This window comes from Empedobacter sp. GD03739 (assembly GCF_029843245.1).
In the GTDB taxonomy this organism is placed as follows: Bacteria; Bacteroidota; Bacteroidia; order Flavobacteriales; family Weeksellaceae; genus Empedobacter; species Empedobacter falsenii_B.
The window spans coordinates 1-55,694 of the sequence record NZ_JAOCHX010000022.1; the positions used below are offsets into that span (position 1 = coordinate 1).

At 31.3% G+C, this 55,694-nt stretch carries 47 protein-coding genes and 5 tRNA genes; 12 read left to right on the forward strand and 40 right to left on the reverse strand.

Features of this window, described 5'->3' with window-relative positions; genetic code table 11:
- The 3 genes from N5E64_RS08685 to N5E64_RS08695 form a co-directional block, all read right to left on the reverse strand.
- Nucleotides 1-2,370, reverse strand: a 2,370-nt coding sequence (locus N5E64_RS08685) for a SusC/RagA family TonB-linked outer membrane protein (RefSeq protein ID WP_280037089.1), incomplete at its 3' end; no start/stop codon positions are given.
- Nucleotides 2,371-2,748: 378 nt separating this feature from the next.
- A complete protein-coding gene (locus N5E64_RS08690) occupies nt 2,749-4,095 on the reverse strand; it encodes a DUF5689 domain-containing protein (protein WP_280037090.1) in 1,347 nt (448 codons plus the stop codon).
- A gap of 27 nt (nt 4,096-4,122) precedes the next feature.
- Complete coding sequence (locus N5E64_RS08695; protein ID WP_125350015.1) at nt 4,123-6,879, reverse strand: carboxypeptidase regulatory-like domain-containing protein; 2,757 nt, start codon at nt 6,877-6,879, stop codon at nt 4,123-4,125.
- Between the two features lie 91 nt (nt 6,880-6,970).
- On the opposite strand from N5E64_RS08695, the gene N5E64_RS08700 reads away from it, so the two are divergent.
- The gene (locus N5E64_RS08700; protein WP_038337145.1) at nt 6,971-8,176 is read left to right on the forward strand and encodes an endonuclease; all 1,206 of its coding nucleotides are present in this window, start codon (nt 6,971-6,973) and stop codon (nt 8,174-8,176) included.
- Between the two features lie 2 nt (nt 8,177-8,178).
- Nucleotides 8,179-8,946, forward strand: coding sequence for a tryptophan synthase subunit alpha (trpA, locus tag N5E64_RS08705; protein WP_280037094.1), 768 nt, complete (start codon nt 8,179-8,181; stop codon nt 8,944-8,946).
- Nucleotides 8,947-9,020: 74 nt separating this feature from the next.
- Here the strand turns inward: trpA and tyrS are convergent, their stop codons facing one another.
- Nucleotides 9,021-10,316 (reverse strand): tyrosine--tRNA ligase, encoded by a 1,296-nt coding sequence (tyrS, locus tag N5E64_RS08710; protein WP_280037096.1) that lies wholly within the window; start codon nt 10,314-10,316, stop codon nt 9,021-9,023.
- 129 nt (nt 10,317-10,445) lie between these two features.
- Between tyrS and N5E64_RS08715 the strand changes: the two genes are divergently transcribed.
- From N5E64_RS08715 to N5E64_RS08725, 3 genes are read left to right on the forward strand one after another with little or no spacing between them, the layout of a single operon-like run.
- The gene (locus N5E64_RS08715; protein ID WP_280037097.1) at nt 10,446-11,348 is read left to right on the forward strand and encodes a CorA family divalent cation transporter; all 903 of its coding nucleotides are present in this window, start codon (nt 10,446-10,448) and stop codon (nt 11,346-11,348) included.
- Nucleotides 11,349-11,354: 6 nt separating this feature from the next.
- Complete coding sequence (locus N5E64_RS08720; RefSeq protein WP_280037098.1) at nt 11,355-12,356, forward strand: NAD-dependent epimerase/dehydratase family protein; 1,002 nt, start codon at nt 11,355-11,357, stop codon at nt 12,354-12,356.
- A 14-nt stretch (nt 12,357-12,370) separates the two neighbouring features.
- Nucleotides 12,371-13,438 (forward strand): diphosphomevalonate decarboxylase, encoded by a 1,068-nt coding sequence (locus N5E64_RS08725; protein WP_280037099.1) that lies wholly within the window; start codon nt 12,371-12,373, stop codon nt 13,436-13,438.
- A gap of 280 nt (nt 13,439-13,718) precedes the next feature.
- Here N5E64_RS08725 and N5E64_RS08730 read toward each other — a convergent pair whose 3' ends face one another.
- From N5E64_RS08730 to N5E64_RS08770, 9 genes are all read right to left on the reverse strand, one after another.
- Complete coding sequence (locus N5E64_RS08730) at nt 13,719-14,219, reverse strand: DUF4184 family protein (RefSeq protein ID WP_280037100.1); 501 nt, start codon at nt 14,217-14,219, stop codon at nt 13,719-13,721.
- Nucleotides 14,220-14,258: 39 nt separating this feature from the next.
- Entirely contained in the window at nt 14,259-16,976 is a 2,718-nt protein-coding gene (locus N5E64_RS08735) for a hypothetical protein (protein ID WP_280037102.1), read from the reverse strand.
- Between the two features lie 102 nt (nt 16,977-17,078).
- Nucleotides 17,079-18,104, reverse strand: coding sequence for a hypothetical protein (locus tag N5E64_RS08740; RefSeq protein ID WP_280037104.1), 1,026 nt, complete (start codon nt 18,102-18,104; stop codon nt 17,079-17,081).
- Nucleotides 18,094-18,900, reverse strand: coding sequence for a molecular chaperone (locus tag N5E64_RS08745; RefSeq protein WP_280037106.1), 807 nt, complete (start codon nt 18,898-18,900; stop codon nt 18,094-18,096). Before N5E64_RS08745 ends, N5E64_RS08740 begins: the two co-directional genes overlap by 11 nt.
- 49 nt (nt 18,901-18,949) lie before the next feature.
- Nucleotides 18,950-19,483, reverse strand: coding sequence for a hypothetical protein (locus N5E64_RS08750; protein ID WP_280037109.1), 534 nt, complete (start codon nt 19,481-19,483; stop codon nt 18,950-18,952).
- Nucleotides 19,484-19,651: 168 nt separating this feature from the next.
- On the reverse strand, nt 19,652-20,515 hold the full coding sequence (locus N5E64_RS08755) for a helix-turn-helix domain-containing protein (RefSeq protein WP_280037112.1): 864 nt from the start codon (nt 20,513-20,515) through the stop codon (nt 19,652-19,654).
- A 228-nt stretch (nt 20,516-20,743) separates the two neighbouring features.
- On the reverse strand, nt 20,744-21,487 hold the full coding sequence (gene deoC / locus N5E64_RS08760) for a deoxyribose-phosphate aldolase (protein WP_114998760.1): 744 nt from the start codon (nt 21,485-21,487) through the stop codon (nt 20,744-20,746).
- A gap of 9 nt (nt 21,488-21,496) precedes the next feature.
- Nucleotides 21,497-21,970 (reverse strand): Lrp/AsnC ligand binding domain-containing protein, encoded by a 474-nt coding sequence (locus N5E64_RS08765; RefSeq protein WP_171623291.1) that lies wholly within the window; start codon nt 21,968-21,970, stop codon nt 21,497-21,499.
- 27 nt (nt 21,971-21,997) lie between these two features.
- On the reverse strand, nt 21,998-22,945 hold the full coding sequence (locus tag N5E64_RS08770; protein WP_280037117.1) for an endonuclease: 948 nt from the start codon (nt 22,943-22,945) through the stop codon (nt 21,998-22,000).
- A gap of 352 nt (nt 22,946-23,297) precedes the next feature.
- On the opposite strand from N5E64_RS08770, the gene N5E64_RS08775 reads away from it, so the two are divergent.
- The 3 genes from N5E64_RS08775 to N5E64_RS08785 all read left to right on the forward strand — a co-directional run bounded on the left by N5E64_RS08775 (nt 23,298) and on the right by N5E64_RS08785 (nt 30,584).
- The gene (locus N5E64_RS08775; protein ID WP_114998765.1) at nt 23,298-25,508 is read left to right on the forward strand and encodes an NADP-dependent isocitrate dehydrogenase; all 2,211 of its coding nucleotides are present in this window, start codon (nt 23,298-23,300) and stop codon (nt 25,506-25,508) included.
- A 228-nt stretch (nt 25,509-25,736) separates the two neighbouring features.
- Nucleotides 25,737-28,091 (forward strand): hypothetical protein, encoded by a 2,355-nt coding sequence (locus N5E64_RS08780; protein WP_280037121.1) that lies wholly within the window; start codon nt 25,737-25,739, stop codon nt 28,089-28,091.
- A 129-nt stretch (nt 28,092-28,220) separates the two neighbouring features.
- Nucleotides 28,221-30,584, forward strand: a complete 2,364-nt coding sequence (locus N5E64_RS08785) for a TonB-dependent receptor domain-containing protein (protein WP_280037122.1) — start codon at nt 28,221-28,223, stop codon at nt 30,582-30,584.
- Between the two features lie 43 nt (nt 30,585-30,627).
- Here the strand turns inward: N5E64_RS08785 and N5E64_RS08790 are convergent, their stop codons facing one another.
- The 8 genes from N5E64_RS08790 to N5E64_RS08825 form a co-directional block, all read right to left on the reverse strand.
- The gene (locus N5E64_RS08790) at nt 30,628-34,011 is read right to left on the reverse strand and encodes a hypothetical protein (protein ID WP_280037123.1); all 3,384 of its coding nucleotides are present in this window, start codon (nt 34,009-34,011) and stop codon (nt 30,628-30,630) included.
- Nucleotides 34,012-34,104: 93 nt separating this feature from the next.
- A complete protein-coding gene (locus N5E64_RS08795; protein WP_280037125.1) occupies nt 34,105-35,736 on the reverse strand; it encodes a hypothetical protein in 1,632 nt (543 codons plus the stop codon).
- Nucleotides 35,720-36,355, reverse strand: a complete 636-nt coding sequence (locus N5E64_RS08800) for a lipid-A-disaccharide synthase N-terminal domain-containing protein (RefSeq protein ID WP_125349995.1) — start codon at nt 36,353-36,355, stop codon at nt 35,720-35,722. The genes N5E64_RS08795 and N5E64_RS08800 overlap by 17 nt, the downstream gene beginning before the upstream one ends.
- On the reverse strand, nt 36,355-37,068 hold the full coding sequence (locus N5E64_RS08805) for a glycosyltransferase family 2 protein (RefSeq protein WP_280037127.1): 714 nt from the start codon (nt 37,066-37,068) through the stop codon (nt 36,355-36,357). The genes N5E64_RS08800 and N5E64_RS08805 overlap by 1 nt, the downstream gene beginning before the upstream one ends.
- 76 nt (nt 37,069-37,144) lie before the next feature.
- Nucleotides 37,145-38,239: a glycosyltransferase family 9 protein gene (locus tag N5E64_RS08810; RefSeq protein WP_280037129.1), complete on the reverse strand. Its 1,095-nt coding sequence runs from the start codon at nt 38,237-38,239 to the stop codon at nt 37,145-37,147.
- Nucleotides 38,240-38,362: 123 nt separating this feature from the next.
- Complete coding sequence (locus tag N5E64_RS08815; RefSeq protein WP_038330800.1) at nt 38,363-39,067, reverse strand: SDR family oxidoreductase; 705 nt, start codon at nt 39,065-39,067, stop codon at nt 38,363-38,365.
- A gap of 13 nt (nt 39,068-39,080) precedes the next feature.
- Nucleotides 39,081-39,857: a hypothetical protein gene (locus tag N5E64_RS08820; RefSeq protein WP_280037130.1), complete on the reverse strand. Its 777-nt coding sequence runs from the start codon at nt 39,855-39,857 to the stop codon at nt 39,081-39,083.
- Nucleotides 39,858-39,924: 67 nt separating this feature from the next.
- Entirely contained in the window at nt 39,925-41,352 is a 1,428-nt protein-coding gene (locus N5E64_RS08825; RefSeq protein WP_280037151.1) for an amino acid permease, read from the reverse strand.
- A gap of 191 nt (nt 41,353-41,543) precedes the next feature.
- Between N5E64_RS08825 and N5E64_RS08830 the strand changes: the two genes are divergently transcribed.
- The 3 genes from N5E64_RS08830 to N5E64_RS08840 all read left to right on the forward strand — a co-directional run bounded on the left by N5E64_RS08830 (nt 41,544) and on the right by N5E64_RS08840 (nt 43,689).
- Complete coding sequence (locus N5E64_RS08830; protein WP_221855474.1) at nt 41,544-42,212, forward strand: hypothetical protein; 669 nt, start codon at nt 41,544-41,546, stop codon at nt 42,210-42,212.
- The gene (locus N5E64_RS08835; protein WP_221855472.1) at nt 42,209-42,697 is read left to right on the forward strand and encodes a hypothetical protein; all 489 of its coding nucleotides are present in this window, start codon (nt 42,209-42,211) and stop codon (nt 42,695-42,697) included. The genes N5E64_RS08830 and N5E64_RS08835 overlap by 4 nt, the downstream gene beginning before the upstream one ends.
- 89 nt (nt 42,698-42,786) lie before the next feature.
- Entirely contained in the window at nt 42,787-43,689 is a 903-nt protein-coding gene (locus N5E64_RS08840) for a ketopantoate reductase family protein (protein ID WP_280037134.1), read from the forward strand.
- A gap of 36 nt (nt 43,690-43,725) precedes the next feature.
- On the opposite strand, the gene N5E64_RS08845 is transcribed toward N5E64_RS08840, so the two are convergent.
- The 12 genes from N5E64_RS08845 to N5E64_RS08900 all read right to left on the reverse strand — a co-directional run bounded on the left by N5E64_RS08845 (nt 43,726) and on the right by N5E64_RS08900 (nt 50,846).
- Entirely contained in the window at nt 43,726-44,640 is a 915-nt protein-coding gene (locus N5E64_RS08845; RefSeq protein WP_280037136.1) for a hypothetical protein, read from the reverse strand.
- A gap of 47 nt (nt 44,641-44,687) precedes the next feature.
- A tRNA-Pro gene (locus tag N5E64_RS08850) sits at nt 44,688-44,762 on the reverse strand.
- A gap of 22 nt (nt 44,763-44,784) precedes the next feature.
- Nucleotides 44,785-44,868: transfer RNA gene (locus N5E64_RS08855), tRNA-Ser, on the reverse strand.
- Nucleotides 44,869-44,887: 19 nt separating this feature from the next.
- A tRNA-Arg gene (locus tag N5E64_RS08860) sits at nt 44,888-44,961 on the reverse strand.
- Nucleotides 44,962-44,985: 24 nt separating this feature from the next.
- Nucleotides 44,986-45,060: transfer RNA gene (locus N5E64_RS08865), tRNA-Pro, on the reverse strand.
- Between the two features lie 51 nt (nt 45,061-45,111).
- A tRNA-Pro gene (locus tag N5E64_RS08870) sits at nt 45,112-45,186 on the reverse strand.
- Between the two features lie 60 nt (nt 45,187-45,246).
- A complete protein-coding gene (gene trpB / locus N5E64_RS08875) occupies nt 45,247-46,431 on the reverse strand; it encodes a tryptophan synthase subunit beta (protein ID WP_125349944.1) in 1,185 nt (394 codons plus the stop codon).
- A 12-nt stretch (nt 46,432-46,443) separates the two neighbouring features.
- Nucleotides 46,444-47,115: a phosphoribosylanthranilate isomerase gene (locus N5E64_RS08880; RefSeq protein ID WP_280037139.1), complete on the reverse strand. Its 672-nt coding sequence runs from the start codon at nt 47,113-47,115 to the stop codon at nt 46,444-46,446.
- Nucleotides 47,112-47,897: an indole-3-glycerol phosphate synthase TrpC gene (gene trpC, locus N5E64_RS08885; RefSeq protein WP_125349946.1), complete on the reverse strand. Its 786-nt coding sequence runs from the start codon at nt 47,895-47,897 to the stop codon at nt 47,112-47,114. The genes N5E64_RS08880 and trpC overlap by 4 nt, the downstream gene beginning before the upstream one ends.
- Nucleotides 47,894-48,880, reverse strand: a complete 987-nt coding sequence (gene trpD, locus N5E64_RS08890; RefSeq protein WP_125349947.1) for an anthranilate phosphoribosyltransferase — start codon at nt 48,878-48,880, stop codon at nt 47,894-47,896. The genes trpC and trpD overlap by 4 nt, the downstream gene beginning before the upstream one ends.
- A gap of 4 nt (nt 48,881-48,884) precedes the next feature.
- On the reverse strand, nt 48,885-49,448 hold the full coding sequence (locus N5E64_RS08895) for an aminodeoxychorismate/anthranilate synthase component II (protein ID WP_280037140.1): 564 nt from the start codon (nt 49,446-49,448) through the stop codon (nt 48,885-48,887).
- Between the two features lie 3 nt (nt 49,449-49,451).
- On the reverse strand, nt 49,452-50,846 hold the full coding sequence (locus N5E64_RS08900) for an anthranilate synthase component I family protein (RefSeq protein ID WP_125349949.1): 1,395 nt from the start codon (nt 50,844-50,846) through the stop codon (nt 49,452-49,454).
- Nucleotides 50,847-51,099: 253 nt separating this feature from the next.
- Between N5E64_RS08900 and N5E64_RS08905 the strand changes: the two genes are divergently transcribed.
- Entirely contained in the window at nt 51,100-51,876 is a 777-nt protein-coding gene (locus tag N5E64_RS08905) for an enoyl-CoA hydratase/isomerase family protein (protein WP_125349950.1), read from the forward strand.
- A gap of 73 nt (nt 51,877-51,949) precedes the next feature.
- On the opposite strand, the gene trxA is transcribed toward N5E64_RS08905, so the two are convergent.
- From trxA to N5E64_RS08940, 7 genes are all read right to left on the reverse strand, one after another.
- A complete protein-coding gene (trxA, locus tag N5E64_RS08910; RefSeq protein WP_219033921.1) occupies nt 51,950-52,306 on the reverse strand; it encodes a thioredoxin in 357 nt (118 codons plus the stop codon).
- Between the two features lie 234 nt (nt 52,307-52,540).
- Entirely contained in the window at nt 52,541-53,176 is a 636-nt protein-coding gene (locus tag N5E64_RS08915) for a suppressor of fused domain protein (protein ID WP_280037142.1), read from the reverse strand.
- Between the two features lie 232 nt (nt 53,177-53,408).
- Nucleotides 53,409-53,708, reverse strand: a complete 300-nt coding sequence (locus N5E64_RS08920; protein ID WP_280037144.1) for a hypothetical protein — start codon at nt 53,706-53,708, stop codon at nt 53,409-53,411.
- A gap of 67 nt (nt 53,709-53,775) precedes the next feature.
- A complete protein-coding gene (locus N5E64_RS08925; protein ID WP_280037145.1) occupies nt 53,776-54,321 on the reverse strand; it encodes a toxin-antitoxin system YwqK family antitoxin in 546 nt (181 codons plus the stop codon).
- Nucleotides 54,322-54,332: 11 nt separating this feature from the next.
- Nucleotides 54,333-54,794, reverse strand: coding sequence for a hypothetical protein (locus tag N5E64_RS08930; RefSeq protein ID WP_280037147.1), 462 nt, complete (start codon nt 54,792-54,794; stop codon nt 54,333-54,335).
- A gap of 64 nt (nt 54,795-54,858) precedes the next feature.
- Nucleotides 54,859-55,173, reverse strand: a complete 315-nt coding sequence (locus N5E64_RS08935; RefSeq protein ID WP_280037148.1) for a hypothetical protein — start codon at nt 55,171-55,173, stop codon at nt 54,859-54,861.
- Between the two features lies 1 nt (nt 55,174).
- Nucleotides 55,175-55,694 (reverse strand): hypothetical protein (locus N5E64_RS08940; protein ID WP_280037150.1); only part of this gene is annotated, 520 nt, incomplete at its 5' end.

Sequence of the window (55,694 nt, forward strand, 5' to 3'; positions counted from 1 at the left end):
TTTACCTCCTTCAACATGAATCATACTTTCGTATGAATCAGACATAATTAAAGAATTATTGCCATCTGCTAATTCATTAATTTTATATTTTAGATTTGTTACATTTCCGTAAACAGATAAATCAAAGTTTTTAGAACGGATTACATCATAGTTTAATTCTAATTCAAATCCTTCAGTTTTGATTTCACCTGCATTTACTATTGTAGTAAACCCACCAGCTTCTGGAGCTAATTGTTGATTAAAAATAAAGTCTGATCTCAATTCATTAAAGTAAGCCATCGATCCTGTTAAACGATTCCCAAAGAATCCAAAATCTAAACCTACATTGAATTTCTTATTTGTTTCCCAAGTAGTATTTCTATTTGATAAATTACCATCAGGGAATGCAGATGCTTGACCGTTATAAGTTTTATCTAATTGTAAAAGAGTTAAATTTGCGTAACGTGAAATTGCCGAGTCATCTCCTACTTCACCATAAGATGCTTTAAGCGTTAAGTTATTAACAGCTTTTACATCACGTAAAAAACCTTCTTTCGCAATGTTCCATCCTAAAGCAACACCCCAGAAAGTTCCATATTTGTTATCTAAACCTGCTAATGAAGTACCATCACGGCGAACATAAGCATCCACGAAATATTTATTAGCAAAATCATAAGAAGCTGCTCCTAAATAACCAAATTTAGAAACTCTCCATCTTTCTGATTTAGAATCTTGTTCAATTAACGTTGCTAAACCTTGTGTTTGTAAATAATCATTAGGAAAACCAATTCCGTACATTGTCATCGAATATAAACTTTGGTTGATATATTCTGATGCCGCTGTTACACGTAAATGATGTTTACCTCCAAAAGTATTTTCGTAAGAAACCTCATTACGCCAGTTGTAATCAAAACGGTCTGTACTTCTATCCGTTTTAGAACCTCCGTCCCCTAATAATTGAGATAAAACTGAAGATGGTTTTAAGAAATTTTCGTATTGTGTACGGTTATAAGTAGCACCTAAAGTTGTACGAGCAGTTACATTTTTAGCAAGATCTGCTTCAACGAAACCAGTTCCATAAATACGTAAATATCTTGTTTGAGCATCCGTTTTTTCCATTTCATCAGCAACAGGATATCCCATGTAGTTCGCATTAGGATTGTAAACTTTATTTCCATCTGCATCTAAAATTACATTTCCGTTCGCGTCCATTGAATAAAAAGTCTCGTAAGGACGGTTTAACAATGTATTATAGAATGGAGATTGTGCGTTTACACGGTCACGAGGAGAATCTAACGTTGTGTAAGATCCGTTTACGTTGATTCCGTAACGTAACCAATCTTTTACTTTTGTTGTGTTATTAAATGTAGCTGTAATTCTCTCTAAACCATCATAGTATCTAACAGCTCCTTCGTTTTTATCATAACCTACAGAAAAGTTATTTGATGATTCACCATCATTTTTACTAATCGAAATAAAGTGAGATGATGTAATACCGTTTTTGTATAGATCATCAGACCATTTATGATTATTTTTAGACAAAGTTGCAATCTCTTGTGATGTACGAGCTTGTCCCAAACCTAAATTACCAATAGTACTTAAACCATTTTGGTAGTTTAATAATTGTTCTGCATTCATCAAGTTGATATTTGGTAAATCAACCATTTGATTCACTCCAATACGAGATGAATAAGAAACAATTGCTTCTCCTTTTTTCGCAGATTTTGTTTTCATGATGATTACACCATTTGCTCCACGAGAACCGAAAATTGCTAATTGAGAAGCATCTTTCAATACTTTTACTTCTTCAATATCAGCTGGATTAATAGCATTAACATCAGCAGCTGTCATATATGTACCATCAACCACATATAATGGAGATTTTACACCACCATTCAAACCAATTGCACCACGAATAGTAACATTAGCTGTTGCACCAGGAGCTCCACTCATCGCTTGAGAAGATAAACCTGCTACTTTACCACCAATCATTTGGTCGATAGATACAGATGGATTCATCTGTTCTAAATCTTTTGCTTTTACAGTTGTAACACCTGATTTAGATGGAGCGTTGAAAATAGATTTTACAACAACTTCACTTAAATCAACCGTAGAACTTGTAGCAGCAGCGTACTTTAATGTACCTAAAGCATTACTTGTAACACTAAATTCTTTTCCATTAACAACTAAAACATCTCCAATTTTAGCATCAATGTCAAATTTTCCGTCTTGGTCAGTATAGACAACTTTGTCCGTACCTTTTACAGATACTTCTACATCCGCTTCCGGAAAATTATCTGCGTCATTTACAACACCTGTTACTTGAGCAAATGCAGCTGTTCCTAAACCTAAGAAAGCCAACAAACTCAAAGATGTGATTCTTCTCCTCATAGTCTTATTTTTATAAAATAGGGTAACAAATCTGAACATTATTTTTTAGAGAAAAAAACGAAATGATATATAATTAACATTTTATCTAAATAAGACATTGTTTACTTTTTTTTATCAATTATCCATTTTTAAATACTTATTAAATGATTAATAAATCTTTTTTTAACTTTTTTTAATAAAATTAAAATCGATTTTATGTTAATTTTTTTTGAATTAAATAAAGTCAATATATATTAATAGTTGATTTTTATTTGAATTTTATACATTTCAGAATGTGAAATCACGTTAAAAAATGAAGAATATTTAGGAATTTATTAACCTAATAAAAACAAAAAAGGCAACCAAGTGGTTGCCTTAATTATTATAAAATGATTATGATTATTTCACAAATTCAATATCATCAATATTTACTCTTAATTGATTACCTGTTGATCTCAAGAAAGATTTATTTACCAATTTAACCGATACACGATCAGTAGCCGCTGCATTAATTGGGAATTCTAATAAATTTAACTTTCCTCTTTCGCTAGTTTTCTCACCAACCGATTTCCAAGTCACTCCAAAATCTGTAGAAATTAATACTTCTAATTTAATTTCTTTATCAGCATCAGCACCTTCGCTAAAAGTAGCCCCTCCGAAGTTAACTTTCAAAGTCTTAAGCCCCGTTACAAAAAACTTAGATTGTAAGAATGCAACTGTAGTAGAAGTTCCTCTTAATCGAACAGAACTTGTTCCCGACGATTTTAAATCACTATCAGATGGATCAAAAACTCCTCCGTCAGAAAAAGTCCATGTTCCTGTAACTAAAGTTAGATCTGCTACATTATAGTTATTCTTCTTAGCAGATTCAAAATCCTCTTTTGTTCCTTTAGCCTCTTCTACACCTTCTGGTAAAATAGTAAATCTATCTTGATCAAATTTTACATCTTTTGTATCGCGAATAAATACTTGATAAGTTGAATTGTATCGAGAAACTACTACTGTAATAGACCCGCTTTTTTTAGGTAAAGCATCTGCATACCACGTTGCGTAGCCAGAGTTACGTAAATCTGTTTCTTTTCCTTTTTTATCTACAATCACTCTATTCACTGTAGTACCTGAAACTCCATACGTTTTATCTCCGTCAGGATCAATGAATTGAACTCCATCTATCGTTACTAATGTATTTAGATTTTCAGGTTTTAAAGCATCTGTTAATGAAGAAACAACTTTGGGTTTAATCGTTTGGATTGCTTCACATGTTTTAACCATATAAGTTGACATAACAGCACTTGGAATACGACCAACAGTATATTGTGGATCTACAGAACCTATTTTCATTACTCCACGATCATTCGCAACTATTAACCCTTTCAAATTAATTTGTACTTGCGCTCCCAATGGATAAGAATTATATAAATTACTTCCGTCAATTTCTATTTGGATACCTGTTGTAGGGTTCTCAACTTTATCTTGTAAAGAAATCGTTTTGAAAAAATTCCCCGTTTCGTCACTAGATATAACATATGCTTGTACGATTAAATCTTCTGCTATTGCTTTATTAGCATCTAATTTTATAGATCCAGCAGTTACTTTAGAGACTAAGTCAGCCAAAGAAATATTAGGACTTGGTAAATTACATTCAATTGGAGGTGTTGCATAATCATCATCTTGCACACAAGATTGCGCTGTAAATAAACCTAAGCTTAAAACACCAGCTATTGTTAATTTTGATATTGTATTCATTTTAAATTGTGTTCGTTGTTAATAAAATTAAAATCTGAAATAAATGTTAGCGAAATAAGTTGTTCCCATTCCGTAGAACATTTTTGAACCAAACATACGTTGGTAGTTTTTATCAATTGCATTATTATAATTACCTGTACGCATTTGTTCAAAACCTCCTGTAACATAGTTTTTATTATTCAGTACATTGTTTACTGTTCCTGAAATCCCTGCTGAATATTTACCAATACGGAACGTTTTTCCTAAATTGATATTCAACATAAACTCATCACTAAACTTCTCTTGTTTTAAAACTTCTTTCAATCCTTCTTCTGTTACTCCATTAATTGGAACCCCATTTTGGGTAATAAAATTAATTGTTCTTCTAAAAGGTGCAGGATCTGCATAATTGTTCATTAAATAGTTTCCAGAAACACCAACCCACCAAAATTTAGGATCACGATACTCAGCACCTAAAGTAAATCCTGATTGAGGTCCAGAAGCAAGTTTATAGTTTTCCAGATAAGCAGTTCCATAATTTTTGTAAGGAATTCCATTAATTCCAAATTCATCAGAATATAGGTTATAATCAGGATTGTCTTTGTATACATATTGTCCAATAGCAGCTACGGCAGAAACTGTAAGAACTGGTAAAACTTGCGCTTCTACAGCCAACTCAGTTCCTAAATATTCTTTTCCAACGCCTGTCATCACCTCAGAAACAAAAATTTGATCCGAAACACCATCAATATATCCAAAAGCCTTCTCTATCTCATCTTTTGTTCTAGTATAAAAAGCCGTCGCACGAGCTTTGATACGTGGAGCTCTTAAAATATAAGATAAATCACTTGAGAATATTTTAGCACTTTCTATTCCATCAACAGTTACATCATTAAGACGTGCATTTGGAAAAATCTCATCAGAAGTAGGCGCTTCTGTCTGATACATTACATTTGCTTGAATAAAGTTACGTCCATCTAATTTTACTAAAAAGTTAGATTTCACACCAAAGTCTACAAAATCATATGTTTTACTCTTTCCGTAAGAATTGTCTTTATACATTTCATTTTGGAACTTTCCATCACGGTAAAACTTAGTTAAAGCAGCTTTCATCCCAATAGTAACATCTAAGTATTTAGATTTAATTTTAGACTGCGCGAATAAATCTGCATAATCACGATTAATTTCGTAGTAATACTCTTGTTTATCTCCTTTCTTAGCTACATAATCGGGATCTAATAAGTTGAAATTATAAAAATGATTAACAGGTAAATTTGTCGTCACATTAAAATCATCTACATTTAATACATATTGTGCACCTAATAAATCTTGAATCTCACGATACAATTTAGATTTTGTATTTTGATAAGATGCTGCAATTGTTAAATCTATATTTGAAGTTAATTCTGTTTGAAAATTAGTATAAGCCGTAGCCGTTTTATCTTCATTAACATCTGCAGTTAACCAATAAGCAGCTCTTCCTGTCGCACTATTTTCATTCGCACGATACATACTTGCCCAATCTAACTGAGAGATTTGACCACTTCTCCATAATTGCTCTCTTTCTGCGATTGCATCAGCAGACGCCCCATTAAAAGCTAAGTAACTCGGCATATTACGGTAATATGTTGGTGAAGGATTATTTGCTTTAAACCAATCTAAACGAGATCCACTTTCTTTTCCAAATTGATAAGAAATAGTTGTCGTTAATTTAGATTTATTATTAATATTCCAATGATGCGTCAACATATTAATAGGCTCGAAAGTTTTCTTTACACGTTCATTACGTTTTTCACCATCTTGCCATCCCCAATAAGAATTATAGTAAATACCTTTCAAATCAACAACTTCTTGCGTATTAGGTGAACCTGTAGAACGACGAGTTGGAGCACCAAAACTTGTAAAGTTTAAGGTATGTTTTTCATTAAACTTTTTCTCAACACCTAAATAGTAAGCATATGCATCATAAAAAGTACCTTCTATAATACCTTCATCAGCCCAACGTCTACTTCCCGAAACCATAAATGCCCAACCATTATCCATCAAGCCTGTATTATAGGTTGCCATAACACGATTTCTGTATGAACGATTTGTACTAGAATAAGCCAAACTTACTCCCTTACGCATTGTTGAAGGACGAGTATCAAAATTTGTGACACCTCCTAAATCTCCAAAAGCATAATTAGAAGGTTCGATTCCATATGTTAACTCATCTGGACGACGAGTTACATCATTCAAACCTCCCCAGTTATTAAAAGTTGCACGACCATTATCCATTTTGTTCATACGAACTCCATTAAATAATACGTCATTATATTTGTTATCTAAACCTCTTGGTTTAAACCAATACGAACCTAATTCGTACGCAGAAACGCGAGCAAAAACATCGCGAGAAGATTGTAAAAGTCCTGAATTTGAAGCTGTCGAACTTTCATCATCAGATAATTCATCATCTGTTAATGTAATAATTCCAACTTCTGCTGTATTTGGATTAAATGTTAATTTAATATCACCTAAGTCAAGCTCTTTTTGCCCTGCTACAGTGATTTCTTTTTCATATGGGTCATAGCCCACGCCATAAACTTGTAATTTGTATGTTCCATCCGGAATATCTACAAACTGAAAATAACCTATACGATCGGTGATAGCAGCATCGCTTACTGCTCCTCCGTCCAAACGTACAGTGAGGTTATAAACCTCTTCACCTGTAGCAGCATTTTTTGCTACCCCAGTAACCTTTGTTTGCGCCTGCGCCATAGCGACAGTTGCTGCAAAGACTGAAAGACTTAACAATAATTTGTTCATTCAAACGAATTTTTATTTATAAATTAGCTATTTATTTCCTTCATCAGAAAAAATAGGACAACAAATTTAGTAAATTCATAATTAATAACATATGTTTAAAATTAATAAATCTTTAACTTTATTAATAATTTTTAATTTATTCTTAACGTTAAATGTTAAAGCTCAAAGCAAATATTCAAGTGCAACTGTAGCGTTTTACAATGTCGAGAATCTTTTTGACACCATAAAATCAGTTGGATATGTAAATGGAACTTTACCTTTTAATGACAAAAATTATCACATTCAGATTGCTGAATCTGACATTTCGAAGTACGAAACAGAAGAATTCAAACAAAGTTATACGTACGAAAATATAAAAGGAAAGAAAATTATCCGTCCATTAATTCTTCAAGAAGAATTTTTACCAAACGGAAATAAAAGATGGAATACAGAAAAATATTTCCAAAAAGTCAATAATATTTCAAAAGTTATTAGCGAATTAGGCGCAGATGTTACAGGCTCTGCTCCAGTAATCGTAGGTATTTGTGAGATCGAGACAAGAGAAACTTTAGAAGATTTAGCAAAAAGCTCTGCTTTGAAAAAATACGATTATGGTGTTGTTCATTTCAATTCGTTTGATGCTCGTGGAGTTGATACAGGTTTATTGTATCAAAAATCTCGTTTCAAGGTAATTGATGCAAGACCTCATCCAATTTTCAATTATGATGCTGAAGGTAAACGAAAATATACGCGTGATATTCTACAAGTTACAGGTTTATTAGACGGTGAAGAAATCACTTTTTTAGTGAATCACTGGCCTTCTCGTAGTGGTGGAGAAAAAGTTTCGATGCCAGCTCGTATGGAAGCAGCAAAGGTGATGAAAGGAATTTTTGATGAGTTAAAATCTAAAAATCCAAATGCAAAAGTAATTGCAATGGGTGATTTTAATGATGATCCTATTTCTCCAAGTATTAAAAACACATTTGATCCGGCCGGAGAAATTGCTAAAGTTTCGGATAACGGATATTACGATCCTATGTTACCTTTATACAAAAAAGGTATTGGTACTTTAGCTTATCGTGATGCTTGGAATCTATTTGATCAATTTATCTCAACTTCATCATTGGTTACAAAAAATAAAGATTATTCAACGTATAAAATCTTCAAAACTGAAATTTACAACAAAGATTATTTGAAAGCGACAGAAGGTGCGTATAAAGGATTCCCTAACCGTATGTGGAGCGGCGATACTTATCGTGCAAACGGTTATTCTGACCACTTTCCAGTCTATACAATCTTATTAAAACAAGCAAAATAAAAATGAACAAATTAGAGCAATTATTTAGTCAAAAAAATAAAAACCTCGTTACAATATACACAACAGCTGGGTATCCGAATTTATCGGATACCCCTATTGTTTTAAAAGAATTAGATCAAAATAATGTTGACATTATCGAAGTCGGCATTCCTTATTCTGATCCTTTAGCTGATGGTCCAACAATACAGGCTACAAGCGAAAAAGCTTTAGCAAATGGAATGACATTAGATATTTTGTTTGAGCAATTAAAATCGGTTCAAAATGAAATTTCTGCACCAATTGTTTTGATGGGTTACTACAATCAAGTGATGACATTTGGATTAGAAAAATTCTTACAAAATTGTCAAGAAAGTGGAGTTTCAGGGTTGATATTACCTGATATGCCGTACGAAATTTACTTGGCACAACACAAAGAATTATTTGAGAAATACGATCAAAAAGTTACTTTTCTAATTACACCTTTAACAACAGAAAAACGCATCAAAGAGATTAATGATGCAACTTCTGGATTTGTTTATATTGTTTCTAGTTCTGCAACTACAGGTGCAACAGAATCTAATTATAATGAAGATTTTTTGTCAAATGTTAAAAATCTAGGCTTAACAAAACCACATCAAATTGGATTTGGGATTTCGACAAAGGCTGATGTAGAAAAAGCTTGGAATTACGCAAATGGAGCAATTATAGGAAGTGCTTTTTTACGCGTTTTAGAAAATTCAACCGGAAATCTTTCAGAAGCCATAAAAAATTATCTTTCAGAATTGAGATAAAAAAATAGTTTTCAAAACAAAAAGCAAGCTTAATTCAGCTTGCTTTCTATTTTGGAAATGTTTTATCTAAAAAATTATTCAACAATTAAGATGAAATAATTCTTTTTACCTTTTTGTAATAAAACATATTTATCAGCAATTAAATTTTCTGTTGTTAATACAAATTCTTCCGCTACTTTTTCTTTGTTTACAGAAATTGCGTTTGCTTTTAATTCACGACGCGCTTCTGAATTTGATTTTAAGAAGCCTGATTTTTCTGCTAAAGCAGTAACAATATCCAATCCCGCTTCGATATCAGTTTTTGCAACTGTTGCTTGAGGTACACCTTCGAAAACTGATAAGAATGTATCTCCATCTAATTCTTTCAAATCTTCTGAAGTTGATTTTCCGAATAAAACTTGAGATGCTTTTTCTGCTTTGCGTAATTCTTCAACACCATGAACTAAAATTGTAATTTCAGTTGCTAATTTACGTTGTAATTCGCGTAAATGTGGCTCTTGACGATGACGCTCGATTAAATCATCAATCGCTTCTTTTTCTAAGAACGTATAAATTTTGATGTAACGTTCAGCATCAGCATCCGCTTGATTTAACCAAAATTGGTAGAATTTATAAGGAGATGTACGGTTTTTATCTAACCAAATATTTTCACCACCTTCCGATTTCCCAAATTTAGTTCCGTCCGCTTTAGTTGTTAATGGACAAGTAAAAGCAAAAGCTTCACCTTGTACTGTACGACGAATTAATTCTGTTCCTGTTGTAATATTTCCCCATTGATCAGAACCTCCCATTTGCAATTTTGCACCTAATTCTTTGTACAAATGTAAATAATCATATCCTTGAATCAATTGATATGTAAATTCTGTGAAAGACATTCCGACATTCGATTCAGAAGATAGTCTAGATTTTACAGAATCTTTTGCCATCATATAATTTACAGTAATGTGTTTTCCGACATTACGTGCAAAATCGATGAACGAAAAATCTTTCATCCAATCATAGTTATTCACCAATAAAGCTGAATTTCCATTATTCGTATCAAAATCTAAGAAACGAGACAATTGTGCTTTAATTCCAGCAACATATTTATTCAATGTATCTTCGTCTAATAAACTTCTCTCTGCTGCTTTACCAGTAGGATCACCGATAAAACCAGTTGCACCACCAACCAAGGCGATTGGACGATGACCGTGACGTTGCAAATGAACCAATAAGAAAATAGGAACCAAACTTCCCACGTGAAGAGAATCTGCTGTAGGATCGAAACCTACATAACCAGAAGTCATTTCTTTATTTAGTTGTTCTTCTGTCCCTGGCATAATATTGTGAACCAGTCCTCTCCAAGTCAATTCTTCAATTAATGGATTCATAGTATTTTAATATATTTTTTATCTAATTTTTACAAGATACAAAGTTATGATTTTTCAGTAGATTATAAATGATCTGTCAAAATAAAACTTATTTGATATATTTATTTAAAATTTGAATAAAAGGAATACATGCAAACACTTTTCGAGAACGAAAAATTCAAATGGATTAATTTACAAAATCCTACAAAAATTGAGTTGAATGAAATTGCTACAAAATATTGTTTTCAGAAATTAACGATTGAAGATAGTTTGGAGCCTGGGCATTTACCTAAATATGAATCAGATGATTCAAAAGTTTCGTTTTTGTTAATTCGTTTTTTTGATAAAGAACATCGTATGTTGAAAAACACTGTTCGAGAATTTAGTCACAAAATCAGTATTTACATCGGAGCAGATTTTATTGTGACTGTTCATCAAAAGGAAACGGATATTTTTGAAAAAATTCAGAAAAAATATTTAGCTAATACTGATCCTTCTAAAATCATTATCAAAGGAATTTTGTATCGTATTATTTCCGAAACCATCAAAACGTATGAAGAACCAGCATATCAAATGGACGAAGAAGTCAATCAACTCGAACATTTGATTTTTACAGATGATTTTAGAAAAATTAAACTTCCTACCTTATATAAAATCAAACGAGAAGCTACAGCTTGCAAAAAAATATTAGATTATACGCTTGAAGCACTGAAAGAATATCGCGCAGATAACAAAAAGACAAGTTCATCACAGGATTTGTACGAAGAAAACGTAAAAATGTTACACTTACATTCGCAAATTGTAGATGATGTACAAAGTTTGTTAACAATTTATCTTTCGTTAAATGGACAGAAATCGAACGAAATCATGCAAACGCTTACCGTTTTTTCAGCATTTTTCTTACCCTTAACTTTTATCGCCGGAATTTATGGAATGAATTTCGATTTCATGCCCGAGTTAAATTACAAATTAGGCTATCCAATTTGTTTACTTGTCATGTTATTAGTGGTAATTTTTATTTACTTTTGGTTCAAGAAAAAAAAATATTTATAATTCAGTATGATTTTCGTAACGGGAGGAACAGGTTTGGTTGGCGCGCATTTGTTGGTAGAATTGGCAAAAAAGCAACAACCTATTCGTGCCTTAAAACGAAAAACATCGAACACAGCAATCATCCAAAATTTCTTCGCGGAACAAAATGCTTCGCAATTTTATCAATTTATTCATTGGATTGATGGTGATTTGTTGGATGTAACTGAACTTCCGAATTTATTAGACGGGATCGAAACAATTTATCACGCTGCAGCTTTTGTTTCGTTTGATGAACGTCAAGAAGAAGAAATTTTCAATACGAATATTTTAGGAACTGAGACTTTGGTAAATGAAGCGATTGATTCTGGCGTGAAAGAATTTTTCTTCATCAGCTCTATTGCTTCGATGGATGATTTGAATCCAGCAACTAAAATGATTGACGAACGTTCTGGTTGGAATAATGGCTTGACGCATTCTTCTTATTCTATCTCAAAATTTAGAGCAGAAATGGAAGTTTGGCGTGCTTCACAAGAAGGTATTAAAGTTATTATTATAAATCCTGGTGTAATCATCGGAACTTTGGATACTAAACGTGCAAGCGAAAGTTTGTTTCAACAAAATTCATCAAAAAGCGATTATGCTCCTTCGGGCGGAACAGGATTTGTTGATGTACGCGATGTGGTGAAGATTTTTTTAGAGTTAATTAATCAACAAGTTTACAATCAAAAATTTGTGGTAATTTCTGAAAATAAAAGTTACCGAGAAGTATTTGATCTTGTTTCGATCAATAGCAAACGTTCAGTCAAAAATGTTTCGAATTCAACCTTGAAAATCATTAAAAATCTATCTATTTTTAGTCGAATCTTTGGTGGAAAATATATGACAAAAGCGAATTATTATTCGTTGACAACTTATACCAAATACGACAATTCTAAAGTTAAAAATTTGCTTCAATACGAATTTATTCCAATCAAAGAAGCAATTGATTATCATTATAAACGCTTTCAAAAGCTGAATTCTACAAAATAGTTTACTTTTGTTTTATGGAACAACAATTCATTTCAACACTTTCAACAACTGCTTCGGAATTAAAATCAGGAAGCGTTTCTGCTAAAAGTCCATCAAATATTGCGTTGGTAAAATATTGGGGAAAAAAGAAAAATCAAATTCCAACCAATAGTTCAATTAGTTATACGTTAACCAATAGCTATACAGAAACTGAATTAAAATTTTCGCCAAAAACATCGGATGCTTTCGAAGTTGAAGTTTATTTAGAAGGTGAATTGAAAGAAAGTTTTACTCCAAAAATCATTACTTTTTTCGAAAGAATTTCGGCTTATATTCCATTTTTGAATCAATTCAAATTTGAAGTTCACACACATAATTCGTTTCCACATAGTTCTGGAATTGCTTCTTCAGCTTCTGGAATGTCGGCAATGGCATTATGTTTAGTTCAAATTGAGAATATTTTGGGCGCAAATTTATCAGAAGAAGATGCCTTGAAAAAAGCTTCTTTTTTGGCGCGTTTAGGTTCTGGAAGTGCTTGTCGTTCGGTTTACAAAGGTTTGGTTGAATGGGGAGAAAATGACTTTACCGAAGGAAGCTCAGATTTATTTGGAACAAAATATCCTGATGCTGAAATTCATGATGTTTTCAAAACTTTTCATGATACTATTTTATTGATTCACGAAGGTCAAAAATCGGTTTCTTCTACTGTTGGTCACAATTTGATGAACGGACATCCATATGCCGAACGTCGTTTTGTGGAAGCAAACGAAAACTTAAAAGCTTTATTACCAATTTTAAAATCTGGCGATATCAAAGCGTTTGGAGAATTGGTAGAACATGAAGCTTTGACATTGCACGCCATGATGATGATGTCGAATCCTGCATTTATTTTGATGAAACCAAATACAGTTGCTGCTTTAGAAAAATTGTGGGAGTTCCGTCGTGAAACAGGAAATCATTTGTATTTCACTTTAGATGCTGGTGCAAATGTACATTTACTATATCCTGAGCAAGATGCGGAAGCTATTGAAATCTTCATCGAAAATGAATTAAAACAATTCTGTCAAAACGGAAATTATATAAAAGATAAAGTGAGTTTTTAATCACTTCTAAAATAAAAGGTTGTCAATTATTTGATAACCTTTTATTTTTTTATTAATAGTTTCTCCATTAACCCAAAAATAACCAAACTCAAAAAAACGCTCATTCCGATAACGACAATGATGTTGCCTAATCCAATTTCTATTGGGAAGAAAACTAATCGTATTGTGGAAATAATAGTTGTAAATAGAACTACTTTTAACCAAAAAATGTAATCAAATTTAGTTTTTGGAAGAATTTGTTTTGGCATTTTATACATCCAAAAAGCAATAAAAATCGCACCTAAAAACTGCTAAAATGTTGTAGAAATTTATATCCTTTTACTTCTAAATTATTGAAAGGAATTTGAAACCAAGTTTCCTCTAAAGCTGAAATTAATTTAGCAAAATATCCCCATTCGTGAGTGAAAGCATCCCAAAAAAGATGCGAATAAGCTCCTATTATAATTGAAATAACAACAATTAACCAATGTTTTTTGAAATAATCAATCCAATCGAAAGTTAGGAATTGAGCAAATCGTTCTTTTAAAAAATAAGGTAAATGATGAATTAAAACATTTCGGACAAATAAGTGAAAAACGAAACAATAAATAAGAGCAATTGGTAAGTCAAAATACAAAACGCCCCAAAACAAATGACTGAGCGTCGCTACAATCTCCATTCGAGAGAAATATTCTAAATCTGGCGACATCGAACCAATGATTAATCCCGTCATCGAAAACCAATTCGATTTTAGCTTTTTTAGCGCAAGAACAATTGCTGGATGGCAAAAAGTTAGTGGCATTTAGGTTTTATTTTGATGCAAAGTAAATCAAAATATCCATTAATTACCAAAACGTTTGATGTTAACTTTTCGCTCCTTAATTTTCAGGATAAGCGGTTCATATTCTGTATTTTGTTCCTTTTCTACCGTTATTTTATTCAAATATGTTTTTGCATAAACATGTTCTGGCAAACTATTTTCTAAAAGGTGAAACGTATAATTTCCGACAGGTAAAAAAGCTGTATATTCACCTCTATCATTTGTTTTAACTGTAAAAATCTGTCCATTTTCGTGATTAAAAATCAACGTAAAACCGAATAAATTTGCCGAAACCTGATACTCCAAATTTGAAGATAATTCATACTCAACTTTTCCTCTCACAACACCAGTTTGTTGCATTGGAATAGAAATAGAAGTCGTTTTAGAATTAATATTAACCGCATAATCTTGTGCAAACCATTTTTGTCCAGGAAGTTTGATTAAATAATTACCATAAGGCACTTTTTTATACTTGATATTTCCTTCTAAATCTGTAATAAAGTTAGTTTCATTTATCTTTACATTACGACTATCAGCCACTTTATCACCTTCATCAAAAATACCATTTGCATTGTAATCATAAAACACAAACAAATTTAATGTTCCGTCTTTTACATCTGTCACAGTACGTTTCGCAGGCAAATTATATTGTACACCAACTTGCAAATAAGTTTGTTTGCTATTCAATGTTTTCGAATCGTAATGGCTAAAATTCGCTTGTGTACTCACAATAAAATTATCAATTGGTTGATAATCTAAAGAAGCTCCAAAAGTTAAGGTATTTCCAAAATTTTTGTCAATATTATAATAAGTAGAAACTGCTGTATTCAATTTTTTCTGAAAAAAGCTTTGACGAAAACTCGCCGAAGTTGTAAAACGTTCTAATTGATGATTTAGATTATTCGTCGAATATACTTCTGCAATCATCATACTTCCTCGTTGATAAATTGAGTTTAACTGAAAGTTTTTCACATTCCACGTTAATTGCCCATAAACAATTGGATCAACTTTACTCAACTCGTTTAACTCAGAAAACCCTCCCAAAGCATTCAAAACCAACTGATGCACACGAGAATTAGACAACCATGTAAATGTTCCGTTTAAATAAGCTGATTTAAAATCCATCGGCATATACTTAAATGTCTCATAATTCAGAATATTTGATTTTTCTATATTCAATTTTGGAGAAATCGAAAGATTAAAATGACTCGCTAATTTGAACGAAATTCCCGTCTCAAAACGTAAGGCTTTCGATTCATTTGCTTGCATATAATTAATCAAATACGGATCGATAGATTTCGGATTGTTATTGGTAACCGTTAACGAAGACCACAACGAAAATTTAGAAAACGTGCGTTGTAAACGCTGATTTAGATACAAAGCTCCACGTCGAGTCCCAGGATAATACCCCGAACTGTAATAATTGGAACTATAGAAATCAAATTTGCCTATTGTTCCAGAAACATTTGCAGAAATCGACATCGAGTTTTCGACATCATTTGTCTCTTTAAATTTTGATAAACCATACCCAAATTTCACTGAATGATTCCACTTATTTGGTGTAACCCATTTGTAACCATTTGTCAAAATAAAGTTCGTTGTAGAATAAGTTCTATCAAACAAAGCTGTTGTTTCTAATTCGTTTTTATCTTTTATTAAAAATCGTCCATTCGCAAAAGTTGTGTTGCTATTCTTGAAAACATCGTTCGTCAAATCATCTAATAAATTATAATTTTTTTCGACCGTTCCGACTACAATTCGGTTATCATTCTTATCATAATTATTAAACAACATCACTCCTCGTCCGTTAACTGGAATATCAAAATCGTTGTTATTGATTGATCCGATTAAAATTCCTTTGTCTTTGCGTTGATATTTCACCCAAGAATCTGTCAAAACCATGTCTTGATTCTTATTCCAAGTTGTTCCATTAATATTATATGCAAATTCATTCAACCCAACCGAAAATTCTTGATGAGCCATTAAGTTATAATTCGCATTAGCGGAATTGATATCACGAGCAGTTAATCGAACATAATTTGTAGAAAAGTTTGTCCAATTCTGATTTAACATTGTTGGATCTCTATACACACGATTGGAACTTGCATTCTGAATGGTAAAAAACACATTTCCTGCAAAATCTTTGGTCGTTGTATAACCCGAAACATTTGCCTGAAAACTTTCAATTTTCATCATATCTCGGTCTACATATTTAGAAAATCTAACAATTTTTTCTTGAAAAGCTTCAACTATAATTCGCTTGTTTTCAGAAGTGAAATTACCTCTGAAGTCAGGAAGAACATTAGTTAGCAAAATTTCTTCGGCTTGATTTCCCATATTCATTACTTTCAATTCATAATGAATAGAATCTCCTTCTTGACGATAAAAAATATTACTCTGGACAGGAAAAATCTTGATGTTTCTCTTCTGCAAAACAACAACTGAAGTAACGGATTTCCCTATTTCTTTTTTGCTTAAAAAATCAATAATACTGAATTCTAAATCTAATTTTCCAGCCATTTGCGATTTGTTCACCGTAAACTGCATTGGAATAAAAGCCTTCTTGTTTGGATTGATTTTTATTTGAAGATTATCTTGCGAATACGATCTTATCGCTGAAGGAATTTTAAGTCCCAGACGAGCATTTATCGTATCATTGGTTGTATTTTCTAATTGAAGAATAATAGAAAAGTTGTTGCCATCTTCTAATTTAACTTCTTTTATTGTACTAAATTTCAATCCATTATTTATAGTTTGAGCACGCAAATTTTGTCCGCTAACAAGAATAAGCAGAATAAAAAATACGCTTCGAAAATAATTGATTGAAAAGAACATATTGTTTTACAATGGTGTAATCGTGTACAGCAAAGAAGTTGAATAATTCCCAGGTTTGCTATTCAAAATTTTATTATCCGACGGAGTTGTAGAATAAATAATATTGTACTTTTTTGAAGCCGTTTTAGAACTATTCGTCATCAATGATTGATTGTAATTCGAAAGTTTTATAACCTTAGAAAGATTATTTGTTTCGATGTCTTTTATCTGAACATTGATTGAATTTAATTCCAAATTCTGCGCATCACTTGATTGTAAATATTGATTAATCGACGAAACTTGAATATCGTAAGCTGTATCAGAAGAAACAATTAAGCCATTTTGATATTCTTTCTTCACACCATTTCTATAATCTTGTATTGTATTGAAAACCAATTCTGCATTTACAGCAGAACCATCGACCGCAATAGAAAACGCCGGAGCTGATTCGTAATTTCCGTTTGGACTAATTTGCATTTCAATCGGAAAAAGACTTTTACCAATCAGGGTTCCAAATTCATTCAATAAAGAAAACTCGAATTGAATTGGATAATTGTTCCATGATTTTAGAGCATTTAGATATGTCCCTGCATCAATCACAATATCATAATTCAGAATAATTGCACCATATTTTCCTGCTGGTGTTGCTATTGTTAAAGGTGAACTTCGGATAAAATAATTTGGAGAAAAACTCATCGCGATGTTATTCTGAATAACTCCTAATTGATTTAGTGTAGGATAATTCTCTGAATAATATTGAGAAGTTGTATAATTATTGAATTTTAATTTCAGTTTTTCGACAGGAAATTCTTTTTTCTCAGAATTTACAATAGGCGAAACAACACGCGCAACTAAAGACCAATTTTTATAATTTAAAGCACCAGACATGTGCATTTCTACAGCCACAACATTAGCCGTCGTAACTCCATTACTTCCATTTACTTGCACCCAACCATTATTATGAGCATTTAACGTAAACTGAGCAGAAACTGCCATTGTCAACAATAATGTAATTGTTGAAACTATTTTCTGAAACAAATTATTATTTATCATTTGAGAACGTCAATTCAGCAATTTTCAATTGATCATCTTTCTCAAAACTTAAAGTTGAGGTAACAATATACGAACCTTTTGGCAAATCCTTTGGCAATGGTATATATACAATTCTTTTATCATTTGGTAAACTATAAAAAACTGCATCTTGCAATTTTATTTGTTGACCATTTTCTTGATTAATGATTTCATTTGTAATCGTTCCTTCGCTCCAAACATTTCCTTCATTGGAAATATTAAGCACCAAACGATTTTCAGTTTTATCGTAAACAAAATTTGTAAACTCTACATTTGTATCACGTGCAATATTTAATCGTTGATAAATTTTGATACCTGTACGAATCGAGAATATAATATTTTCTCCACTTTTATTTTGTCCAGCAATCGGATTTGTTTGCGTGATGTACATCATTGCTGTATGCACACTCTCTGTGTTTATCTTTTCTGGAACTTGCATCAGAACTTCTATTTCTTTCGATTCTCTTGGCAAAAGTGTAAATGTATTACTTGGTAAAACTGTGATCCAGTTTGCATTACTTGTTGGTAAAGTATTAGGTTCAGAGACAACATTACCTCCAAACTCATCATACTTCCAATCATTAAAAGAAACAGACAACTCTAATGTATGTACATCACTTACATTGGTTACCATAATCTTTTTACGCTCAGACTCACCAGGATTTAACGCAAAATAAGTCCTTGGTGGACTTACAGTAATACCTGATTGTGCACTAATCTTAGTTGAAACGATTAATGCTAAAAAAGAAACGATTGTTAAAAAACGAAGAACTTTCATAAGCAAAAACAGAAGTGATATTTTTCAATATCACTTCCTATTTTTTATATTATTGTGCTTCTATTGTATAAGTTACAGTAGTTGTATACACGGTAGGTTTCTCAACATTGTTATATTTGTTAACATAAGCGTCTCCTCCTTTTCCATTATACGCAACGTTGAATTTTAAATCTGTACCACCAACTTTACTAGAAATCAAGTTTTTGTCTGATGTATCTAATACAACTTTACTGAAAGTTGATTTTGATTTATTATCTGAACCTAAAGTTGCTACTAAGTTAATTGTTTTTACAGCAATTTTACTTTCACCTTTTTCTCTAACTAAGTTTTCATTTTCAGATCTTACTTTTACAGCAAAACCACCAGTACTATATACAATTAAGTGGTCGATCATGTTTGATGTAACACCATTAGAATAATCGTCTTTTGTTGTATATTCTAAGTTTACTTCAGTACCACCAATAACAATTGTTTGAATTGGGTTTAATTTTACATTCAATTTTGCTGTTGCTGTCTCTTGAGCTAAAGCCATTCCAGAAACTAATCCACAGAAAACTGTTAAAAAAAATGCTAATTTTTTCATGATTTTATAATTTGTTAAAATTTATTAAAAAATATTTGTTAAATAAACTGGTAGTTTGTATATTTAAGATTGGTTATTCTCAAATGCGATGCAAATGTAGAAGTTATTTTGTGTTCTTAAAAGATTAAATCATACCAAAAGATGATGAAAAACGACATTTCTAACTATTTAATTCGGAGTACTTTGTCTGAATTTAGTCGGAGAAATCCCCGTGTTTTTCTTAAAAAACGCAGTAAAATTGGTTTCTTGAAGGAAATTGAGTTCCAGCGCAATGTCTTTTATTGACATTTTTGAGTTGACTAATAAAATCTTTGCATTTTTCATCAATTCTTCAACAATCATTTCTTTTGCTGTTTTTCCAAAAACGATTTGAGTTGCTTTATCTAACCTTCTTTTTGTAATAAAAAGTTTATCACTGTAAAAAGATACTTGTTTATTTTCCTTGACATTTTCTTGCAAAAGTTTTTTGAATTTTGTCGCAAGTTCTACATCAAAATCATCTTGTATAAATTGGCTTTGCATATCAAATGTTTCCATTTGACCATTGATAATAATACGTTCCAAGAGATTATGAGCAAGCTTCATATCTAATTCATTTTCGAATGCAGTAAAGAAATATTGCAAATAATTAGCCTCAAAAATTGGAGCAGAACAAATTGTATTCTCAACAATATTTATAATATCTCGCGAAAAAAGTGTAGAATTTTCTAACTTCAAGTTCTCTTCGATTGATTTCGAATAAAATTCTTGTTTAAAAACAATATAATAAGCATCAGTACGAGTATTTTGTTTCACAAAATCTTGGGAGATATTGGGAGCTATAAAAAGAAAATGATTTTTGGGAATCGAATATTCTTTTCCATTTATTTTATGAACAAATTTTTTAGAACCAGACCAGATTATTCCAAAATACTCATCAACAGATAACTCTTTTCTCAATTTTTCTGTATGTAGGATATCATTCAATTCAAATGCAGTTATACCTACATCAAAAACCAAATTATTATAAACTTTACGATTATTCAACAACATACGTCTATACTATTTTATCAGTGTTATCAATGCAAAATTACGACCATTTTTAACCAAATTACTTGATATAAATCAAGTTATAATTTTAGTGCTCCAAAAATAATAAAATACAATATGCTATTTAAGTATTTTAAAAAATTAACTAAAAAAGAAAGCTTATTTTTAATGAATAAAAAAAAGTCTCAATAAATATTGAGACTTTTAAATGTATTATAATGTAGAAATTTTCTAATAACCTTTTGCTCCTTGCTCTCCTTTTACAATCGCCAATGCAGACGATGTTCCAATTCTTTTCACGCCTAAAGCGATCATTTTTTCAGCTTCTTCTGTTGTGCGAACTCCGCCAGAAGCTTTCACTGGAAGCGAACCTGAATTTTCAAGCATCAATTTAATAACATGCTCGTTTGCTCCATTTGGTTCTCCATTTTCAGTTTTATAAAAACCTGTAGAAGATTTTACAAAAACTTTTGATGCTTTTTCTTCACCTGCTTTTTCTAAAACAGTATCACGAATTAATTGTGTTATAGCAACAATCTGTTCATCTGTTAAAGCAGCAGTTTCGATAATCCATTTTACAACTTTACCTTCACGCAATGCGACTAATGTTGCAGCTTCTACTTCTTCTTTTACTTTATCGCTATCACCTTTTTTGAACGCTTCGTAGTTTACTACAAAATCTAATTCATCGGCTCCATCAGCAATTGCTTTTTGCGCTTCTCTCAACTTTTCATTCAAATCGTAAGTCCCTTCAGGAAAGCCAATTACAGTTCCCAAAACAACATTCGATTTTTTCTCATCCAATAATTCACGAACTGATCTTACATAATCAGGACGAATCATTACCGCATAGATATCATTATCAATAGCTTCTTGTGCTAACTTATGCACCATCTCTAATGTATCAGAATTCGAAATACCTGCTTGTTCAGGTGTTTTAAGATACGTCGAGTCTAAATATTGATTAATATTCATCTTTGTATATTAAAGTTTTATTTGTCTATCTATTGGTTGCTCCAACGAAATTATAGTTTCTGTACGTGTAACGCCATCAATTTGCTGAATTTTTTTGTTCAACACATTCATTAAATGTAGATTATCACGACTCAAAATTTTAAGGAAAATCCCGTAATTTCCCGTTGTAAAATGAGCTTCCACTACTTCTGGAATCTCTTCCAAAGCTTTCACAACTAATTTATAAGAAGAAGGTTTGTCCATAAAAACACCAACAAATGACATCGTTGAATAACCTAAAATTGCTGGATTTACAATTACTTTAGTTGAATCAATCACACCAGAAGCTTCTAATTTCTTGATACGTTGATGAACTGCCGTATTTGATATACCTAATTCTTTTGCTAATTGCGAAACAGGCATGTTAGCATTGTCCATAAAGGCATTCAGAATCAACTTATCGATTCCGTCAATCTCAACCTGACCATTTTCGTGGATTCTCACCTATTCTTAAATTATACTGCTACAAATTTAATATTTTAAAATGGTATAAACGGGAAAATGATCGCTATATCCACCGAAATATTTTCCGCCAACAAAAGTTCTGAATGGCAAACCAGTTGATTTTCCGCCTGTATTCTTCAAAAAATCAGCATCAAAAATATCTGTTTTTATATATTCTAAATTTGATTGACAAGTAAAAAATCCTTTCGAAAAAATCTGTTGATCAAACAACATCCATTGTTTTTTAAAAATCATCGAACCTCTTTTATAGGATTGTAGACTAACCATTGGATTGAATAATTCGTTTCTGTTTATCTCTTCTTGTTTAGAACGCGTATCCAATTCATCAATTAAGTCAGAATTTGTTGGAGAATCATTAAAATCTCCCATCACAACAATTTTTGCCGAATAATTTTCGGTTAACAAATCGTTAATTCTTTTTCGAATCGTTTTAAAAATATGTTGACGTTTTAATTGATTGATCTCTTTATCAATTTTAGAAGGTAAATGAACAATAAAAAGATGAATAACTTCACCAACTAAATTTCCTTTCACATATAAAATATCTCGTGTATAATATTTTGTATCATACTGATCTTTAAAGACAAATCTAATTGGTTCGCTTTCTAAAACTTCAAAAAATTGTTGACGATAAATTAATCCAACATTTATTTTTCTTTCGTCTAATGATTTATATAAAAGTGTTTTATAATCACCATCTTTCAAAAAATCATTTTGAATCAAATCTTGCAAAACCTCTTCATTTTCAACCTCAGCCAAACCAACCAAACATGGTAATTCATTTGTTTCTAATTTTCCAATTTTAGAGATGCAGAATGCAATCTTTTTCACCTTTGTGTCATAACGATTATCTTTCCATTTGATAAAATTACTGGGCAAAAAAGATTCGTCTGAAGATTTAGAATAAAAATTTTCGACATTATAAAATGCGATTGTCGCTAAATTTTGTTTCAAAAGAATTGTTTTCTGCAAAATTAAGAAAGAAACTAAGTTTATAAAAATTGGTTTCTTAAGAAGCATTAAAAAGACGACTTTCTCAAAAGTGAACTTATACATAAAATTGAAAAAAAAATCAGTCAAAAATTATCAACTTGAACAATTTTCTTTCAATAAATTATCAACTTGACTACCTATCAAAAATCATGTTAAAAATTATACTAAAATTAGTGTAAATGATTGATTTATGGTCAACTTAATCTGCTAAATATTGTATATTTGCAAAGTTTGCAGTTTCTGCATTCAAAATTGAAAAAATGTATTTTTAATTGACTATTATTAAAATAGTCTCAAAAAAATTTAAAACATAATGTCAAAAATTCATTACACACTTACGGATGAAGCTCCGATGTTGGCAACTCACTCATTTTTGCCAATCGTACAAGGATTCACGAAAACAGCTGATATTACAATCGAAGTTCCAGATATTTCTTTAGCTGGACGTATTTTAGCTAATTTCCCTGAATTCTTAAAAGAAGAACAAAGAATTCCTGATGCTTTAGCAGAATTAGGAGCTTTGGCGACTACTCCGGAAGCAAATATCATTAAGTTACCTAATATTTCGGCTTCTGTTCCTCAGTTAGACGAAGCGATTGCAGAATTGCAGGCGAAAGGTTTTGCTGTACCAAATTATCCAGCTGAACCAAAAAATGAAGATGAAAAAGCAATCAAAGCTAGATACGGAAAAGTTTTAGGTTCTGCTGTAAATCCAGTTTTACGTGAAGGAAACTCTGACCGTCGTGCACCGAAAGCTGTTAAAAACTATGCAAAAGCTAATCCTCACAAAATGGGAGCTTGGGCTACAGACAGCAAAACAGAAGTTGCTTACATGAAATCCGGTGATTTCTATGGTACTGAAAATTCAACTACATTAGAAAACGCAACTGAATATACAATCAAATTTTACGGAGAAGATGGTTCTGTTCAAGAATTAAAATCAGCAGCACCTTTAAAAGCTGGAGAAGTAATTGATTCTTCTGTAATGAACTTAAACTCTTTAAGATCATTTGTTCAAGAAGCTATTCAAGAAGCAAAAGACAAAAACGTATTATTGTCTGCTCACTTAAAAGCAACAATGATGAAAGTTTCTGATCCAGTTATTTTTGGAGCTATCGTAGAAACTTTCTTTAAAGATGTTTTCGTAAAATATGCTGATACTTTCAAAGCATTAGATATTAATCCAAACAATGGTTTAGCAGATTTATTCGAAAAAATAAAAGGTCAACCTCAAGAAGCAGAAGTTAAAGCTGCAATTGAAGCTGATTTAGCAAACGGACCACGTGTAGCAATGGTTAATTCTGATAAAGGAATCACTAACTTCCACGTTCCTTCTGATATTATTGTTGATGCATCTATGGCTGCATTAGTAAGAAACGGAGGTAAAATGTGGAACAAAGATGGTGCTGAAGAAGATACTGTAGCGATCATCCCAGACCGTTCTTACGCTGGTTTCTACGAAGCTGTTGTAGACGATATGAAAGCAAATGGAGCATTAGATCCTACAACAATGGGTTCAGTTCCTAATGTTGGATTAATGGCTCAAAAAGCGGAAGAATATGGTTCTCACGACAAAACTTTCCAAGCTCCTGCAAACGGAACAATCAAAGTTGAAGACGCAAACGGAAACACTTTATTAGAGCAAAAAGTTGAAACTTCTGATATTTTCAGAATGTCTCAAACTAAAGACGCTCCTATTCAAGACTGGGTTAAATTAGCGGTTAACAGATCTCGTTTATCTGATACTCCAGCAATTTTCTGGTTAGATAAAGGAAGAGCTCACGATCAACAAATCATCAAAAAAGTTGAAAAATACTTAGCTGATCACGATACAACAGGTTTAGATATTCGTATCATGGACGTTAAAGATGCTATGAAAGAAACTTTAAGCCGTGCAAGAGAAGGAAAAGATACTATTTCTGTTTCTGGTAACGTTTTACGTGACTACTTAACAGATTTATTCCCAATTTTAGAATTAGGAACTTCTGCTAAAATGTTATCTATCGTTCCATTAATGAACGGAGGTGGATTATTCGAAACTGGTGCGGGAGGATCTGCTCCAAAACACATCGAGCAATTTATTGAAGAAGGTTACTTACGTTGGGATTCTTTAGGTGAATTCTTAGCATTACAAGCTTCTTTAGAGCACGTTTCTCAAACACAAGGAAATGCAAAAGCTCAAACTTTAGCTGATGCTTTAGATGAAGCAAATGCTAAATTCTTAGCTACAGATAAATCTCCAGGTCGTAAATTAGGAACTATCGATAACCGTGGTTCTCACTTCTATTTAGCAATGTACTGGGCAGAAGCGTTAGCAAATCAAACAAAAGATGCTGATTTAGCTGCTAAATTTGCTCCAGTTGCAAAAGCTATGGAAGAAAACGAAGCAAAAATTAACGAAGAGTTAATTGGTGCACAAGGTAAACCTCAAGATATTGGTGGTTACTACAAAGCAGATTTTGCTAAAACAACTGCTGCAATGCGTCCATCTGCAACATTAAATGCAATTGTTGACGGAATTTAATCTAACAACATTTCTTTATAAATCAAAACCTCGAGAAATTCTCGAGGTTTTTTTTTGTTTAAAGTCTTTTAATTAAATTCATTAACAAAAATTAACATTATTCGAGAAGAAAAATCGTCATTCAATCAAAAGTTATGATAAACTTTAATAAAATATTTGAATGAAAATCATCTAAATAATGATAATTTTAAGAATTCAAATTCATTCTATTAGATTAATCATTCTCGCATGAAATATATTTATTTACTCGCATTATACTTTTGCTCGATTACAACTTTTGCGCAATCAAAATTGGAAACGGCTATAAAAAGTCTGGATACAAATTACGCTCAAGAAAAAGTTTATTTATTATTTGATAAGGAAGATTACATTGCTGGAGATAATATTTGGTTCAAAGCTTATACATTAAATGGCTACAAACCAAGCTTAATTTCTACAAATCTTATTGTTGAATTATACAATAAAGACAAAAAATTAATCGACCGAAAACTGGTTCCGATTGTGAACGGTGAAAGTGACGGAACGCTAAATACCAAAAACGAAAACGAGGAAGGAATTTACTTTGTAAGAGCCTACACAACGTACATGACTTTCTTCTCAGAAGAATTTCAACATATCAATCAAGTCAAGATTTATAATCCAAATTCTAAGTTAAAACTTGTTCCAAATCCAAATTTAAAATGGAATGCAAAAGCTTTTGCGGAAGGTGGAAATTTTATTCAAAATCAGACAACTAAATTTGCTGTAAGATTAAAATCGGACGGAGATTTACCAAAAAAATGGAATGGTTTTGTATTCGAGAAAAATAATCCTACCAATAAAATTACAACATTTGATAATCTAGATGAAAACGTTGCGACTTTTGCGTTGAGAGCAGAAGAAGGCAAATCTTATCAAGTACAATTAAATGACGAAAAAGGAAATCAACAAATTATTGATTTACCTGAAGCTAAAAAAGATGGGATTCTGATGAAAGTTGTTCGAAATAGCAAAGACATTGTGATCCAATTAAAAAGCATCAATCAAGAAAATCCTTTATTGAATCATAAAATTATTGGAACAATTAATAATGAACTTGTAATGAGTTCTCAAATTGTAAAAAGTGTGGAATCGGTTTCAACTTATGTTCCAAAAGAGGTTTTAGACAATGACAAAGGTATTTTGAACATTGCCATTTTTGATGCAAATGATATTCAGGTTGCTCATCGTTTGATATTTATCAATCCAAAAGAATCGTACAAAAAACCTGAAATTTCTTTCGAAACAACGGCTAATCCACGAGAATTAAACACAATTAAGGTAAAATATCCTGAAGAAATTAATTTTTCGGCTGTTATCAAAGATCAAAAAAATAATGATGAAGACAATTTAATTTCTGCAATGTTATTGACGCGAGATTTTAGTTCGAAAATTAATCATCCTACACAATATTTTAAAAATAATGAATTCTCAGAAAATCTGGATGCGCTTTTAATAACAGAAAAATGGAAAAGATTTAATTGGGAAGATTTAGTGGTTGGAAATATCGTAAAACCTACTATTGACAACGATCGTAGATATCTTTCCTACAAAGTGAAAGCATATAATAACGGGAGAGAATTGAGCAATGCTTCGTTGAGTATTATTTATAAAATGCAGAATAATGGAAAAGAATTTGCAACGCTTGATACTGATTATGAAGGAAACTTCGAGATGAATAATTTGTTTTATTATGGGCCAATGGCGATGAATTATTTCTTGAATTCGGAAAATGGAAAATCTGCCAACAACGGAACTTTAACTTTATCTGTTGTGCCAAATTATAAAAGTACAAGTTATAAATCCAAATTGCCTGCAACGCCTTATTTATTAGAAGAAATTACGAATAAAGAAGAAGTCGAGAAGCAGAATACGTATAAACAGAACATCAAAATCATCAATGATAAAAGTATTCGTCTGAAAGAAGTTGTTGTAAAAGCGGATAAAAAATCGAAAACTGAGAAGCTGAACAATGAATTAAGTAGCGGAATGTTCAATAACATAAACGAAACTGTGATAGATTTCGTAAACGAATCTCAGCCAATAGAAGGTTATACAAATATTATGGACTTTTTAGCTGGACGAGTTGCAGGATTAACGGTTTCTAACGGAGTTCCAAAAATTAGAAATTCTGAAGTTGCAATTTATTGGAACGAAATGAAAATGACTTCAGATAATTTAACTAGTATTAATCCTAGAGATATTGCGATGGTAAAAATTTTCAAAGGCGCTGGTTTACTTGGTAATGCAATTGCAATTTACTCTAAACGAGGAAGTGATGCGCCAGTTGATAACACGCCTATGTTACCTAATAATTTAATTCAAATTGGTGGTTATAATCAATCCCTTCCATATTTTAACAATGATGATTACGAATCGCTTTACAACGATGTTCCGAATGACATAAGAAGTACTTTATTTTGGAATCCTAATTTGTATACAGCTCCAGGAGAAGACACAGAAATAGAATATTTCAACAACGATAAACCAAAAGATTATCAATTAACTATAATTGGTTTCGATGAAAAAGGAAATCCTGTTTATTATGAAGGAAAAATAAATTAAATCAAAAACCTCAAGAGATTCTCGAGGTTTTTGGTTTTAATCAAATTCGTCGATAATATAGTAGGGTTTGTCGATTTTAAAGTTCAAAAAGAATCGATTTGGAGAATATTTGTTTAAAATTAATTCAACATGAAAACATTTATTCAACTTATCATTTTATTTAGCGCTAGTTTTCTATTTGCTCAAAACTATACACTAACAGGCGAAGTTATGGAGCAAAATAAAGCGCTTCCTTATGTTGACATTACCTTATCTAATCAAGACACAATTATCAATTTAACAACAGATGAACTTGGAAAATTCGCTATTGAAGCAAAGAAAAATACGTACAAATTTGAAATCAACTATTTTGAAGAAATTGTTTTTCAGAAAGATATTCAATTGAATAATTCTATCGATTTAGGAAAGATTGAAATTAAAACATCTACAAACTTGAAAGAAGTTGTCGTTGGAGCTGAAAAGAAAATCATGGAACGAAAAATCGATCGTTTTGTTTTCAATGTAGAAAATTCTACTTCAGCTGCTGGCGGAACTGCAATGGATGTTTTACGCGTCACTCCTGGTTTGAATGTAACAAATGACAATATTGCGGTTTCTGGAAAAAATTCTGTAATGGTTTTGATTGATGACAAACCAACTTATATGTCGCAAACGGATTTGGTTAATTATTTGGAAAGTATGAGCGCTTCTGATATTTCAAAAATTGAAGTCATTACGACTCCACCTGCAAAATATGAGGCAGAAGGAAATAGTGGAATTGTAAATATTGTAACAAAAAAAATAAAAAATAATAGCTGGAATTCCACTATTGGAGCATCATATACGCGAAGTAAAAGAAACACAGAGCGCTACAATGCGGCTTATAATTTACAAAAAGATAAATGGACAATTCAGACTTCATTGAATGCTGGAGATAGAAGATTTCTAAGAACATGGAACAACGAATTATTTTTCTCTGATGCGCGCAGACATAACATTTCTTACACAGATTATATCAACAAATATCTTGGAGGACGATTCTCTGTTGATTATAAATTAACCGATAAATGGACAATTGGCTCTAAATTTTCGTTCAACAATTCGAAATATAATTCAGAAAATCCACAACAAATGTTTTTCAAGAATTTAGCGAACGAAATTTATCAAACAAATAAAGGAAATTCATTCGAAAATGGTAAAACAAATCAATCTTTGGTCAATCTTTATTCAGAATTTGCACTTGATTCATTAGGTAAAAAGATTTCGTTTGATGCCGATTACGCCAATTATTCATCTCCAATGAATAGAACTTATGCAACCAATTCTTACAAAAATAATCAGTTAATAGAAGATTCTTTTTTTGGTGGAAAAAGTAATTTAAACAATCGAATTGAGAATTTTTCGTCAAAAATTGATGTAGAACTTCCTTTAACAAATTTCAATTGGAGTTTTGGTGCTAAATTTTCGCAATCAAAATCAAATAATTTGGTTGAAGCATATAAAGCAGACGAAAATTACAACTATACATTTGATGAAAATTTGTCGAATCTTTTCAAATACAAAGAAAATAACGAAGCAATTTATTTGAACGGAAGTAAAAAGTTTGGAGAAAAATGGCAGATGCAAGCTGGTTTGAGATTAGAAGCAACACAAACAGAAGGTTTTTCGAGAGAAAATAATCAAACGAATAAAACAGATTATATCAAACTGTTTCCGTCATTTTATTTGTTGCATACTTTTGATAAAAGTAAAAGTTTAGGAATTAATTATTCGCGTCGTATCAATCGTCCAAATTACGAAAGTTTAAATCCTTTTCGAATGATACAAAACGAATATGTTTACAACGAAGGAAATCCTTTTTTGAAACCAGCTTTTACACACAATTTAGAACTTACTTTTACTTACAAAAAATTTGATACTCGACTTTATTATTCAAGTTTGAGAGATGGTGTCAATCAAGCTTCAATCATTGATGAGAACACAAAACATAATACTTTTGTTTGGATGAATTTTGTAGATTCGGATAGCTTTGGTTTGAGCCAAAATATGACGATAAATCCTACAAAATGGTGGTCAAGCGTTACTACTTTTGAAGTTTCTTATTCGAGCGCAAATGTTGCAATTTCTTCTAAGCGATTCAAAGGTTGGTCGAGTTCATTATTTTCGACAAATGATTTTACGCTTAATCAACAAAAAACGATGTTTATTAACTTGATTTATTTTCAAAATTTTGGAGAAACTTTCCAAAATTATAAACTAAAACCTTATGCTCGTTTCAATCTTTCGTTCAAATATTTGATGTTAGATAAAAAATTAGAATTGAGTTTGAATGCAACAGATATTTTCAAAGCGCAAGAATATTTATCACAAAATAACAATGGAATCGTACAAACTTTTGCGAATGTATGGGATACTCAAAGCATAAGAATTGGATTGAATTATAAATTCGGAAGTAATAAATTATCAGTAAAAAATCGCGAAACTGGAAATCAAGATGAAGTAAATAGAATGTAAAAATAATAATAAAAGACGATTTTATAAAATCGTCTTTTATTATTTAAAACCTCGCTTGCACTTGCACACTTCCCGTATGTATTGGCTTATTTTCTTCGGTTTTTCGTCCATCATACGAAATATTCAATTGCAAAAAACTTGTGATTTGCCGTTGGATTTGCAACTGCCAAACAAAATTATTTCCAGCGCGCAAACCTTCCATCATTTGATTTCCAACAACAGATTCTTGGTTTCCGATAAATTTATTGTTGATAAAACTAAAACTTCCCAACAAACTCATTTTATCCGAACCGTTCCATTGAATTTCTGTTCCCAAATCCGACTGATTTAATTGCTCTTCACCCGAAACATTCTTCTTATTTTGATAATTATAAAACAACGACGCAACAAGATTTTTTTCTGTTTGATACGTAATTTTTGGTGATAAACGAAGATTATTTAACTTATATCGTCTACTCAAAAATAATTCAGAATCGCTGTTAATCACCATATATTCAGTATCGAAACTTGCGATTAGATCTTGCAAAATCTTATAACGCGCTTGCAACAAATAACTGTCTGAATCACGGTATTCAGAACCTGTGTAAACATACGTTTGGGATTGTTGTTGATTGTAAATAAAATTCGACGACCATTTATATTGTGTTCCTTGATTGAAGAAAATCGATGAACGAATACTTCTTGTTTTGCCTAAAATTTGAGCCGAATTCGTAAAAGGATTCCATTCCAAAGTCGTTCGTTCTTTGCGTAACGAATTACTTGCCGAGATATTTTGTTGAAACATCCAACGATTCCAAAATTCATTTTCGGTATTAAAAACTTGTTTTGGGCGAAAACGAAACGTAAAATTGAATTGATTTTTATTCGTTTTCAAATACTCGATTGTATTCGTATACACGCGAATATAATTTGCCTGATCAATAAATTCTGCCACTTCAAACTCATCTATTTGCTCAATTCCATCGTCATTATAATCCGTCCATTTGTAAATTCCCATTCCATCCGAAACTTTTACATACTGAAATTCACGCTGCGGTTCCACACCGCTTCCCACTTCATAATCTACATTTAATTGTAAACCTTGATTGAAAAAAGCTTTGTACCATTTTACGCTTCCTGTCATAAAATCTTCGTTCGGCGCATCTAAAAATTGATAATTAACTCGTCGATAATGGAAATTTAAATTTAATTGATGATTTTGTTTTTGTATTAATGTTGAATTAAAAATAGCTCCTTTACTTTGTTGAATATTTTGCCAAGTCCCTAAACGAACCGAATCGTCTTGACGTTGATAAACCGTCAAATCGATTTTATGACCAAGCGAATCTGCAAAACCTCCTTTCAACTGAAATTCATTCCATTTAAAACTTAAATCTGATTTTTGATTTTTTGTCAAATCATCCATGTCATTATTCTCGCCCCAAACTCTCGCTCCAACCCAAAATTTATTTCCAATTTTTCGTTTTCCATCTACCATATAACGCGCAAAATTGGTATTTTGAAGCGTTGCTTTTGTTGATAAAATATTTGCTTGCGCAACGATTTCGTCTTTTTCAGTTTTATAATTTGCATCAAGTTGATTTCTCAAACCTTTGTACAAACCAGTATTTTCAAGATAATCGAATTTATATTGTGCATTAAATTTTTCTTTCCAAGATGAATTGATTTTTGCTGTGATAAAATTCTGATTTACGCCACTTAATTCTTGTTCCAAATTAAAATCTCGTGCAAATTCAACAGCTCGTAAACGCTCTGCACTTTTATAATTTTTATTAATAAAATTCCATTCCGCATAAGGTGTAATTTTCCAATTTTTGAAAGAAAATGTTTTTTCACCATAAACACGAGTTGCTAAACCAGAATTGTTTTGATCATCAATCGATGAAAATAAATTTTGATCATAATTACTCAAACCTAAATTAAAACCAACATTTCCATTATTTCTCAATTGATATTGTCCATTCAACGTATAAATCTGCAACTTTTTAGGCGAAATTAATTGCTTTATTGGTTCATAATCACCTTGTAAAACTCCAGCAATTGCTTCGTTATATTGAAAGACTTTCCCATTTTGATTCGCATTTATTTGTCGATAATTTCCTTGATTAGCGCCAACATACGTGAAAGCCACTTGATACAATTCATCGTTTGGATCCGTCGAATATTCAAAAATATCTAATCCATTTTGATTTACTTTTCGATACAAGATTTTATTCGAATCATACGTCGTTTTCTCTGCAGAAATGGTGTACATTTTATCTGGATCATTCCCTGCATTTGCCAAAATTTGCTTTTCAGCATCTGTCAAATCATTTCCAAGTGAATTATTCTTCGAATCTCCTTGAGAAAAGAAAAAACCTGACAATTTCAATCGTTCCGATTCGTATTCAGCTCCACCATAAAGTAAAACTTGTGAATAATTTCGAGAATTGTACAAATACTCCACATTAATACGCGTATTTGCGGTAATCAATCGGTTTGAAGTGAAAGAAATTTCTCCTGTATTGTAATTAATTACATAATCATTTTGCTCGCCACGCTCCAACAAAACACCATCAATATATACTTTTTCACTTCCCGAAATAATAATCACATACAATTCATTATTCTTTCCAGAAAGCCTGTAAGGACCTTGATTTCCGTCTTGTCCAACAAAATTAACACGCATAAATTCACCTCGTGTAATGCTTCCAGAAGCAAAAATATTGGTCGACGATTTTTCGCTTTTTAACTGAGTTGACAATTGTAAACCTGTTACTTTTTGATTAAATGGATTGAAAAAATCTCGTTCTTGATTGGTATTAATATCAATATGTCCAGCTCTAATTTTCGAATTTTTACTGGCTAATTCGATGTAAACTTTATCAAATTCTTGCAGATTTTGCGTGTATCCATCCGATTCTATTGGCACATTATTATCCGCAATCGCCGCATTTACTGTAATATCATCCGATAATTTTCCTGACAATTCCAAATCCAACGAAGATTGCACAGACGCACTTTGATTATTCCCGAAACGAATTCCACGAACCATCGAACCTTTACTATTCAAACCATCAAAAACATCTTTGTTCGCTTGTTTTGAATTCGGTTCTATTCGATGAAAAATATCAACTGGTTTTGCATCATTAACAATGATATTCGGATTTTTGGCATAAAAAACAGATTCGGCTAATTTTGGATTAACAAAATACTGAATTTTCACCATTTGTTTGGCGATTGAAGAATTGAAATAAACCTCGTTTCGTTCAAAATTTATCGTATAAAATTCTTTTGAAATTGGATTTCCTATTGAATCTAAAATTTGAAATTTTTCTGACAAAATTCCTTTATTTTGCAGCTTTATCGTATCAGAAAGTTGAACAGAATCTTGTCTAAAATTAGGATTTTTCCACCCAAAATGTTGAGCAAAAACAAAACTGTTCACTAACCAAAAACATAGAAAAAATAGAATCCGAAACTGCAAAAGATTTTATTAGAATAACGAAAATTTAAGCTAAAAATTTTACTCGAAATTTAATCACTTTTTTTGAATCAAATAATAGTTTCTTTGGATACGATCGTTATAATTTTTTTGATTTTTTGAAGAATGATTCAAATCAACCACACCAATTTTTTTGATTGAATAATTATTGAAATGATCTGCAAAAAAAGTAGAATCTGACGGACTTGCTAACATTCCAAATTTCTCTTCTTTCGGAAAGATAGTTTTCTTTCCATCGTTAATTGCAGGAATTGAAGTCCCATAATCCAACACTATTTCAGGAACAAAACTTTGCCATTCGTATGTTTTAATTTGATTATGTTGTTCTAATTTTTTTAGATTTTTGGCAGAAGAATATAACTCTTCGGAAAAAGTTAATTTGGAAAGTGGAAATCCAAACGCAACAACTGAGCACATCAATAAAATAGTTAAGTAAAATATCTGTTCGAATGATTTTACCTTTAATCCTTTAAAAATTGAGATTCCTAAAATTAATCCAACAATAGCAAAAGGAATCGACCAAACTAAAAATTCTGACAAACGATCTTTTGTGTAAATAAAAACACCAACTGAAATTGCGATTCCTATTATTCCGTATAAACCAAACGCAAAATTGGTAAAATATCGTTCAGTTATATTTGATAAATTTTTGAATTCTAATCGTAAATATTCGATATAAAAGCCAATATTCATCGCTAAAGGAATTAAAACTGGTAATAAATATCTTGATTTTTTTTCTGGAATTACAGATAATAAAACCACCGATAAAATCGTCCATAACCAAGCAAATTGATAGGCTTTTTTGTTTGCAACTTTATTCTTTAGATAGGGATAAATCAAACTTACCAAAGCCGGAATTGTCCATAAACCAGATTGCGTAAAGAAACTCCAATAATAATAAATTGGGCGAGTATTATAGCTATGCCAATTGTTTACTTCCTTTTGAGAAGCCGCTAAAAAATGTTCTGGATCAAAATATTTCACATACATCATCCATGCAAATCCTACAACGCAACCTAATATTATCGTTAAAATTGTGATTCCTAAATTTCTTCCTAATTTGTATCTATAAACAATAAAATAAGCAATTAAAAACGGTAAAAATAGCGCATACAACGAAACTGGACCTTTGCTCATTATCGAACAAGCTAACAAGAAAAATGCAGCAATAAAGTTGAATAAATTAAATTTTGATGATTGAAATTCTTTCACCAAAAACAATATTGCTCCCATCACAAAACTATGCGTGTACATGTCCCAATTGTTATCTCTCCCTGAGAAAAACACGTAAAATGAAGTGATTAAAACCAATGAAGAATTAACAACTTGTTGTTTTGTTAAATCGAAATGCTTTAATGTTTTATAGAACCAAACGACTAATAAAATGGTAATTAGAACAACTGGAATGCGTAGCCAAAAAAAGTTTTCGAAACCAAAAAAACTTCCAAAAACAGCTGTAATCCAAGTTGGTAAAGGTGGCTTTTCATAACGAGGCAAACCGTTAAGCGTGGTAAAAATCCAATTTCCATCGTGTACCATTTCTCGCGCCGAAATAATGTTTCGAGCCTCCATAATGTTGGTTTGTAAAACGCCAAGATTAACAAACAACATCAAAATTGTTACGATGATTAAAAATAAAACTGAATTTTGCTTAATCCACTGAACCATTTTTCTCTTTTCGTTTGATTAATATATTTCGAGCATAAACGATAAATCCCATAAAATGACCAACAAATAAAACGGGATCTTTTCGAATAATCGCGTAAATTAAAATCAACAATGATCCTGTTAAACTAATGACCCAAAATCCCATTGGTAATTGCGATTCGTGTTTTCGTTCGGAATAAATCCATTGATAGACGAAACGAAATGTAAAAAGTACCTGAGATACGACTCCTAAAGATAAAAGCCACATCGGAATTTTATCGTTTTTGAATAATAAATCTACATCAAAAATTCCGTTATTGAAACCATATAAAACAATAAATGCAGGAAAAATATACAAAAAAATACGTACTATTTTCGGAAATTCTTTCCAATGATTTTGAAGTTGAATATTTCTGATATAGATATAGTACGTCAATGTTTGTCCCAACATAATTGAAAAATCATGACGCAAATAACCATATAAAAATAGCAAAACAGAGGCAAACAAGCTAACTTCCCAAAATAATTTTGGTGTAAGAACTTTCTTGTTCTTTTCGGAAACAATCCATTGTAAAATAAGGCGACTCGAAAAAAGTGCTTGCGCAAGAAATCCAATACTGATGATAACCCAATTTGGCATTATGCTTCTTCTTGAATTTTATAATTGATATATTTTTTCTTCATCCAAACAAATGCAAAACAATCCATTAAAGGACCTAATAAACGGTTCCATAGATTGAATTTTGATTCGCCTGCGATACGTGGAAAATGTTTGACAGGAACTTGAGTAACCGTTCCGTTTTGTAATAAAATCATAGCTGGTAAAAATCGGTGCAATCCTTTGAACATCGGAATTTTTTTCGCTTTTTCAGCATCTATAACTTTTAATGGACAGCCCGTATCATCCATTCCATCATTGGTAAATGCTCTACGAATAGAATTAGCAATTTTAGATGACATATTTTTCACGAAAGAATCTTTGCGATCTGCACGAACACCAGTCACCAAATCAAATTGATCTGCTAACGCTAATAATTTATTGAAATCTTCAGGATCTGTCTGCAAATCGGCATCGATATAACCAACCCATTTAGATTTCACTGTGTCAAAACCAGCTTTTATAGCAGCAGACAAACCATAGTTTTTGTCAAAAGAAATATAATGAAAAGCTTGATTTCTACTACAAATCTCTTTCATAAGAGCCAAACTTTTGTCTTTAGAACCATCATTAATCAATAAAATTTCAGTCTGTTTTATTGACTTTGACAGATATTGATTCATTGTTTCTTCCAATCTTATCAAGTTATCTTCCTCATTATAAATTGGGATAACAATTGTAAACTCTGTTGACATTTTTATATTATTTCAAAGGACAAAGCTATGAAATTATCAAACGAAATTAAAATATTTTTATAGAAGTTAATTTACTCTATATCAAATCAATATAAATTTTATTTAATAATAAAAACAGCTTTTTAAACAATAATTTATCCATTTCTTGAACAAGAATCCCCTTATCTTCATTATTAATCAAGACCACAGCATTTCCTACTCCATAAGGTTTATAACGCTCTAAGAAGCTTTGATCTTTAAACAAACCAATTGTTTTTGTAGGCGCAGCACAACTCAAATGCATCATACCAGAATCAGCTGCAATCACAAATTCGCAACTTTTCATCAACGCTGCAATTTCTCTCACATCTTTACTGTAATAAGTAGGCAATCTATGATTTAACATCGAAATATTTTCGACAGGTAAAATTTCAATTAAATTATATTCTTGCGAATATTTTGGATAAAATAAATTGTAAAATTCTGTCCACCATTCTTCATCATAACATTTTGCACCAGTTGCATACGTAAAAAATGCAAGTGTTTTCTTAGAAGGATCTTGAATCAATTCATTTAACATTTCTATTCCTTTCATAGACTCTTGCTCTGTTAACTGAATATTTAAAGTTGGAATATCTAAATTTCCTTCTTTATTTTTAAATAATTCTAAGAATTTTCTAAACACATAAACTGGATATTGTGCTTGATGAATATGAATTTCTTGATTCGAATTCATTTCAAATTCATTCCCAAAAATTTTATACTTAGAATTCGCAAAAGAAGTTGAAAGTCGTCCTGAAGATGAATTTTTATCAACATTAATGACTAAATCGTAATTCTTTTTTTTGATTTTTAGCCAAACTTTAGCGTATTGAATCAATTCTTTGAAAGGTTTTTTAGGTAATTCAATAATTTGATCAACTTGAGGATAGTTCTCAAAAATAATCGGAGCAACCTTACCTTTTACAAATAAGTCAATTTTAACACCAGGATTATATCGGATAATTTCCTGAATCAAAGGTGTAATCAATAGAATATTTCCTAAACGCTGATTGGGTCTGTTTATCAGTACTCTATTAAGTTCAAGAGGTTTTTCTTTGTCTATCTTTGGCAAATTACCATCACCTATTCCTCCTGTTAATCGACGCATAATTGTACGACGAAAATGATTGACTGATTTTTTAAAATTCATTAAAAAGTGCTCGTTAAAAAAATACCTTTATTGTATTCTTATTTTTCCACGAAACTATGTAAACTATTGGTAATTACGAAATATTTTTTTCATAAAAAAAGATCTCTTATCGAGATCTTTAAATTATTTTGTTTTCGTAGGACGAACTTCTATTTTACTTGGCAAAACATTTGGATTCATTTTCAATAAATCAACTACCATTTGTCCTAAATCTTCGGGCTGAATTTTCCATCCATCCTCCGAATTTGGCACATGATCATTAAAGTTTGAAGTCACAGAACCAGGCATAATCGTTGTACATTTGATATCATAATTTCTCAAATCTAACATCGCTGCTTGGGTAAAACCGACAACGCCAAATTTCGAAGCATTGTAACCCGCTCCATTCGCAAAGAAATTTGTTCCCGCCAAAGAAGCAATCGAAATATAATATCCTTTCGAAACTTTTAGTGCTTCAACAGACGCTTTTATTGTATGAAAAACTCCTGTCAGGTTAGTATCAATCATCGCATTCCAATCTTCTAAAGAAAGTTCATCAACTGGCGCAAATTTTCCTAAACCAGCATTTGCAATCACAATATCCAAACGTCCAAACGCAGAAATAATTTGCTCAATTGCATTTTGTTCATCTTCGAAATGTCTCACATCCGACTGAATAGCCAATACATTTTGATTTCCTAAATAATGACGAGCTTTTTCAACATCATCAATGTTTCGTCCAGAAATTGCCACTTTCAAACCATTTTCTACCAATGATTTTGCAATTCCTAATCCAATTCCTTTTGTTCCCCCCGTTATATAAGCTACTTTACCTTCTATATTTTGCATAATTATTTTAGTTTTATTTTTGGTTCAGCCAATTCCATTTACCATCTTTTCGGTAAATAAATCCGCCTTCTTTTGCGTTATCTTGATGCACATAAATCGCATCATAATCTAAAGTTACGATTTCATTTTTAGAAACTCCATTTAAATTTCGTTTCACTCCATCTTTATAATTCGAATAAAGTGGCGTTCCTTTTGGAATCATCATCAACGTTCCGAAATCATAATTTGTAATTTTGAACGGATCTTTTGCTCCTCCCAAACCATAAATTTGACTTCCCTTTTTCATGTTATTCACAATAAATAAACGGATATTTCCTTTTGTATCAATCATTCTATACAAATAATCAACCACGCCATCTCCAAAAAAATCGCCTTTTATTGCGAAACATTTATAAGCTGTAGCCAAATAAAATTCACTAAAAGCTGGATGTGTAGAAATTTCGGTTTCGAATTGATTGACAAAATTTTGTTGTGTAATTAAATAACCACTAAACGCATACAAATCGCCTTGAACAGAAGAGTCACTAACACCTTCATCCAAAATTAATTTAGACGAGCTAACATCTAATTTCACCCAGTTTCCACTTTTTGCTTTCCCATTATCTTTGATTGCAAACGCTTCACCTTTTTCTGAAATTTTAACGGGATAACCGTACGGAATTTTACCAATTCGTTTTCCATTCGGACTTGTTCTAACTGTCAATCCTTCTTGCGCTATAACTTGATAAATTTCTTGTGAAAACACAATAGAACTCATCATCAAAATGAATCCAACAACTATTTTTTTCATGATGTAAAATTAAAAAGCTTCAAGTAATCTTGAAGCTTTTATATGAACTATTTTAAATTAAAATTTATCAAGAATTCTTAGTCTTTTTATTTTCTTTTACAATTCGATAAGCGATGTAAAGGAAGATCAACCAAACTGGAATTAATTCTACTGAAATTTTAAGTCCTGTAAACCACATAATCACTAAAATTCCAAATAAGAAAATTAGACAAATATAATTACTGATAGGATACAAGAAAGATGGAAATAATGTTTTTGTATTCTCCAAATTCTTTTGTTTTCGGTATTTAAGATGTGTTATCGAAATCATAATCCAGTTAATTACCAACGAAGAAACCACTAAAGACATCAATACATGAAATGCATCTTCTGGAATTATTTTATTAATTAAAATACAAATTGCTGCGAAAAAAGATGAAACTAAAATCGCCATAACAGGGACGTGATTTTTGTTTAATTTTTTTAAGAATTTAGGCGCATTTCCTTGTTCTGCCAAACCATATAACATTCTACTATTACTGTAAACAGAGCTATTGTAAACTGATAAAGCAGCCGTCAAAACAATAATGTTTAGTGCATTGGCAATTAATCTTGAAAAATCAATTGTGTTACCAAAAATATTTAGTTTCAAATGATTCAAATTCTCAAAAACCATTACAAAAGGACTACTTTTATCCGTAATCGTTTCCCAAGGAGCTAACGAAAATAAGATAATTAATGCTCCAACATAGAAGATTAAAATTCTATAAATTACTTGATTGGTTGCTTTTGGAATTGTTTTTTCTGGATTTTTAGCTTCAGCAGCTGTGATGCCAATCAATTCTAAACCTCCAAAAGAGAACATAATAAGAGCCATTGCGGCAAATAATCCGCTAAAACCACCTTCACTATTACCAGATAACCAACCTTTAGGGAAAAAACCTCCATTGTTCCAAAGGTTTTGTATTGTTGCTTGTTCACCTCCAGTTCCGCTTATTAAAAGGTAAGCCCCAAAAATAATCATTGCAATAATTGCAATTACTTTGATGATAGAAAACCAAAATTCAGCTTCACCAAACATTTTTACAGAGCCTAAATTCAATGCATTAATTACAATAAAAAAGAACAAACTTGACGCCCATAATGGGATTTCTGGCCACCAAAATTGTACATAAATTCCGATTGCAGTCAACTCGGACATACTCACTAAAACATAAAGAATCCAATAATTCCAACCAGACGCAAATCCGGCAAAAGATCCCCAATATTTATAAGCAAAATGACTAAAACTTCCAGAAACAGGCTCGTTAACAACCATTTCTCCTAATTGACGCATAATGAAAAACGCAATAATTCCTGCAATTGCATAACCTAAAATAACAGATGGGCCGGCTAAAACAGCGGCAGGTCCAATTCCTAAAAACAAACCAGTTCCAATCGCGCCACCTAAAGCAATCAATTGAATATGTCGGTTTGTAAGACCTCTTTGCAATTCTTTTTCCTCGGTATTTTTTATTTGACTCACGTGTGATGTATTAATTTGTTAAATATATGTAAAAACTATTTTTAAAAAGAACAATTTGAAGAATTGTCTTGTTTGAATTAATATTAAGAAAATGATTTGTAACGCTTTTTTATTCATGTTAAATCATCTAAAACTTGAAAAAATATTCAATTAAAATTTCTAATTTTATAAAAATCAACCTTATGAAAAAACTATTTTTTACTTTTCTATTGACATTATTTACCTCTGTTCAACTTTTTGCAGATGGACCTTTTTTATATTCTTTACCTTTTGGTTCGAGAGTTTATCCTGATGAAACGATCTTAGAAAAAACGAAAGAAAAAGGAATTGATTATTCTACTTTCGAAAAATATATGTTGGATAATAATATAGAATTAGGCAAAAAAGTTGGGCTTCTTTCTGAACTCGAAGTTTATTTTGTGGTGAATGATAATCAAAAATCATATTTTGTTGATTATAAAGAGAAATTTAAAAAGTCAGTTGGAAAGAAATTTGGAACTAAAACTCCAATCAATGAACGATTTTTAATTGCGTTGATGGATGATTACGATATAGAATCTCCTAAAGTAGAAGTATATCAAAAATTTGTTGATGAAAATCCTCAAAGTAAAACGATGCAATTTGTGAATATTTTTGCTTATAATTTTAATCTTATTTGGGATGATGATAAAAAAGATTATTCTTCTATGAATGATTTTATAGAAAAATATCAAGATAATTGTTTGCAAAATTTTGAGAGTTTTAACAACGATACTTCTGCCGATATTTTTTCTGAATTTGAAGAGATTATTGCGTTAGGATACAATTGCGATTATGCTTTGAATGTCTTGCTCCTGCAAATAATCGATTGAATATTCTGAATCAAAAAACAGGATTTACTTTAAATAAAATTGCAAATGCAGAACCAATTCCAAGAATGGTTGTGACGTCAAATGCTTCTCAAATTGGATTGTCGGCTTATGAATGGTTAGGTGAGGAAATGATGTTAATTTCAAGCTTGAAAATTTCGGATGAAGAGAAAACTCTTCTGAATTATTTTGCCGTAAATGAAACATACAATTATATCAATCATGTCAACAATCTATATGTTTTATTTGAAGCGATTCAGAAAATGCCCTCACAATTAGCGAAATCTGCGAATAATAAATCTGTTGAAAAAATTGCTGCAAAAGATAATTGGAAGAAAATAAATCAATTGTATGATGTATTGAAAAAGAATTTTCAAAAAGAGAATGAAATAGCTGTAGATTCTAGCTCAAACCTTGATGATTTGCGTAATTTGATTTATTATTTGTATCTCAATCCAAAAGAATTGTCAAAAGTTTATCAAAACTAATTATAACCGAAATATTAAATTTTTTCAAAGACTTTAATTCGTAAATGTTGTAGATTTTATTTTAAATTTATCTTCTAAATAACAAAAAAATGAAATCAATTTATTTTCTTGGATTGGGAGCTTTAGGAGCAAAATATGCAGCGAGTTTTTATGAATATAATCCAGAAATTGTAAGTGTAATTGTAGATGAGGAGCGAAAAAATCGATACGAAAAATCGCAAATTTTTGTGAATGATAAAGCGTATGATTTTAATTATGTCACAAAAATCGAGGAGAATAATTATCCAGATTATATATTTTTAGTCGTTAAAAGTTCACATTTACAGCAAGCGATAGAAGATATGAAGCCTTTTGTTGGTGAAAACACAATGATTGTAAGTTTGATGAACGGAATTTCTTCTGAACGTGTTTTGGCAGATCATTTTGGATGGGATCGTGTGGTGAATGCAGTTGCATATATGGATGCTGTAAAAGTTGATAATCGCGTGACGTTTTCGAGTATAGGAAAAATTATTTTTGGGAAAATGGATTCAATTAATCATCATAAATTAGTCGATTTACATGAATTGATGAATGTTGCTGAAATTCCAAATCAATTATCGGATGATATTCAGAAAGCGCAGTGGGCGAAATATTTGGTAAATGTTGTCGGAAATCAATTGACGTTTTTGTTGGAGTTTCCATATGGACAATTTCGTACCAATCAACATCTCGAGGTTTTAATGGATATGATTTCTAATGAAGTTCTTGCAGTTGGGAATGCACATGGAGTTGCAATTGGTCAAGAAGAAGTGGATCGAATGAAATCTACGATGAAAATTGTGGATGAATTTGGTAAAACTTCGATGTTACAAGATCGCGAAGCAAAACGATATTCGGAAGTGGATGAATTTGCAGGCGAAATTATCAGTTTAGGAAAACAATATAATATTCCGACACCTTACAACGAGTTCATTTATAATATGGTAAAATCAATCGAAGAAACATATTAAAATAGTCATAAAGTCATTCAATTTTGGATGACTTTTTTATTTGAAATCAATCGCTTTTGGATAAGCAACTTTCTGAATAATATAAATCGATAGCATAAAAAATATACTCATGATTAATGTTGCAACAGGTAAATATTTTATCGAGTCAGAAGGTAAAATCATTGGTAAAATAACCATTGCAAAAGCAGGAGGTAAGCGTAAATCTGTTAATTTCAAAATAAACATTACGATAATCAAATCGATCAAGCCAATGATTAACCAATTATCAAGATAATGCATTGTTAAACAACCAGCCATTGTAGCCATGAACATTACAAGAATACGTTTTAGACGTACGGTTAATTTTAATGTTGGATTATTTAAAGATTCAAAAGAAATTACGATAATAGGTGGAATAGCAGAGAAATGTGCAAAACCGCTAAAATAACAAGCTGTAAACCAAACTACACATAATCCGATTAACCATCTGTTATGGCTTGTATAAATCATTGGAACCGCATTTTCAGTTGGTTTTAGTTTGAATATTTTTATTGATAGAAAAAGTAAAAAGACAAATAGAAATATCGCATATAGAAATACAAAAGATTCTGTATTTGTAACAATTGGTAATAATCCCGTAGCTAATGCTGGCGCAAGTTGACTTTTAAAAATTTTCAAGACAATTAACATCGCAACTAATACCAATGCTAATTTGAATGAAAATATAATTGGTAAAAAATTAATTCCAAATCCTAAAATAGCGGTTATGGATGGAAGTAAAAAAATATGAAATGGTCGTTGTAGCCATTTATTTTCTCGAAACGTTAAAATTCCGACAGATAATGCAGCAACTTCTGGTAAAATAATTTCTTTATCATCATAAATCATTGCTGTTCCAATCATGATTAAAATAAATAGAAAAGCGACAGAGTATGAGACAAAAGATTCTTTATTACCTAAGATAGATTTCATGAAATAAATGTATAAAAAAAACCTTTGCAAATATACAAAGGTTTTTGTCGGGGTGGCAGGATTCGAACCTGCGACCTCCTGCTCCCAAAGCAGGCGCGATGACCGGGCTACGCTACACCCCGATTCGGTCATTCAAAAAAAATGCGGAGAGACAGGGACTCGAACCCTGGCATCGGTTTCCCGATGACAGATTAGCAATCTGCTCCATTACCGCTCTGGCACCTCTCCTGGTTTTTAATAAAACGTGTGATCCAGTCAGGATTCGAACCTGAGACCTACTGCTTAGAAGGCAGTTGCTCTATCCAGCTGAGCTACTGGACCGATCCAAAAATTCATTGAATTTTGTCGGGGTGGCAGGATTCGAACCTGCGACCTCCTGCTCCCAAAGCAGGCGCGATGACCGGGCTACGCTACACCCCGATTCGGTCATTCTTTTACCATAAATCTTTCTATTTTCGGATGAAAATTTTGTCGGGGTGGCAGGATTCGAACCTGCGACCTCCTGCTCCCAAAGCAGGCGCGATGACCGGGCTACGCTACACCCCGATAGATTTCATTATCGTGGGTGCAAATGTAAGGTGATTTTTGAAAATTAACCAAATATTTTTAAGAATATTTTTCGGAAACTTTCATATATGTTTCTAAATCTTTATCTCCTCTTCCTGAAAGATTCAGAATCACAATGTCTTGCGGTTTAAAATTAATTTTTTCTAAAGCAGCTAAAGCGTGAGAAGATTCTAATGCAGGAATGATTCCTTCCTCTTTTGTCAACATAAAAGCAGCTTCCAAGGCTTCATCATCTGTTGCATTTAAGAATTCAGCACGTCCAGTTTTGAACAAATGCGCATGTAAAGGACCAACGCCAGGATAATCTAATCCAGCCGAAATTGAATAAGGTTCAACAATTTGTCCATCTTTATCTTGCATCAATAATGTTCGACTTCCGTGAATAATTCCTTCTGTTCCTTTGATAGTTGTAGCAGCAGTTTCTCCAGATTCTACGCCCAAACCTGCCGCTTCAACCGCGATTAATTTGACAGAATCATCATTTAAAAAATGATAAAAAGCTCCCGCAGCATTACTTCCGCCACCAACACAAGCAATCACGTAATCAGGATTTTCTTTCCCATATTTCTCTTTCATTTGTGCTTTAATTTCTTCTGAAATAATCGCTTGGAATTTCGTTACCATTGCTGGATAAGGATGAGGACCAACTACAGAACCAATGATGTAAAAAGTTTCAGGATTATTGATCCAATAACGAATCGCTTCATTTGTTGCATCTTTCAAGGTTTTACTTCCTGAGGTTGCTGGAATAACTTCTGCACCTAACATTTTCATTCGTGCAACATTTGGTGCTTGACGAGCAATGTCAATTTCTCCCATAAAAACGATACATTCTAATCCCATCAACGCACAAACAGTAGCAGTTGCAACACCATGTTGTCCAGCACCAGTTTCGGCAATAATTTTGGTTTTACCCATTCGTTTTGCTAAAAGAGCTTGACCAATCGCATTATTGATTTTATGTGCACCTGTATGATTCAAATCTTCACGCTTTAATAAAATATTGGTGTTATATCTTTTTGAAAGATTTGGTGCAAAATACAATGGACTTGGTCGACCAACGTAATCTTTTAATAACAAATTAAATTCATTTTTGAATTCGTCTGTATCGATATATTGTGCTAAAGCTTCAGATAATTCTTCACAATTATGATGTAATAACTCTGGGATAAATGCTCCTCCAAATTCACCATAAAAACCTCTTTCGTCAACTTCGTATTTCATTTTGTTTCTTTTTTAATTTTGTTCAATTCGTCCATCAATTGTATCGATAAACTGTTTTACTTCGTCAGTTTTTTTTATTCCTGGTGCTGACTCAAAACCACTATTGATATCAAATCCAATACATTTCGGATGCTGAAAATTTTTCAAGATAAATGCATCTTCAAGTGTTATTCCGCCACTTAATAAAAAGGGTATTGATAACTGATAATTTGTTAACAATTGCCAATCAAATTTCTTTCCAGTTCCTCCGTAATTATTTGATTTTGTATCGAAAACAAAACTATCAATAACTTGTTGATAAGTGGTTAATTGTTGAAAATCTTCAATCGATTTTATGCCAACAGCTTTCCAAATTTTAAAGTCTAAAAAGCTTTCATCAGTTAGTAATCGTTGATGTTTTCGATTGATTAATTCTTCACAAAATCTTGATGTTTCATCACCATGCAATTGCACAACATCTAATTTATATTGTTCAACTTTTTCAAGAATATTTTCAATAGATTCATTCACGAAAACACCAACTTTTTCTGCATTTGGAAAAACTTCAAAAACAGATTCATCTTCTACAAATCGTTTTGATTTTGGATAGAAAATAAAGCCAACATAATCAGGTTCGACTGCTGCAATTTCTTTGAAATTTTCGATGTTATTATTTCCGCAAACCTTTACTTGAAAACGTTTCATTTTGATTCTTTTACAAATTGCTCAAATGCTTGAGATGGATTATCTGCTTTCATAAAATTTTCACCAATTAAAAATGCCTGAAATCCAGCTTGTCTTAATTCTTTTACTGTTTTAGGATCAGAAATTCCACTTTCCGCAACTTTAATTAAATCGGTTGGTAATTGTTTCAAGATTTGTTTTGATTTTTCAATATCAACTTCGAAATTTTTCAAATTACGATTGTTAATTCCAATCAAATCAATGAATTCATTTACCTTTTCTAATTGATCTTCTGAATGTAATTCCAATAAAACTTCTAATCCAATTCCCTTAGCAGTTTTAGCTAAATTATAGACTTCGTCTTTTGTTAAACATTCTGCAATTAATAACATCAAATCTGCACCAATCGCTTTTGTTTCGTACACTTGAAATTCATCAACAATAAAATCTTTACGCAAAACAGGAATATTCAACACTTCTTTTGCTTGTTTTAAATCATCAAAACTTCCGCCAAAAAATTGCTCATCTGTTAAAACAGAAACGACAGAAGCACCAAACTTTTCGTAACCGGAAACAACTTCTTTTACATTTGCGTCTTTGTTAATAAAACCTTTCGATGGTGATTTTCGCTTAAATTCTGCAATAATTCCAGATTTTAATTTATCTAAAATTGAAGCTTTTGTAGATTTAACAGGAAGCAAAAAATTTTCTGAATTTCTAAAACTTTCTATTGATTGAGTTTTCTGTTTTTCTAAAATTTCAATACGTTTTTGCGCGACAATTTCGTCTAATATCGTTTTCATGGTTTCATTAATTTTTGGAATACATTCAATGCTTTTTTACTGTCTAAACTTTCGTTCGCAATTGCTACACATTCGATTAAATCTTTGGTTGGATAAATTGTTTTAAGCGCTAAAGCAGCATTTGCTAAAACAACTTCTTTTTGTGCTTTAGTTGAATTTCCTTCTAAAACGCTCAAAAATATTTTTGAATTTTCTTCGATTGATTTTCCTCCTTTTATCTCATCAGGTTGAAGAATATTTAAACCAAAATCTTTACTTTCTAAAACAAATTCCCCCGAATTATTGAACACTTTTGTAGGCGATGTCAACGAAACTTCATCATAACCAGCCAACGCAGTCGAAATCGAATATTTCACGCCCGAATTTTGCATCACATAATGATATAATCGAGCAGTTTTGACATCATATGTTCCTAAATTTTGAAATTCTGGTTGAACAGGATTCACCAAAGGCCCCATTAAATTGAAAAATGTTTTTATCGCCAAACCTTTTCTAATCGGAGCAACTTTCGCTAAAGCCGGATGAAAGAGTGGCGCATGTAAAAATGTAATTCCAACTTCTTCGAACTCACGTTTTAATTTATCTTGATTAACAGAAAATTCGTAACCAAAATTATCCAACATATTCGAAGAACCGCTTACAGACGACGTTCCGTAATTTCCTTGTTTAATAATTTTCTCTCCAGCTCCAGCCAAGACAAAACAACTCAATGTCGAAATATTAAAAGTGTCTTTTCCGTCACCGCCCGTTCCTACAACATCAATCGCTTGCTTTGGTAAATTAACTTTGATGCATAAATCTAACAACGCTCGACGATATCCTTTTAATTCTTCCAACGTAATGTTACGCATATTAAAAATGGTCATAAATGAAGCTAATTCGACAGCCGAATATTTTTCTTCCGAAATTTCCACCATAATTTGATAGGCTTCATTTTCGCTCAAAGTATAATTTTCGAATAATAAATTTAATAATTTTTTCATCGTTTTAAGCTTCTAACCAATTCTTAATCATCTCATCTCCAAGTGGTGTTAAAATAGATTCTGGATGAAACTGAACACCGCGAACATCATACGTTTTGTGACGTAAAGCCATCACTTCTCCTTTTGGACCAACTGCTGTAATTTCTAATTCTTCAGGAAAATCTTCATTTGAAACTACCCAAGAATGGTAACGTCCAACTTCTAATTTTTTTGGTAAATTATGGAATAACACTTCGTCTTTTATTACTTCAATTTTAGATTCAACTCCGTGAAAAACTTCTTGTGTATTTAATAATTTCCCTCCAAAAACTTCTCCAATTGCTTGTTGACCTAAACAAACGCCAAAAATAGATTTTGTTGAAGCATATTTCTCGATGATTGGTTTCAATAAATTGGCTTCATCAGGAATTCCTGGGCCAGGAGAAAGTAATATTTTATCATAATTATTTACTTCTTCCAAAGTGATTCCATCATTACGAACAACTGTAATATCATCGGCGAATTTCTTTAGTGAATGCACTAAATTATAGGTGAACGAATCGTAATTATCGATAACTAAAATTTTCATAGTTTATAGGTTTTGAGCGATTTCTATTGAGCGACGAAGCGCTCCTAATTTATGATTGACTTCTTGTAATTCATTTTCTTCGACCGATTTGGAAACAACTCCAGCGCCAGCCTGAAAATATAAGGTATTTTGTTTGCTGACGAACGTACGAATCGCAATCGCCATATTGATATCTCCGTTAAAACCTAAATAGCCAATTCCACCACCATAAACGCCACGATTTTGATTTTCGTAACCGTCTAACAGTTCCATTGCTTTGAATTTTGGTGCGCCAGAAAGTGTTCCAGCCGGAAAAGAGTCTGCAAAAACTTTCATCGTATTTACGCTTGGATCCAATTGAGCAGTTACTTTTGAAACCATGTGAATCACATGCGAGAAATACTGAATTTCTTTGTATTGTGCGACTTTTACATCAGCAGAATTTCGACTTAAATCATTGCGAGCCAAATCGACCAACATCACATGCTCTTCATTTTCTTTTGGGTCAGCAATTAATTTTTCGGTCAATTCTTTGTCCAAAGTTGGACTTCCAGTTCTGCGAACTGTTCCTGCAATAGGATGAATTTCTGCATGATTATTATTAATGATAATTTGCGCTTCTGGTGAAGATCCGAAGATTTTATAATTTCCGTAATCGAAATAAAACAAATAGGGCGAAGGATTTACAGAGCGTAAAATGCGGTAAACATTAAATTCGTCACCCGAAAATTTTTGTTTGAATTGACGAGAAGGAACAATTTGGAAAACATCTCCACGGAAACAAGATTGTTTACATTTTGTCACCATTTCTTTGAATTCATCATCTGTTAAATTCGATTGAATTTCACTTTCTACATTAAATGGATATTCAACAATTGATTTGTTATGAACAACACTTTTAATTTCAGAAAATTTAGAATCTATTTCATCATTTTGAAATTCGATGAATTGAATTTCATTGTGAAAATGATTGAACACCACAATATTTTGATAGAACGAATACGAAAATTCTGGAATCGTTGCTTCGTTTCCTTTTGCTGAAAATTTTACTGTTTCAAAATGTGGAATCGCATCCCACGCAATGTATCCAAATAAACCATTTACAAGTAAATCTTCTCCATTTTGAATCATAAACTGACTTGTGAATTTTTTGAATTTTTCTGTCAATTCTTGACCATTCAACGCATATTCTTTTGTTTCTCCATTCGCGTACGTTTCATTCACAATTCCGTTTGTAACCTTAAAAGTTGCGATCGGATTTAGACAAATAAAAGAGTTAGCATCTGTCTTAGAATGATAGTCAGAACTCTCTAATAATAAGGCATTCGGATAAATATCTCGCAATTTCAAATAAAGCTGAACAGGAGTTGTTAAATCGGCTAAAACAGTTTCTTTCTGTATGTTAAAAGTTAAATTCATTTGTTAAATATTTAGGTTTAGAGCACAAAAAAAGGCTTGTCGGTTACGACAAGCCTTTTCTACATATAACTGCATAGAGGTCTCACGAACCAACGTTTTGTTGTTCGATATTCCACCACCAGTTATTTGTAAATAATGTTTTCATTGGGACAAATTTAGAAAGGATTTTGAATTGTACAAATTATTTTTTGATAAATTTTTTAGTTGAGTGAACAATTGATATTTTTGAGTGAATAATAAAAACACAAACAAAATGGAATATAATTATAACAATCTGATTGTTGAAGTAGAAAATAAAATTGCATTAGTTACCTTAAATCGTCCACAAGCATTAAATGCATTGAACAAAGATTTATTAGATGATATTTCAAACTTTTTTACAGACGCAGATTCTGATCCCGCTATTCGAGTAATTATTTTAACAGGTTCTGGTGAAAAATCTTTCGTTGCTGGTGCTGATATCAAAGAATTTGCAAGTTTTGATGGTCGTCAAGGTGAACAATTAGCTGCAAAAGGACAAGAAAATGTTTTTGATAAAATTGAAAATTCTAAAAAACCTGTAATCGCCGCAGTGAATGGTTTTGCTTTAGGAGGTGGTTTAGAATTAGCGATGGCGTCTCATTTTCGTATAGCATCAACCAATGCAAAATTAGGATTACCAGAGGTTACATTAGGTTTGATTCCGGGTTATGGAGGAACGCAACGTTTGCCAAAATTAATTGGAAAAGGTCGTGCAATGCAGGCAATTATGACAGCAGATATGTTTACAGCTGAACGCGCGTATGAAATTGGTTTAGTGAATGAAGTTGTTGAGCAAGCTGAATTAATTGATCGAGCAAAAGAAATTGCGACTAAAATTTCAAAAAATTCTTCTGTAGCGATTCGTCACGCGATTCGAGCAATTAATGCGTCAGATAAAGACAATGGTTTTGAAGTTGAAATTGAAAGTTTCGGAAATTTATTTGACGAAGAAGATTTCAAAGAAGGAACAACTGCTTTTGTAGAGAAAAGAAAACCTAATTTTAAGTAAATTTACATAAGCAAAAAAATCCGCTCAATGAGCGGATTTTTTAATCGACTTTGGCTGCAAAGCAAACCTATTTTTAAATATATTTTTTGATTTCTGCCACCAATTGTTCTTTTGGCCTTGCTCCACTTTGTTTCCATAATAATTCACCATTTTTGAAAATAGCAAAAGTCGGAACTCCTTGCACTTGATATCGTGCAGCTAAATCTTGATATTTATCAACATCCACTTTTAGGATTTTGACATCACCTCCCAATTCTTCTTTCACTTGTTGCAAAATTGGCCCCATCATTTGACAAGGACCACACCAAGTTGCAAAAAAATCTAACAAAACTGGTTTATCTGAATTAATAATTTCTTCAAAAGTCATCGTTTTTGATTCTTCTTGGTTATTTGATTGATTTTTATTTCGGTTGAATAAATTTTTAAACATCTTTATTTTTTCTTCTTAAATATACTAAAAAAGCACTTCCGAAGAAGTGCTTCATAATTAGTTTTACTAATTATTAACCTAACCTATGAAAAATTTATTCTACTGTTAGTGCTACTAACACTTAGATATAATCAAAACAAATACCAAATTTAAAATACTGACAATCTGTTTTTTACATTTAACATAATTTAAGAAATAGGTTAACGCAAATATGTTTTATTTTAAAAATTTCTACTATAATTCACACACAAATTTTGGATTAACTGACTTTATTTCAGCTATCACTGACATTATTTCTTCTTTGGTTGAATTCTCTTCCAATCTTTTCAATTGTTCCGAATTCAAACCAATCATTTGTATAAATATCACTTTACCATGAGGCGTATCAATTTCATCTAAATCATCATCCTTGATAAAAGCCAAACCAACAATGTCCGTTTCCGAATCTGTACGAATTGGACCTCCTAATGGTAAAAATTGGTATTCATCAAACCAAACTTTTGTTTCGTTCACGAATCGTCCCAAATTATTCATTAATTGAACCACCCAAAAAGGATCTTCACCATTATCATCTTTAACAGGTTTCACACGGAAAGAAAACTCAAATCCCCACTTACTAAAATCCGCTCCTACACTTTCCTCAGAATAGTATAAATGAGACATTCCGTAACTCACCAAATGATAATAACCATTGACATCAAAAACCGCAACTCCATCAATTGGATCATCACCTCCTTGAAAAGACATCACTTGAGGCGAATAAAAACGAGGCTCTAAAGTCCCATAAACTTCTTTTAAGCGATTTTCGATCGCAATTGCACCAACCGCTTGATCTGATTTATATTGTTTTTTGTATTCTTCTAAATTCATGATGCAAAAATAGTTTATCCAATCTTAATTCTCAGTTAAAGACATAAAAAAAGAGAGCTTCTTGTTAGAAACTCTCTTTGTAGTAGCGAGGACCGGACTATATTATATTCTCTGTATCTCTCTCTATCACTAAGATTTCTTCATCTATATTTTTTATGTATGCCTAATTGTATGCCTTTAATATGGTTTACTAATAGAAACACCTAATTATTTACCAGGAGTTATAAAAATACTACATTGACACAATTGAATTAACTACCAAGTTCTGAATCTTAACATCTGATTTTATGTAATAGTTTTTAATTATCAAATAGTCATCTGTATTATATCTTTCAATTTCCTTTGTTGATTTAATCAATATACATACTAATATATCCCAATAAAAGATAAACTCTATTTCAATATCTTTAAAATTGTTGCCTACGTAAAGATAACTATCATAACCAATAATTCTATCATTTAATACCTCAACTTCAAACTCAATTTCTTCATAATACATCCCTAGTTTAAATGGTATGTATATTTTGTTCATTTGTATTTCATTTTAAAGAAAAAACCACTCTTTAATTGAGTGGCTTTATATTTCATTAAATGATATCTTATTCTGTTTTTAATTGACCATTTTCGTAATATTCCCTTATTATAGCAATAGGTTGACCATTTTTATAATTAGATTCATATTTTAACTGCCCATTTTTATAATAAACTTTTACTATTCCATCTTCTTTATTATTTTTATAGTTCACTTCTGAAGATAATTCTCCTGATTCAAGATAATACTTTGATAAACCTTCTTTCTTATCATTAATTAAATTCGACACAACCATTAATTTACCATTTTCATAATAAACTTTATGCTCACCTTGCGCTTTACCATCAATAAAATTTCCTTCAAATCTTAATACTCCATTTTCAAAATATTCTTTTCCAACTCCATTAGGCTTACCATTTTGAAATTTAGCTTCAAACTTTAATTGACCATTTTCATAATAAGTTTTATCAATACCTGTAAATGGTTCATTAGAATTAGCTTCATATAGAACCCCATCCTTTTCAACATGTTTTTGTGAATCCTCTTTTTTAGTTTCGCTACAACTAATAACATTTAAGATTATTATTAATATCAATGCTAATTTTCTTTTCATAGTTTTTATTTTTAATTCATAAACATTTCATTTGACAACCCTTCACCTTCATCATTCCTTATACTTTCTAAGAAAACTGTATATCTACTTGAAGTATGTCGTGGTAAGTTTGAGAAATCAGTAATTTTTTTTGAAGTTACAATTATGTACATTGTATTCTTATCACTTTTATCTTTACTTGTTCCTAGTACAGAACAAAATCCTTCTGGAAATGATATTATTTCTTCTTTATGAGAGTTTAATTCGTACACTAAACTATAACCTATTTCTTCTAATAGCTTTTCTTCAGAAATACCATTATGAAGTTTTTCACCTACCAGAGCAGATAAATCAAAAAAATCTTCTGTTAATTGATATTGAAATTTTTGAGGTTCAAATTCTTCTTTTAATACAAAACCCTTATTTCCAGACTCAAACAAGGTATAAAAATATTCATCTTTATTAGGATTGTTATTTAACAAGTTGTCTGCCATTTGTTTACATATTGAAGCTATTCATATATAGTGAGTCTCAAAAAAAATAATCATTTGAAAAAACCTACCAACTTTTTCTATTTTTTCTTACACTTTTATAATTAATCATTTGGCTTTTAATATAATTAGTCATGATTATATTAAGAACTTCGGATTCTTCATCTTTATTCTCAAATAATAATTTAAGATTTATCCTAGAAGATTTGCTTAGATTTTTAGCATTTTCCAACATTAAAAAAGCAACTTCATCACAAATAGTAAAATCTTCTATTTCCTTAACACACCAACACAAATAACCAAAATCATTATCTAGTATATATTTAATATTTTTTCCGTTATATTTTCCAAAATTAACAGAACTATTTAATTGATACTCCATTCTAATCTAAATTCCAAAATACATCGTTCATAGTTTCAAAATCATTTGTACCTGAAACATCTCTCAACCAATCATTACGGTTGTAATGATCATTATCATCAAAACAATTTTCTTCTTCTATTGGTTTATTATATTCTTTTATATAATTGTATATATTCTTAAAATTTGCTTTATTAGAAAATACTATTTCGTAAGTTATTTCATCATTTAATAAATAATTCAAAAAAGAATCTTTTACTATGTTTTTAAATGTGAAGCAGTTTTCTTCAGAATTATACATAATATTAATTTTATCTAAATTTAGATTAAAGTATTCCTCTTCTAAATAATCACTAATTTTAATCTTCTCATCTAAATAATTATAATCAAACAAAAAATTTCTATAATTATTAGTAATCTCAATTGATTTAAATACTTTATATTGAGAATGGAAAAAAGAAGGAGGAAGTACAAACCAATTTAATTCCCGTAAAGCCCATTTTATATATTCAAAATCTATTTTATTTTTAACAATCTTAATC

Bases quoted from the DNA above. Each gene is read 5' to 3' on its own strand.
- N5E64_RS08690 (WP_280037090.1), bottom strand. From the start codon at position 4,095: ATGAATACAATATCAAAATTAACAATAGCTGGTGTTTTAAGCTTAGGT.
- N5E64_RS08695 (WP_125350015.1), bottom strand. From the start codon at position 6,879: ATGAACAAATTATTGTTAAGTCTTTCAGTCTTTGCAGCAACTGTCGCT.
- N5E64_RS08700 (WP_038337145.1), top strand. From the start codon at position 6,971: ATGTTTAAAATTAATAAATCTTTAACTTTATTAATAATTTTTAATTTA.
- trpA (WP_280037094.1), top strand. From the start codon at position 8,179: ATGAACAAATTAGAGCAATTATTTAGTCAAAAAAATAAAAACCTCGTT.
- tyrS (WP_280037096.1), bottom strand. From the start codon at position 10,316: ATGAATCCATTAATTGAAGAATTGACTTGGAGAGGACTGGTTCACAAT.
- N5E64_RS08715 (WP_280037097.1), top strand. From the start codon at position 10,446: ATGCAAACACTTTTCGAGAACGAAAAATTCAAATGGATTAATTTACAA.
- N5E64_RS08720 (WP_280037098.1), top strand. From the start codon at position 11,355: ATGATTTTCGTAACGGGAGGAACAGGTTTGGTTGGCGCGCATTTGTTG.
- N5E64_RS08725 (WP_280037099.1), top strand. From the start codon at position 12,371: ATGGAACAACAATTCATTTCAACACTTTCAACAACTGCTTCGGAATTA.
- N5E64_RS08730 (WP_280037100.1), bottom strand. From the start codon at position 14,219: ATGCCACTAACTTTTTGCCATCCAGCAATTGTTCTTGCGCTAAAAAAG.
- N5E64_RS08740 (WP_280037104.1), bottom strand. From the start codon at position 18,104: ATGATAAATAATAATTTGTTTCAGAAAATAGTTTCAACAATTACATTA.
- N5E64_RS08745 (WP_280037106.1), bottom strand. From the start codon at position 18,900: ATGAAAGTTCTTCGTTTTTTAACAATCGTTTCTTTTTTAGCATTAATC.
- N5E64_RS08750 (WP_280037109.1), bottom strand. From the start codon at position 19,483: ATGAAAAAATTAGCATTTTTTTTAACAGTTTTCTGTGGATTAGTTTCT.
- N5E64_RS08755 (WP_280037112.1), bottom strand. From the start codon at position 20,515: ATGTTGTTGAATAATCGTAAAGTTTATAATAATTTGGTTTTTGATGTA.
- deoC (WP_114998760.1), bottom strand. From the start codon at position 21,487: ATGAATATTAATCAATATTTAGACTCGACGTATCTTAAAACACCTGAA.
- N5E64_RS08775 (WP_114998765.1), top strand. From the start codon at position 23,298: ATGTCAAAAATTCATTACACACTTACGGATGAAGCTCCGATGTTGGCA.
- N5E64_RS08780 (WP_280037121.1), top strand. From the start codon at position 25,737: ATGAAATATATTTATTTACTCGCATTATACTTTTGCTCGATTACAACT.
- N5E64_RS08785 (WP_280037122.1), top strand. From the start codon at position 28,221: ATGAAAACATTTATTCAACTTATCATTTTATTTAGCGCTAGTTTTCTA.
- N5E64_RS08795 (WP_280037125.1), bottom strand. From the start codon at position 35,736: ATGGTTCAGTGGATTAAGCAAAATTCAGTTTTATTTTTAATCATCGTA.
- N5E64_RS08800 (WP_125349995.1), bottom strand. From the start codon at position 36,355: ATGCCAAATTGGGTTATCATCAGTATTGGATTTCTTGCGCAAGCACTT.
- N5E64_RS08805 (WP_280037127.1), bottom strand. From the start codon at position 37,068: ATGTCAACAGAGTTTACAATTGTTATCCCAATTTATAATGAGGAAGAT.
- N5E64_RS08810 (WP_280037129.1), bottom strand. From the start codon at position 38,239: ATGAATTTTAAAAAATCAGTCAATCATTTTCGTCGTACAATTATGCGT.
- N5E64_RS08815 (WP_038330800.1), bottom strand. From the start codon at position 39,067: ATGCAAAATATAGAAGGTAAAGTAGCTTATATAACGGGGGGAACAAAA.
- N5E64_RS08820 (WP_280037130.1), bottom strand. From the start codon at position 39,857: ATGAAAAAAATAGTTGTTGGATTCATTTTGATGATGAGTTCTATTGTG.
- N5E64_RS08830 (WP_221855474.1), top strand. From the start codon at position 41,544: ATGAAAAAACTATTTTTTACTTTTCTATTGACATTATTTACCTCTGTT.
- N5E64_RS08840 (WP_280037134.1), top strand. From the start codon at position 42,787: ATGAAATCAATTTATTTTCTTGGATTGGGAGCTTTAGGAGCAAAATAT.
- N5E64_RS08845 (WP_280037136.1), bottom strand. From the start codon at position 44,640: ATGAAATCTATCTTAGGTAATAAAGAATCTTTTGTCTCATACTCTGTC.
- trpB (WP_125349944.1), bottom strand. From the start codon at position 46,431: ATGAAATACGAAGTTGACGAAAGAGGTTTTTATGGTGAATTTGGAGGA.
- N5E64_RS08880 (WP_280037139.1), bottom strand. From the start codon at position 47,115: ATGAAACGTTTTCAAGTAAAGGTTTGCGGAAATAATAACATCGAAAAT.
- trpC (WP_125349946.1), bottom strand. From the start codon at position 47,897: ATGAAAACGATATTAGACGAAATTGTCGCGCAAAAACGTATTGAAATT.
- trpD (WP_125349947.1), bottom strand. From the start codon at position 48,880: ATGAAAAAATTATTAAATTTATTATTCGAAAATTATACTTTGAGCGAA.
- N5E64_RS08895 (WP_280037140.1), bottom strand. From the start codon at position 49,448: ATGAAAATTTTAGTTATCGATAATTACGATTCGTTCACCTATAATTTA.
- N5E64_RS08900 (WP_125349949.1), bottom strand. From the start codon at position 50,846: ATGAATTTAACTTTTAACATACAGAAAGAAACTGTTTTAGCCGATTTA.
- N5E64_RS08905 (WP_125349950.1), top strand. From the start codon at position 51,100: ATGGAATATAATTATAACAATCTGATTGTTGAAGTAGAAAATAAAATT.
- trxA (WP_219033921.1), bottom strand. From the start codon at position 52,306: ATGTTTAAAAATTTATTCAACCGAAATAAAAATCAATCAAATAACCAA.
- N5E64_RS08915 (WP_280037142.1), bottom strand. From the start codon at position 53,176: ATGAATTTAGAAGAATACAAAAAACAATATAAATCAGATCAAGCGGTT.
- N5E64_RS08920 (WP_280037144.1), bottom strand. From the start codon at position 53,708: ATGAACAAAATATACATACCATTTAAACTAGGGATGTATTATGAAGAA.
- N5E64_RS08925 (WP_280037145.1), bottom strand. From the start codon at position 54,321: ATGAAAAGAAAATTAGCATTGATATTAATAATAATCTTAAATGTTATT.
- N5E64_RS08930 (WP_280037147.1), bottom strand. From the start codon at position 54,794: ATGGCAGACAACTTGTTAAATAACAATCCTAATAAAGATGAATATTTT.
- N5E64_RS08935 (WP_280037148.1), bottom strand. From the start codon at position 55,173: ATGGAGTATCAATTAAATAGTTCTGTTAATTTTGGAAAATATAACGGA.